Source organism: Methanothermobacter tenebrarum (assembly GCF_003264935.1).
Classification (GTDB): domain Archaea; phylum Methanobacteriota; class Methanobacteria; order Methanobacteriales; family DSM-23052; genus Methanothermobacter_A; species Methanothermobacter_A tenebrarum_A.
The window spans coordinates 57,672-104,819 of sequence record NZ_QLOE01000006.1 but is presented as its reverse complement, the minus strand read 5'-3'; the positions used below and the strand labels follow the sequence as shown (position 1 = coordinate 104,819).

Sequence of the window (47,148 nt, the reverse complement as noted above, 5' to 3'; positions counted from 1 at the left end):
TACCATCATAATAATATATAAACATATATTATTACACTTTCCCGCCAAATTTAAATACAAAGTAATAACAAAGTTTTTGTAGAGTCTATTGAAAATAGATTGGAGTGATAATAAATAAGATATTGCTAATTTTCATTGTCATTCTTGTCCAAGGACAGCGATTGGATTCAAAATTGGTGAAAATTGTAACTGAGAACTTTGAAAGATCTGAAGATTGGGGGAAGATCGTTGTAGAAAACAGTTACTTAGATGCAATACAATTCAGGACCAGATGCAAATTCAGGCAAAGAAAACCTACTATTCAAAGATCATGGGAAACATGTCTACAGCCTCATAGATCGAAGAACAAGAAAAAGTATCAGAACATGAATGGACAAATTCAAAAAACAAGAGGAAAGAATTACCCGAAAAATCTCTATGAATTTTTCACAGTCAGAAAAGTGAAGATGAAACCCCAAAAAAGCAAGGATCTACAATTCATTAAAATGCGCAGAATGCAACGAATTAATAGCAGAACACCACACAATGACAAAAAAATGGCAGAATATGTATACTTGCTCAAAAAAAACAAGATCCCCATTTGTATATACAGTTAAAAACTAGTTCACCTTTTTTTGTAATGGCATTGAAAAAATCCTTTCAATACCTAGTTAACCACAATTATATAAGCATTGTCCAGCGCACCCTCCAATGACCTCATATATAGTCATCTAATAGTTTTTCTGATAAAGCATTTTCAAATTTCGCAATCTGTACCAATAATTTAATAAAATCCTAGAATATCATGGTTTAGGAGGTGTAAATATGAATGTTGGCGAAATTGTGGGCGAAGCCCTTGATTACCCAGGATCGAACTTAAAGAAAGTCTTAACATTGGGAATATTCATCATAATAATTAATCTGCTAACCCTCTTAACATTGAGAACATCCCTCATAATAGGTGTTCTGCTAATCCCACCAATATTCCTTGTTTATGGGTACACTCTAAGGGTTATTAAGGCCACAGTAGCTGGTTTTGATGAGCTTCCGGACTTTGATGAATGGGGTGACATGTTAATCGACGGACTCAAAGTTTTTGTTGTAGCCATAGTCTATATGATAATACCAGCGATAGTATTAGCCGCTAGTATTATCCTTTTACTAACCAGGTCAAACCCTACTGTTGCGCTTATTGGTATAGTAATAGGGATTATCCTGGTCATTATATTTGGACTAGTAGAGAATATTGCAATAGCTCATATGGCGTTCAATGACAGTTTAGGAGCAGCTTTCAGCATCGGGGAAATATTAAATGTTATATCAGAGATTTCATGGTTAAAGTATATCATTTGGATCATAGGCGTTACAATAGTAATTACAGGTGCATACATCGTGACCATGGCTGCATTAAGCATTATCTTACTACCAATCGCCGGTCTATTTGGGGTAGCAGCAATAACTCAGATGACCCCAGAAATCGCATCAGCAGGATTTATACTTGTGTTAATAATCATGCTGTTGCCTCTTGGCCTCTTTGTGGTTCCTTACCTTCGGCTCTTCTATGCTAGGGCACTTGGCCGGTTATATTCAGATAGATAAACTCCAATTCCCACTTTCTTTTTTTTTGGTTGATATACTGTGCTTATTAGAAGACATGGTTATAATATCCGCTTCCTTTAAGGATATGCTGTTGTGGGTTTTTTGATTTGAGGCTTGTATTTTCTTTTAGATCTACTTGGGAGTGGGGTGTGTCGCTCATTTATGCGTTTGGAGTTTTTTTGGATGGTCTATTGTGGCAGGTGTCTTCTATAAGATTGGTAGTTTTTTGTTGATCTTTTTTTGAGTGTGCCGTCTGGGAATACCGTTATCCATGTTTTTTTCTTTAGGGGCTTGCTTTCTCTTCTGCAACTTCTGCTTATAATAACATTTTTGAGGTGTTTCTTCGCAAGCTTATATGCTTTTTCTATTTCATTGATTGTTGGATTTCTGGATAGGCCATGTCTTGTTTTGAAGTCGTTGATGCGATATTCTATCTGGGGGTTGATGGATGCTATATATTTGGCTATTTTTTTTATTTCGTCTTCTTCAACGAATCCTGGAATGTACAGAGTTTTTATGACGATTTTAGCGTTTTCTTGGATTGTTTTTATATTTTTTAAGATTTTTTTATTGGAGAAACCGGTATACCATTTATGTTTTTTATCATCTATTGCTTTTAAGTCGACCATGAATTCTTTTACACCCGCCTCGACAAGCTCTTTGATGTATTCCTCGTCGAGTAGATATGCGTTAGTTTCTAGTATGATATGTGCAAAATTTAATTTGGAGATTAGCTCTATGAGGTAGTCTCTGTCTAGTGTTGGTTCTCCTCCTGTTATGAGGATCTCTTCTGGGAGTTTTCCGTAATATTCTTGGGACGATTTTCTCACGAGTTTCACGAGTTCTTCTGTGGTTAGGGGTTTTCCTGTGGGTTTTCTCGCGTTACTAAAACATCCTCTACACTTGAAATTGCAACCTGATAATGTTATCCAGACTCTACATGCGATCTCTGATAATGTGATAAATGGTATGTGTCTGTATTTCACAGTATCCCTATTTCACATTTCTTATTATGGTGAGTGGGACTTTGATTTCTCCCGGTTTATAATTTTGCGCTATCCATGAATTAACTATTGTACACAAGAATAAAATATCATATCCTTCATTAGATTTTTTCAGGATCTCTTCTGCAAGCTCCTTTTTATTTTTTATCTTCAACTCGTAAACCTTTTCAATAAGGTCTAATTCATCTATTGTCATTTATTACACCAAAAAAATTATATGTTATTTAGATTAAAAAAGTATTCCCCACGGTAATGATCAAAAGAGAAAAAATAGGCCTCCCAGGAGAAAGTATCCACCCCCAGGGGATTTAATGATAAAAAAGACATCAAAGTGGGTTTTTCTATTCGAACATTTTTCTCATGCAACGTCTGATAGTACCTTCAGCTGCCATGCCCCCCATGAGATTCTTAAGCTCTTTTGTAAGTGCTTGGGCAGCTACGAGATCTGTATGTTTTATTTCACCTTTTTCAATCCATTTCATGACATCGTCATCCAAGTTGGAGAGCATGTTTAGTGCCGCGTCTAATATTTCCTGTTCTTTGAGTAGGTGCATTGAAGTTGCGCTCTTGACTAACAATTCCGGGTTTATAGCCTTTAGCATTCCATCGACTCCTGATGATTCCACAAGGGATGCTACAGTTTGTAGTGTCATCAGTATCTGTTTTTCAACCATCTCTACTGGGGCCTCAATGATCTGAGTGCCAACATAGTAATAGTCAAGGACGCCTGCAAGTGTTATAGCTGTGACTAGGGATCCCATATCTGCAACTGTACTTGAAACGTCAGCGGGGACTACATAAGCTTTTTTACCACAGCTCTCAGATAGTTCAACACATTTTTGTATCTGTTCCTCGCTTGCAAGTTCAAGTTCGCTTGTTGTACGTCCACCAATCACGTAATGGCCGTGGTAGGGTGTTCCTGGCACGGCCGCTGGGTGTAAGGATACGATCCCAATGTCCTGTCTTTCTCTTCTAATTTCCCTTTCAAGGACGTAATATAATACTACTGGAGAGACTGTACAAGTATTTGATATGATCCCCCCATCTGGAAGATGTGATATTATGTTCTTAGCAATTTCGAAAGTTTTTTTACCGAATGGTGTGAATAGTACGGCGATTTCTGAATTAGAAGCGGCTTCGATATCATTATCTGTCACTTTGACCCCTGCATCTTCCACCATCTTCCAATGTTCATCTTCTAATATGTTCCTGTTTGGTTCTGCGAGGATGACATCATGACCTGCCTCTGCAAACTCCATTGCCATCCTACTACCACCGAATGGGGGTTCTCCACCAAATTTTTCAGGTAAATTCAAATGTCTAACATAAAGATCTTGATTACCAGCACCATAAACTGCTACTTTCATCTCAAACCAACCCCTTTATTAATTCATGTGATTAGATTATCCACTTTGTTTTATAAATTTTTAGTTTCCTTGGTTAAAATCCGAGTTCATAATGGGGAAATATAATAATTTAGTTTGGGAGTGGAGGCGCCTCTAAAAATTTAAATAGTATTGGTGGATTTTTTTGTTTAGAGGTTTTTGAGACTTCTCATGGAAAACTGGGGGCGGAAGTGTCGTATTATTTTTTCATGTTTTTTCTGTTAACGGTTTGCCGTAGAGTATCTCAGCTATTTTTTCTAATGTTTTCATGCCCTTCGCCTCTTTTTTGAGTAATGGAACTTGTGCCAATATCTTGTCGCTGAACTTTTCTCGTATCATTTCTAGTCTTTCTTGTTGTAGTCGTCTTCTTGCTTTGCAGAATTCGCAGTCGCTTTCCTCTGGAAGTATCTGGTTTACTATAACAGCATCTGTGTGGATATCATATTTCTCAAGCGCTTTCATGGCCCTTTCGGATTCGTAGATTGACATTTCCTCTGGGATTACGATCATCTTAAATGATGTTCTCTCAGGGTCTGACATAACAGCCCTTGCCTCGCTGATCTTCTTTTTTGTGGCTTCGAGGTCTTTTAATGTTCTGTCTTCTTCTTCCTCGTCTCCCATGAATGGTAGGATGTTCTTGAATGCCTTTGCAAATGCTCCTATCTGTCTTCTAAATTTTATTAATTTCCCCACCCAAGAATCCATCATTTCTGGGAATGAAAGGAGTCTAAGAGTGTGGCCTGTGGGGGCTGTGTCGAATATTACAACATCATATTCATCTGTTGTCATATATTTTAGGAATTGGTCGAAGGCTGCTGCTTCGTCGATTCCTGGGGACATGGATGCCATGTCCATTTGTTCTTGTAAAAGTTCCATGCCAGGGTTTGCCTCTGTTTGTTCTTTTAGTTTTTCCTGGTATTCTTCCATTGCAATCTCTGGGTCTATTTCAACCGCATATAAGTTTTCTCGGACGAAGGTTGGTACGTGACTTATCTTTTTCTCAAATGAGTCGGATAACGAATGTGCAGGGTCTGTCGATATTACAAGCGTCCTTTTGCCGGATTTGGCCATCCAGAGTGCTGTTGCAGCTGATATGGTGGTTTTACCCACCCCTCCTTTACCTCCTACGAATATGAATGTTGTTTTTCCCTTGCTAAATTTGAACAAGTCTTTGAATGCCATTGCATACCTCCAATAGATGTTTAGAATAAGATCCTATTATTTTATAAGTGGATCGTATAACCTAATATAGTATACTATATATTAAAATTTCCATCAAAAAAATGTTCCATAAAATAATTTGATGAACCTTCCTTGTATATGGGATCCCCTCAAAAGGATTGTATGTGGTATAAGTTGATTCTAAAATAAGGATTCATGGTGTACCAAGATGGATCTCCCCCCAATTAATGAGAAGGTAATATATCAGATTAAAAAATTTATAAAAGATAAGGTTGAAGAGGCCAGCGTCGATGGCGTGGTTCTTGGTTTAAGTGGTGGGATTGATTCAACAGTCACAGCCTATCTTTGCAAGGAAGCACTGGGCCCTGATAGGGTTTTAGGGATTGTAATGCCTGCGAGGACTACAAGTCTCATTGATGTTAAACATGCGCGTATGGTAGCTGAAATCCTAGGTATAGAAAATGAGACAATCCAAATAGACCCTCTAATCGAACCTTTCAAGTCTCTATGTTATCATAAGAGCACAAAACTTGCAAGGGGCAACCTTAAAGCCCGTATGAGGATGATGATATTATACTACCATTCCAATTCATTGAATAGGCTTGTCGTGGGCACTGGCAACCGCACAGAACTCCTAGTTGGTTACTTTACGAAATATGGTGATGGTGGCGTGGACATACTACCCATAGGCTGCCTATACAAAAGCCATGTTAAACTCCTAGCAGAAAAACTAAAGGTGCCAGTGGAGATAATAGAGAAAACACCAACTGCAGGATTATGGTATGGACAAACTGACGAAGAAGAACTTGGTATAAAATATCCCATCCTTGATAGGATATTATACTTGATGGTAGACCAGGGCTTAGATGACCAGAATATAAGTGAAAGGGTAAAAGCGCCCATAGGAGAAGTTAAACGTATAAGAATGATGGTCAAAAACTCTCGTCATAAAATAAACCCCCCAGAGGTTCCGAATATCAAATTCTAAAGGATGGTAGAATATGTTTGCCATGGTATATATAACAACGTCTGGGCTAGAAGAATCAGAGAGGATAGGTAAAATTTTAGTCAAAGAAAGGCTAGCAGGGTGTGTGAACATAATACCTTCCATAAAGTCATTTTATTGGTGGGATGATAAAATAGAAGAGGATGAAGAGTCCATACTAATAGTTAAAACCATAGAAGAAAATGTTAAAGAAATTATAAAAAGGGTCAAAGCCCTACATAGTTATGAAAACCCATGCATCATCCATATTCCCATCAAAGGAGGATCAGAAGATTACCTCAAATGGTTATTAGGGGAAATAAGATGATTATTTGGGCGGTGATCCATTGGATATCGAAAGAAAATGGCAGAAAAAATGGGAAAAAGCAGGGATCTTCCAAGCCAACCCACAAGGTGGTAAGAAACTATTCTTAACAGTGGCTTATCCATATCCAAGCGGTGCCATGCACATAGGCCATGGGAGAACCTACACTGTACCAGATGTGTATGCGCGGTTTAAACGAATGCAAGGCTATAATGTACTTTTCCCAATGGCATGGCACGTGACAGGCGCCCCAGTCATTGGAATAGCTAGGAGAATCCAGAGAAAAGACCCATGGACGTGGAAAATATACCAGGAAGTCCACAAGGTCCCCCCAGAGGAACTGGAAAAATTCACAGACCCAGAATATATCGTGGAATATTTCAGCAAAGAATACAAGCGGATAATGAAAGCAATGGGCTACTCAATCGATTGGAGAAGAGAATTCAAGACAACAGACCCCCAATACCAGAAGTTCATCGAATGGCAGATAAAAAAATTAAAAGAGAAAGGATTAGTCCGCAAAGGAGAACATCCAGTAAAATATTGTCCAGAATGTGAAAACCCAGTAGGAGACCATGACCTCCTAGAAGGTGAAGGTGTGGGTATAAACCAACTCACAATACTCAAATTCAAATTAGAAGACTCATACCTTGTAGCTGCGACATTCCGCCCAGAAACCATCTTCGGAGCCACAAACCTCTGGTTAAACCCAAAAGAAAAATATATTAAAGTGAAAGTGGATGGGGAGAAATGGATTATAAGCGAAAAATCATATGAGAACCTATCACAACAAAAAAAGGACACTAAAATCATAGAGGAGATCAACCCAGAAGAACTGATAGGTTCAAATGTTAAAAATCCCATGACGGGCGAAAAACATCCTATACTACCCGCATATTTCGTCGACCCAGAATACGGTACAGGCGTCGTATTCTCAGTCCCGGCACATGCACCAGCAGATTACATTGCACTCCGAGACCTAAAAAAGGATAAAAAATTACAAAAAAAATACAAAATAGAAAATACGCTCGAAGGGATAAAACCAGTGAATGTAATAACAATTGAAGACTATGGAGAATGTCCCGCTTGCGAAATCATCAAAAAATTCAAAATAAAAAATCAAAAAGATCCAAAATTAGATGATGCCACAAACGAACTCTACAAGATCGAACACGCCAAAGGTAAGATGAGTCAACACATACCAGAATATGGTGGTAAACCAGTGGCAGAGGCCCGTGAGAAGATAGCAGAACGCCTAAAATCAGAAGGCAAAGCCGATGAAATCTTTGATTTCGCCGAACATCCTGTGATCTGCCGATGCGGGAGCCGTTGCATCGTTAAGATAATGGAAAACCAATGGTTCATAAAATACTCAGACAAAAAATGGAAAAACCTGACCCTAGAATGCCTCAACTCCCTCAGAATAGTGCCAGAGGAAGTGAAGGCAAACTTCGAATATTACATTGAATGGTTAGATGACTGGGCCTGCGCAAGGAGAATAGGCCTTGGAACGCCTCTACCATGGGACCCTGACTGGATAATAGAACCCTTAAGTGATTCAACAATCTACATGTCATATTATACCATAGCACCGCATTTGAAAAAATTACCAGCTAATGCCCTAAATGATGAATTCTTCGACAAAATTTTCCTAGACCAAGATAATAAACTTAAAATAGATGAAAAGATGGCTAATAGGATTTCGAGGGAATTCAATTACTGGTATCCTCTAGATTGGCGATTATCAGCAAAAGACCTTATAGGTAACCATCTCACGTTCCATCTGTTCCATCATTCCGCCATATTCCCACCATCCAAGTGGCCCAAGGGCATAGTGGTATTTGGCATGGGCTTGCTTGAAGGAAAGAAAATGTCATCATCCAAGGGGAATGTTGTACTATTATCAGATGCTATAGAAGCCCACGGAGCCGATGTTGTAAGACTATTTCTAATGTCATCTGCAGAGCCATGGCAAGACTTTGACTGGAGGGAAAAGGAGGTTATAGGCACTAAAAGGCGCCTTGAATGGTTCAGAGAGTTCGGGGAGAAAATTTTCAATATAATAGGGTCAGAGAGATTATCAGTTTCAGAAATCCCGGAGCCGACATCTTTTATTGGTAAATGGATGATGGACAGGATAAACCTTAGGATAAGAGAGGCTACGAAGGCTCTTGAAGGATTTCAGACGAGAAGAGCCCTCCAGGAAGCCTTTTTTTTGTTGAGGAAAGATGTTGATCATTATATGAAACGTATAAGGGATCGTGTGGATGAAGAGGCTAAGGATGTTCTCAGATACCTTCTAAGTGTATGGATTCGTTTAATGTCACCCTTCATTCCACATACTGCAGAAGAAATGTGGGAGAAATATGTTGGCGATGGTTTCGTATCAGAAGCGCCCTGGCCAAGAGTCTATGAAGAATTTATAAGTTTAAAGATCCAAAAAGCCGAAGAGATGGTCCAAGAGACCGTTAAGGATATAATGGAGATTAAAAAGATCCTAAATATAACTCCTGAGAAAGTGCATGTATATGTTGCCCCTGAATGGAAATGGAGAGTATTAGAGATGGCTTATGAGATTGGCAAGCCTGATATGGGGGCTTTGATGGGACGCGCCATCTCTGAGGGGATACATGATGATAAGAAGGAGCTGGCAGATTTCATAAAGAGAGTCATTAAAGATATTGTGAGGGGAGAGTATCCTGGACGTGTTGATGAGCATAAGATATTATCCGATGCCAAAGATTACATAGAGGCAGAAGTTAATGCAAGAATAATGATCCACGAAGATGCTGAGTATGATCCGGAGGGGAAAGCTAAAAATGCCATCCCTTATAAGCCCGCGATCTACTTAGAGTAGATCACCTTATTTTTAAGCGTTCCGATACCCTCTATGGATGCTTCAATTTCATCCCCTGGTTTCATAGAGCCTACGCCTGGGGGCGTTCCTGTTGCGATGATATCCCCCTTTTCTAGGGTCATTATATTTGATACGAATTCCACGAGCTCGTATACGTCGAAGATCATGTTTTGAGTGTTTGAGTATTGTCTGAGTTCTCCGTTTAAATGTAGGGATATTTCGAGTTCATGTGGGTTGATATCTGTTTCTATCCATGGGCCGATTGGACAGAATGTGTCGAAGCTTTTGGCGCGCGTCCACTGTCCATCCTTTCTTTGAAGGTCTCTAGCTGTAACATCATTTAATATGGTGTAACCTGCTATGAAATCCTCAGCATCTTCTCTACCCACATTCTTAGCTTCTTTAGATATTACAGCCGCCAATTCCACCTCATAGTCAACTTCGCGGGACATGTTCGGATAAATTATAAATTCGCCGTCTCCTATAATACTGCTTGGGGGTTTCAAAAATATGATGGGCTCTTCTGGGATCTCCATTCCCAATTCATCCGCATGGTCCTTATAATTGAGGCCTACACATATTATCTTCGAGGGATTCACTGGGGGGAGAATCTTCACATTAACCGGGCATTTTCTTAATCCTTTGTGATTATCGTTCAAATAATCCTCTGCCGACACCTCTATGATCCTATTATCCTCTATAAAACCGTACCTTGTTTTATTGTTGTATTGGAATCTGAGAAATTTCAATTTATCAACCTCTATTGTATTATTCTTTCGATGGGGACTACAAGGATATCCTTTGCACCGACACGTTTAAGTTCATTAACAACCTTGAACACGTCTTTTTCATCCACCACTGCATGCACTGCTACTATACCATTATCAGATAAGACCCGAGATACCGTAGGGCCTGTCATCCCAGGCATGACTTTTTTAACAGCTTCTAGCTGGTCTTGGTTGACATTTAACATTACAAGTTTTTTGCCTTGCGCATCCAAGACCCCTCTGATGCCTGTTCTAACTTCCTCGATAAGTTTTTTCTTTTTATGGTAGCTTTCATGATTTGCTATGAGTTTCACTGAACTTTTGAGGATTGTGTCCACGACACGAAGATGGTTCATCTTTAAGGTTGTACCAGTACTTGTCAAGTCCACTATAAGATCCGCAACTCCAATGAATGGTGCTATTTCTGTTGAGCCGCTGAGTTCAACTATTTCAGCGTTTATACCCCTCTCCTTTAAGTATTGACTTGTTAGTTTGGGGAATTCTGTCGCTATTATAGATCCGTCCTCGATATCCTCTGGATCTTTTATATTTGAATCCTCAGGGGCTGCTAATACGAGTTTCGCCCTTCCAAACTTGAGATCTTCCAAGATTTTAACATTGCTTCCCCTTTCCATTATAAGATCTAGGCCTGTTATTCCAAGGTCTGCCGCGCCATCAGCAACAAACTCTGGTATATCAGTGGCCCTTGTGAACATGACCTCAATGTTTGGATGTTCTGTTTGTGAGAATAATCTTCTTTTCAAAGTGTCCTTTAATCCAATGCCTGCTTTTTCCAATAATCTTATGGTAGGTTCGCTTATTCTACCCTTTGATGGGATCGCCATTTTAATCTTCAATATAATCACCCTTTAATCAATAGTCTGGGGGATAAGATTATATAGCTTCTACTTAAATTTTAATTATACGAGGGGGGATTCTAATGGAGACAGAAAACATTCTAATAAAGGATGCTCAGATTTTAGATGCACATGGTCAAAGGAAGGGTTCAGTATTGATAGAAAATGATAAAATAAAGGAAATATCCCCTAGTATCAGCCCAGAAGGTGTTAACAAGGTGATCAATGCGGAGGGGAAACTTTTAATCCCCGGGTTTGTGAATACACATACTCATCTTTCAATGACACTCTTCAGGGGGATTGCTGATGATCTTAAACTTGAAAAATGGCTTAATGATTATATTTGGCCTCTCGAAGCGCATCTTAATGGTGAATATTGTTATGCTGGGGCTCTTCTGGGTTGTGTGGAGATGATAAAGTCTGGGACAACAACATTCAATGACATGTATTTTTATATGGATCATGTGGCGGAGGCCGTGAAGGAGAGCGGTCTGCGTGCTGTGATAAGCCATGGGATGATAGATTTTGGTGATGAAAAAAAGAGGAAGGCTGAGATAAAAGAATCGAAGAGGATAATCAGAAAATGTCATGGGATGGCTGATGGACGGATAAAAGTTGCCTTGGGACCTCACAGTCCATATACTTGTTCCAGACAGCTTTTAGATGAAGTGAGGAGTCTTGCAGATAAATATGGACTCCTTATACATATTCATGTGGCCGAGACAGAAGATGAGGTCAGACAAGTGAAGGATAAGTATGGTGAGAGGCCGTTCATTTATCTTGATGAGATTGGTTTTCTTGGTGAGGATGTTATCGCCGCACATGCTGTGTGGCTTTCATCATCTGAAATTCATATTCTAAGGTCAAGGGGTGTTAAATTGTCACATAATCCTGCTAGTAACATGAAATTGGCATCAGGGGTTTCACCTGTTGAAGAACTTATAAATATGGGGGTATGTGTTTCCCTTGGGACTGATGGGGCTGCTTCGAATAATAACTTGGACATGCTTGAGGAGATGAAGATAGCAGCATTACTGCAAAAGATAAAGAAAATGGATCCAACAGCCTTGGATGCTGGGACTGTCTTTAAAATGGCTACGATAAATGGGGCTGCCGCGCTTGGGATGGCTGATGAGATCGGGACTATAGAAGTGGATAAGAAGGCAGATCTTGCCCTTATAAATACTAGGAGAAGTAGTATCACCCCTTGGAGGAATCCGACATCCCATCTTGTCTATGCCGCTTCTGGCTGTGATGTTGAAAGTGTAATCTGCAATGGTGAAATTCTAATGGAAAATGATAAATTAGAATCATTGGATGAAAAATATGTTATTGAACTTGCAGAGAATGCAGCTGAAGAGTTAATCTCTAAGGCATGATCTCATCTTTTAATAAAGTATGGTTTCTTGTTTTTACTTAACACGATACTTTTTTTCCATTTATCCTTTGTTTCTGGGTAGTCTTTTCTAAAGTGGGATCCTCTGCTTTCTTTGCGGATTATGGCTGATCTTGTTACGAGCGCCGCTGTTTTAAGCATGTTCTCGACCTCCAAGGCCTCTTGGAGGTACTTGTTGAATCTGCTACTCTCTGGGACATCTAATCTCTCAAGTTCTCCTTGGAGTGATCTTATGGTGGAGATGGCTGATTTGAGGGATTTTCCATCTCTTATAATGGCGACATTTTCCCACATGGTATCATGTAATCTTCTTTTAATCTCTGCTGGTCTTAGGTCGCCTTCCCTGACCTTGTTCTTTATCCTATATTCTTCAGCTTCCACATGCTCTCTGTTGAGTTTGAAATCATTTTTAAGGGCGTTCTTTGTGGCTGAAATACCTGCTCGTCTACCGAAGACTTGGGTGTCAGCTAGGGCATTCCCCCCTAACCTGTTAGCCCCATGGACACCACCAGCCACTTCACCAGCTGCAAATAAGTTTTTAAGATTTGTACGACACCATGGGTCTATTCTAACACCACCCATGAAATGGTGGGCTGTTGGAGCCACCTCCATTGGCTTCTCTCGGATGTCAACACCCACATCCAAAAATTGCAAGAACATTGTCTCTAATTTTTCCTCTATTACATTATCTGGTAGATGGGTTACATCCAAGTAAACGCCACCATTCTTTGTCCCACGTCCTTCCATGATTTCGTTGTAGATAGCCCTTGAGACAACATCCCTTGTTGCAAGCTCTAATCTAGGATCATACCTTTTCATGAAACGTTCACCATCTTTGTTTAGGAGTATGCCACCTTCACCCCTCACAGCCTCTGTCACAAGGACGCCCCTGCGAGATTCTGGCCATACCATCCCTGTGGGGTGGAATTGGACTTGTTCCATGTCGATAAGTTCTGCACCAGCGTCCCAGGCTATGCTGAAACCATCACCACCCTTCTGTAGTGTGTTTGAAGTGACGGGATAAATGTGCCCAGCACCTCCACTTGCTAGTATAGTGGATTTCGCGTTAAAGCATATAGGCCTTGAATCTTTTAATGAAATGCCCATAGCACCTTGTACGCTCCTTTCATCCTCGTCAACTATTAGAGATGTTATCATGATCTCGTCTAGGGTTTCTATACCCCTCCTTGTTATCTCCTCTTTCAGTGCTGTTATAATCTCGTGTCCTGTCCTGTCACCCTGGTAGCATGTTCTACGATATGTTTGACCTCCGAATGGTCTCTGATCAAGTATCCCTGATTCTTGCCTATCAAATAGAGCCCCGTAATTTTCAAGGTCTATAAGACGATCAGGTGCTTCATTAACTAGGATCCTTACAAGTTTGGGATCATTTAAGAATCCACCCCCCTTCATAGTATCCTGGTAGTGGATCTCGGGGTCGTCTTCAGCATCCACGAAACCGAATGCTGCATTATAACCGCCCTCTGCCATCCCAGTGCATCCTGATTTGAAGGATAGACCCTTTGATACTATCAGGGCTTCAAGACCATGCTTTGATACTTCTATGGCCGCTCGGCTACCAGCACCACCAGAGCCTATTATGAGAACATCACATTGATACACTTCGCTTTCCATAATCTATAATTTACCTAGTTACATATTATAAGTGTTATAGACAGATGAAAAAAATATTAGGAAAAGGGATAATGGGGGTTAGATTTGAAAAGAAAGGATATAATAAAACTAGCTAGGAAAGATTTTGAAAAGGCATGGGCTGAAACCGGCAAATTACTCAAGAAACCCCACCACGACATGGAATATCCCCGTCTAAGGTTTAAAATAGGAAAACCCCACATCCTTTATGATACAATATGGAGATTAAGGGATGCTTATCTTAAACTAGGATTTGATGAGGTTGTTAACCCCGTGTTCATTGATGAAGAACATATCTACAAACAATTTGGACCCGAGGCCCCTGCAATACTTGACAGATGCTTTTATCTTGCAGGATTACCCCGCCCAGACATAGGCTTGGGCCTTGAAAAGATAAATGAAATCAGAAAATTGGATGTTAAAATTGATGATAAGAAAATAGACAATCTAAAGGAAGTTTTCAGATCATATAAGAAAGGTATTCTTGCAGGGGATGATCTAGTAATGGAGGTGTCATCAGCACTTGATGTGAGTGATGAAACCGGTCTAAGGGTGCTTGAAAGGGTTTTCCCTGAGATAAAGGATCTGAAACCCATCCCTACAAAGAATACACTACGTTCACATATGACATCTGGCTGGTTTATAACATTAGAGTATTTACATGATAAATGTAAGCTCCCCTTAAAATTGTTCTCAATAGACCGGTGTTTTAGGAGAGAGCAGAGAGAGGATTCCAGCCATCTTATGACATATTATTCAGCCTCTTGTGTAATAGCCGATGAAGAAGTGGCACTAGATGTTGGTAAAGCCGTTTCAGAGAGCCTCTTGGAACATTTTGGATTCTCTAAGTTCAAGTTCCTCCCTGATGAGAAAAAGTCAAAGTATTATATTCCCGGGACTCAGACAGAAGTTTATGGTTACCATCCCAAGCTTAGAGAATGGGTTGAAATCGCAACCTTTGGTTTATATTCCCCAATAGCACTCTCCAAGTATGGTGTGGACAAGGATGTGATGAACCTTGGACTCGGAGTTGAAAGGCTCGCAATGATATTAGCAGGAGAAAATGATATACGAGAGATGGTTTATCCCCAAATATACAAGGAATGGGAGCTTTCTGATAGAGAACTTGCAAGCATGCTCAGGATAAACTTGTATCCTGTAACAGAAGATGGCCGGAGGCTCATGGAGAAGATAATAGATGTATGGAGAAAACATGGAAATGAGCCTTCACCTTGCAGTTTCACAGTATATGATGGCGAATTCCTAGGGAAAAATGTTAATGTAGAGGCTGTTGAAGTGGAAGAAAACACCCGTCTTTTGGGCCCCGCTGCGAATAATAGAATATTTATTTATGATGGGAACATACTAGGGGTTCCAGAGGAGGAGAAACTTGACACAAAACTTATAAAAGAGGCTAGGAAGAAAGGTATAGATACTGGGATAGCCTATATGGACGCCCTTGCCGCAGAAGCCGCATATAAGATCGAGGAGATGGTGGTGACAGGTTCCGATGCTGTTAAGGTTAGAAGTGCTATTGCACGTTCACTATCTGACCTCAACCTGAGATTAGACAAGGTTGGTATGAGATATATTACAAGTAAAAACAAGGTAATAGATCTTAGAGGACCCACATTTTCAACAATAAAAGCTAGGATAAAATAATGTACTGGAATCGTATCATAGATACAATGGCACGTTTACAATGTGAATGGTCAAAGAAGGTTATCAAAGAGGATGTTATTTCGCACTTTAAAAATATATGTGGTGCAGATGTTTCCTTCACAGTGAATAATAAGGGTATAGCAGCAGCCGTAATAATGGGCTCTAAACTAGAAGTCCTTGAAAAAAAATACAAGAAAGTGGAATTACCCATACCATATCTGAGTGGGTTTTTAGGCTTCAGAGAAGCTGATGCTATCTTAGATGTTGTTAAAGAATTAGAACATCCATTTGACGTTCTAATGGTTAATGGGAATGGCACATTACATCCAAGAGGTTTTGGATTGGCGAGTCATGTTGGAGTTCTTCTCGGGAAGCCCACCATTGGCATCACCAAAAAGCCCATAAAAGAAGCTGAAAGGGATAATTCACTTTTAAAAATAAATGGCAGAGTTGAAGGTAAAATAGTCAATGGCATGGTTGTAAGTGTAGGACATAAAATAAGTTTAAAAACTGCTGTGAAAGTAGTTAAAAATACAAGTATATATAAGATGCCAGAACCCCTCAGACAAGCCCACATATTTTGCACAGAAAAGGCTAAAGAGGAACTAAAATGAAAATCAAGGGGACTTTAACATCAGGATCTGGTGAAGGAGCTTATTACATGTCAAAGAAATTATACAAGCTCCAATTCAAGGAAAAACTAGGATTTGAACCGTATCCTGGAACCCTTAATATAATAATCCAGGAAGAGCATGTCCCTCTTATAAGAAAGTGTCTAAGAGGTGCGGAGAAAATAGAAGGAAAAGGCGAATTTGGAGATGTACTATATATAAAGTCCACCTTTAATAATAAAATCAAAGGAGCTCTAGTATTCCCAGTTAAAACACACCACTCACAGCGTATACTTGAATTCATAGCACCAGTTTATATTCGCCAAACACTTAAATTAGAGGATGGAGATACCGTCACCCTATACCTAGACGATTGTAAAAAAAATAAGTCGTGATTACAATGATCGAAGAGGCACTAAGGTCACTAAGGAAAGGTGAAATAGTACTAGTTTTTGACGCTGCAAACAGGGAAAGAGAAACAGATATGATATTAGCTGCGGAGTTCGTAACACCCGAACATATAAAAATACTCAGAAACGATGCAGGAGGCCTAATATGCGCCCCCGTATCAGCAGAAAACGCGGAAAAACTTGGGATACCATTCATGACTGATATAATGCAGGTTGCAAGCAAAAAATATAAAGTGCTTAAAAGATTATCACCCCATGACATACCCTATGATGAAAAATCAGCATTTTCCATTACAATAAACCACAGAAAAACATTTACAGGGATAACAGATAACGACAGGGCGTTGACAATACGGGAACTCGCACTATTATGTAAAAATGGTCAGCATGAAAGATTTGGAGAATTTTTCAGGTCCCCAGGTCATGTGACATTGTTAAGAGCCGCCCCAGGTCATGTTATCAACAGAAAAGGGCATACTGAAATGAGCATAGCCCTAATGGAGATGGCTGGGTTGACGAAGGTTGCTGTCTGTTGTGAAATGATGGATAACAAAAGTGGTAATTCATTAAGTACTAGGGATGCTCAGTTGTATGCCGAGGAACATGATCTAATCTTCCTAGATGGTTCACAAGTTATTAAAGCATATGAAGAGATGATAGCTTCAATGGGGGAATTATAAACTGTGTTTAAATTTCCCCTCCAAAACTTTTATTGGAATATACCCTCTAAATGAAGGTTTACGAGCTACTGAGCATATCTTTGAAAGGTTGATATTTTCTTCGATTGTTTTTAGGGCTGTGAGAGAAAAATCTTCGAGTTTGATTTCTATTTCTGGGGTTCCCCCTCTCTCACTAATATCGACTTTTGGGAGCTTATATATGAAATCACAGTCTAACGTGTGTTTTATGAAATCTGAGGCTTTCAGAAATATCCTATCATCGTAAACTCTGTTGAGGATAACTCCCCCTATTTCAATTCCTAGTTTTTTCATTAATTTTCCATGTGCCACTATATCAAGTGCTGCTGATTCTATACCACCTTTACTACAATTGGAAACTAATATTACTGGTATGTCGGCGGCGAATGCTATCTCGGCAGATGAGTATGGAGTCTTCTCATTTAGCATACCTGTTACGCTACTCATAACACCCTCTATAATAACAATATCATAGGTTGAATCCTTTAATTTCTTTAGAACATGTTCAAGCGGCATCCAGCCAAGTTTGGCTATTCTTATAGAGGAATATTCTTCCATTTTCTCTTTTATAAGGTAAAGTGCAGGTACTATATCCCTTACATCAGGTCCGACCTTTAATACCCCGACTTTGAATCCTCTTTTGCGGAGCGCCCCCGCAATACCCGTGGTTATAAATGTTTTACCTGAACCAGACCCTGTACTTGCTATCATTATCATAAGGGGACAGCCAGGCTCTCTTTTCTTATCTGGGACTTTGATATTCGTGTCAATGGCCAATTCAGATTTTATCTTTTTGATGAGTAGACTGTTAAGTTTTAGTATCTTTTTTTTATCTGTCTCATTTGCATCTAAAAATTTTAGGATGTTTTCAACTAGTCTTGGGTTGTAATCAAGGCAACCATGGATTAGAGTACCTACTATATTCCCTTCATCGTTACAAACCCCTGAGAGGATCTCCTGGGGGTTATCCTTATAATCGCTCCTTTTTATTTTTGAGTAGAATATGGGCTTTGCATCTCCTTTTATCGCCCCATAGGTGTGGCAATGAAATCCTATTATGTTAGTTCCGACAAGCCCCTTTGTCATGAATGATTCGCCAACAACAGAAGCTTCAACCCTATCATTATTTATCATAGGCTCAAAATTAACATTTAGAAGGCCTAAACCCTCCCTCTTGATAGGATAGGGGGATCTTCGACCTATATTAGTTTTTTCTCCAAGTACTTGGAATCCTGAGCATATACCTATTATGAAACCGTCTTTTGAGATTTTTTTGACTTCACGGGCAAAATCGGAACTTATCGAACCAGATTCTATTATGCTGCCTCCAGGAATTATCAGACCATCCAGTACCTTGTGGGCTGGTTCGCCTTTGACTAGGCCATTTTCTTTGACGATGTCGGTGGGTAGGTTGCCGAAATCTTCAAATGCTGGTACTGAGCCTTTCAAATATGCTAGTCCTATCCTCATCATCCTCGTCCTTTAAGTATCGATTCTATTTCTATCATGGCCTTCATGATTTTCCAATCTTCTAATGGTTTGGCCTGTAATTGTAAACCTACAGGGATCCCCTTAACTTTACCTATTTTCATGCTAGCAGCTGGTATACCCGCCAAGTTCGCTATAACGGTTAAAATGTCATAGGAGTACATTTCCATTGGTGTGATGGATGTTCCAATCTTGTGCGGTAGTTTAGGGACTGTAGGCCCTATTATGACATCCACATTTTTGAGAACTTTTTCTATTTCTTTTCTTATAAGGGAGCGTGCTTGGAGGGCTCGCCTATAATATTTACCAGAGAATTCTTTCCGGCTTATATATGATCCGATTTGTATCCTCCTTAGAACTTCTTCTCCGCAGACATCCTCGATTTTATAACCATATTTCCTCCCATCGTATTTTCTCGTTGCAGAAAAAAACTCCACATAATTTATAAGATAATAGGTTGGCAGGCAAAGGTCAATATACTTAAATGGGAGTTCAACCACGTTATAGCCTTCTTCTTTAATCGAGTTGATGGTATCTTCTACTATATCAACTATTGGATCGTCTGTAACCTCATGGAATTCTTTCACAACCCCAAATGTTAAATCTGATCTCTCTTCATCAAATAATCTGGTGAAAGATGTCCCATTGGATTCTATTGTTGTAGGATCCTTGGGGTCGTAGCCATTTATAACATCAAGTAACAAGCCTATACCATATAGGTCATTTGCTAATGGTCCTATTTGGTCGAAGCTCATGGCAAGGTCAAGGAGGCCCTGTCGGGATACGAGACCGTAAGTTGGTTTGAATCCGTAAACGCCGCAGTGTGATGCGGGATTTCTTATAGATCCTCCAGTGTCTGATCCTAAGGTTAAGTCGCACATTTGAGCCGCTACTGCAGCTGCGCTACCCCCACTTGAACCCCCAGGTATCCTGCCTTCTGCTGCAGGATTGTCTGTCACTCCAAAATAAGATGTTTCAGTGGAGCTTCCAGCTGCAAATTCGTCCATGTTGGTCATCCCGATTATTATACCATCTTCTCTTTTTATCCTTTCTATGACGGTGGCATCATAACTTCCACGGTAATTTTCAAGGGTCTTAGAAGCTGCCGAGACCATGAAATCTTTAACATTAATGTTGCTTTTCACACCAATCACTAACCCGGCCAATCTACCAAGTTTTTCACCCTTTGATACTCTTGAATCGATCTCAGCCGCCTTCTTAATAGCATACTCCTTGTTTACTTCTATGAAAGCGTTTATCCTAGGATTTTTTTCTTCTATGACCTCTAGGAAATTTTTAACATTTTCTTCTGCTGTTAGTTCATGGTCTTTGATTGATTCAACTTTACTAGCGATATCCATTGATAACACCCTTTATTAAAGTGATAAATTATACACATATAAGATTTTATCCACATATGCTGGTTATGGTGAGCAGATGAAAAAAACTCTACTATTAAAAAAGAGTGACATCAAGGATCTTGTAGACATGGATGATATCCTATTAGTTGTTGAAGAAGCATTCAAGGAGTATGCTCTTAGTAGGGTCCAAATGCCTCCAAAAAGTTATCTATTCTTTAAAATGGGCGATCTTAGGATTATGCCATCCTACCTAGAAGTTCCTGGAGTGGCCGGGGTGAAATGTGTTAACTCCCATCCAAAAAATCCCAAGGAATATTCACTACCTACTGTAATGGCCATTATAGAATTAGTTGACCCAGCGGATGGTTTTCCACTTACGATAATGGACGGTACTTGGGTTACGGATATGAGAACCGGAGCCGCTGGTGGAATATCAGTAAAATATCTTGCAAGACCAGACTCGAAAAAACTTGGGATAATAGGAGCTGGTAGGCAAGCATACACCCAGCTTATGGCCATTAAAAGCGTATTGGATATTGAGGAGGTTAGCGTATACTGTCGCACGCCATCGTCCAGGGAAGAATTCGCAAAGAAAACATCTAAAAAGTATGGTATAGATGTTATACCTGCAAGGACTGCCGAGGAAGCTGTTAAGGACAAGGATATTATAGTCACGGCAACCCCTTCAACCAAACCCATTATAAAATCTGAGTGGACGCCTCCAGGAGTGCATATATGCGCAATCGGGGCCGACGCCCCTGGCAAACAGGAATTGGATCCTGAGATCCTTATAAGGGGGCGGGTTTTCGTGGATTCATGGGAACAAGCTTCCCATAGTGGTGAGATAAATGTACCCCTCAAAGAGGGTCTACTATCAAAGGATGATATAGAAGGTACTCTAGGCCAGGTTATAATAGGTGAAATCCCAGGGAGGATCAAAGGCGATGAGATAACAATATTTGATTCAACAGGTCTATCGATACAGGATATGGCAACAGCAGCGCTAATATATGAGAGAGCTTCAAAGAAGGAAAGGGGAGTTGAAATAAGCTTCATGGAATGAAATGCCTTGTACAAGGTGGATTCTCAATATTTTTGAGTCGGGGGGTTTACCTTTTAAATTTCTGTTGTTTAGTGGCTCCAGTATTTATACAAGGTCCATGAGCGTTTGGGTTATTTTCTAATTCAATTTTGAACTCTTTTTTATGTTGGGAACATTCTCAAAGAGAAGTATTTGAGTTTTCCCGGTTTTCATTCCTTTTATAGGTGGGGTCTTTTAGCCGAAAAAAATAAAGTATATCAGAATATAATAATTGATGATATGCTGGAAGGGGATGTTTTTAATGGAATCTTATATTAGTAGTCTTTTAATTCGTATGGATCATGTTTGTGAGAGGATGAAGATTCTCAGCAGGACAAGGACGCTTAAAAAGGAGGACATGGAGAGGATAGATTACCACTTGACTCAGATCATGAGAATACTTAATGAGTGCGCCTAGTGTGATCGGATGATAGAGGTTCTACTTTTCGTCGCGACCTCCTTTATGATCGGACTTTCAGGTGCCATGGCTCCAGGGCCTCTTTTAACGGTGACGATTTCTGATTCCCTTAAAAAAGGGTCTAAGGCGGGCCCTTTATTAGTATTAGGCCATGTTATAGGGGAAGTTTTGCTCATTCTACTTATACTAGAGGGTTTGGGTTGGTTGATAACTTCTTCTTTGGCTTCTGCTTGGGTGGGTTTGATCGGTGGGGCTGTTATGATATTCTTGGGTTTGAATATGATACGGGATACGAGCTCTGGGATGGAATCTGATGGATTTAAGGATTTTGGCTTGGTATCTAAAGGTCTTGTGACTAGTGTTTCAAATCCGTATTTTTTTATATGGTGGGGTACGATAGGCGCTGCATTGATGCTTAAGGGTATGGAATTGGCGAAATTGACTGGATTGGCAGCTTTTCTCATTGGACATTGGTCTTCGGATTTTGCATGGTATGGTATTGTATCATTCTTTTCTGCTAGGGGTAAACCGATATTAAAGAGTAGTTACAGGTTTATAATATCGGCTTGTGGTGTTTTTCTCATTGTAGTTGGATTATATTTTATTCTTACATCTTCAATAACCCGCTTAATAGCATAATGTTTTTTTTATAAAAAACGAGAAATAAGTTTGATGAAAAAAGCTATTGTATTTGATAATTCAGGGACTCTCACTGAAAGGTATAGGGCGATCAAAAGGATTAAAACAGGTAAAATCTGTGATTTTATCAGTTCACTAGATCTGGTCGAGTATAAAAAGAACAGGGCTCTTGTAGTCCTCCAGACAGACCCTGCAGCTTGTATAATTAATGCCAGGCCAAACCAGACCATATATGATTTCATAACACGAAATAATATAGATTTGGGTATAAGCTACTCCAATATTGATATAAGCAAGGATGAAATCCTAGATATATTAAAGGATGACAATAGTAAAGTCAAAGATATACAGGATACCATAAGAGCTGTTTTAGATAGAGGATATGATATTGAGATATGTAGCGGTTCAGGGTTCATACTCAACATAGAAAAAAGAATGGTTGAATTTACCATAACAGCTGGTGGTAGATTATTCCCAGAAGTCTTAGATGTCATATCAGAGCTTAAAAAGAGGGATATGGATATTTATGTTGCTTCTGGTGACAGGAAAGGGGCTTTGGAGAAGCTTGCAATCACAATCAATATACCAACTTCAAATGTTTTTGCTACAGTAGATGCAAAAGGGAAAGCTCTTGTCATAAGAAGGCTTAAGAAAAAGTATGACAAGGTCATGATGGTTGGGGATGGCCTTAACGACATCTTAGCACTTAAAGAAGCGGATATTGGGGTTCTAACTTTACAACAGAGTAATAATGTTCATGAGAAGCTTTTAAAAGCTGCTGATATCATCATATATAATATAAGAGAAATTTTAGACATAAAATTTTGATGGGTAGGATAGTCTTATAATTTTTCTATTAACTTTTTTATCCTTGATTTGCTTTTCAGGACATTCTCGTAATTGTTGAGTTCTATTATACCCTTTTTCACGTTTTTGAGTAGTTTTAGGTTAAGGTTGCCTTCACCAACTGGCAAATGTTCATCCTTTTTACCATTATTATCGTTTATATGATAATATGCTATATTTTCAATTTTGAAGAAATTTTCAAGGTCTCCAGTTGTATTGGCATGTCCTATGTCCACCGTAGCAGAGCACTCACAAGCTTTGATGAATTCTTCATGTTCACGTGGATTGTTGCAAAGGTAGGAATAGCGGCCTGGCATGTTTTCGATGGAAAGTTTAACTCCAAGATCTTCTGCATAAATGGAGCAATCCTTTAGCGTTTCTTTCGCGAATTCAAGCGCCATGTTCCTTATTCTCTCTTCTTTTCTATGTATGAGTCCTGGGTGTGTTGTTATGGTGGTTGCACCAATATTATAGGCTAATTCTATTGTTTCCATTGTCTGTTTTTTGGTTTCCTCTCTGATACCTTGGTTTATGCTGGCAGGGTTAAGGTCAATTGTGGGTGCATGTAGGAATAATTCAACGTCATAGGATTCTAGAGATTCTATGAATGACTTATTTTCTAGTAATCTTCTGGGCCAATATGGGCCTTCGCAGAGTATTTCAATGAGTTGGAAACCGTCTTTTGATGCTATTTTTAACATTTCTTCAAGTGATTTCATGAATAATGCCAGTGTAGAAAAGCCGAGTTTCATGCTAGATCCCTCTTTTTATTTTTTCCTTTTGTGATGGATAAAACTTATATATATCAAAATTTGATATATCACAAAACTTATATAATGAGTGTGGGGCCACCATGAAAGATCACAACAATCACATAATAAAAAGTTTCATGCGAGGATTCGGTAAGACGATGATCTTACTCTTAATAAATAAGGAAAGAACCCACGGATACGAGATAATGAAAAAACTCCACAAATTCTATTCGATAAAGGGCATGTCCCATAAGATAAAACCGCCGGGTCCGAGTATAATCTATCCAATACTTCACGATCTCGAAGAAAGAGGACTTATAAAAGGAGAATGGGAGTTAAAAGGTGGAAGAAGGATTAAATATTACAAGATAACACCCCAAGGTGAAGAAACAGTCAAAAAAATCAAACATATACTTAGAAATCACATTATGAGGACTTGGGAAGAGTTCTGGGAAGACATACCCCAAAAGAGAAGGTGAAAAAATGAAATATGCCATAGAAACATTCGATCTAACTAAAAAGTATGGAGACTTCACCGCAGTCGACAGCCTAAACATGAAAATAAAAAACAAGACAATATTCGGATTCTTAGGCCCTAACGGAGCCGGTAAGACAACCACGATAAAAATGCTCACATGTCTCATACCACCCACAAGTGGCACGGCCAAAGTCGCAGGATATGACATAATAAAAGAACCAGACAATGTAAGACAGAAAATAGGAATGGTACCACAACTTGTAAGCTTGTACAAGGATCTTACAGTAAGAGAAAACATAGAATTATGCGCCGATTTTTATGGGATGCCACCGGAACTGAAAGAAGAAAGAATCAATGAACTCATGGAAATGGTCGACATAAAATACGCAGAAAATAAACTCGTAAGACACTTATCAGGAGGACAACAACAAAAAGTCTCCCTCGTAGCCAGCCTAATACACCAACCAGAAATCCTATTCTTGGATGAGCCAACCATTGGATTAGACCCAACAACCAAAAGAGTACTATGGGATCTTATAAGCGAATTAAACGACGAAGGACACACTATAATACTCTGCTCACACGACATGTACGAAGTAGAACTACTATGCGACCACGTAGGCATAATAAACCAAGGCGTACTAGCAGCTTTTGACACTCCCCAAGCACTCAAAGATGCCGTGATCAAAGAAAAGGAATCAAAAGTGGCCAAAATATTAAAAAAGATAAAAGAAGAAAGTGAAAAGGACGAAATTGTTGAAAGAGAAGGTAGAGAAATAAGCGTATTCATAGTTAACCTCACAGATGAAATTATTGAGGAAATAGAGAAACTGCCAATAGTCATGAAAATTAAGAAGCATCATCGCAATCGTATAACGATAAAAATAGATGAAAGATCAGAAAATGGTGTTAATACTGTTATAAGAACCATACTAGACAATGACGGGATTATAAAGTCCATTTCAACAAAAGATCCAAGCTTAGAGGATGTGTTCATAAAAGTAACATCCGAGAAGGTGAAATAAAATGGAAACAAAAAAGATCATGTGGATGATCAAAAAAGACCTCTTGGAATTATGGAGGCACAAACCACGTTTAATAGCCATAATATTATTCCCAATAATTGCCATAGTTTTCTTCGGTTATGGGATGGGAGGATCCCTTGAAAATATTCCTATAGTTATAGTTGAACAAAGCCATGGCCAAGTAACCAACCAGACAGTCGCGGCTATAAAAAATATGAGCCTATATGATGTCAAAGAAGTGACATCAGATCCTGAACAAGCCAAGGAGATGGTGAATTCAGGCACGGTTAAAGCCGCTATTATACTACCACCTGATTATGACAACCTGGAAAGTAGACAGGCCCCAACAGTCGTTTTATATGTTGATTCATCGGATCAGCTCGCAACTCAAGCAATTGTACCAGCAACACAAACATTATTCGCAAGAATTTCAGGAGAAATCGGAGTCCAGAAAATGCAAGTAGAAAGCCAAACAGGCCCCATAATACAAAATGGGAGTTCCAAAACGCTTCAAAGCATCATTAACGCCATTAACTTTGAAGTTGATAAAGTATATGGGGATGTGAAATATATGGATTTCCTAATCCCTGGTATACTAGCAATGACAGTAATGTTCGCATGTATGGGTGGTATGGGACGCTCGATCGCTGGTGAAAGGGAAACAGGGGAACTCGCAAGACTTTTCATGACACCAACAAGCATAGCGACAGTAGTTGGCGGCAAAATCATCTCCAAATTAATAACAGAAACAGGAAGAGCTCTGATATTACTCATAGTCGCCATAGTACTTTTCGGTGTAACAATAAAAGGAAGCATGCTCTTAACTCTCCTTTTACTCGTATTAACCGCCCTATGTTTTGTAGGCTTCGGTATAATGATCTCTGCACGGGCAGAAACTCAAGAAGATTACATGCAAATGATAATGCCATTCCAATTGCCAATGATGTTCGTATCAGGAGTCTTCTACCCAATAGAAACCATGCCGTGGTTTTTCCAGAAACTAGCATATGTATTCCCATTAACCTATGCGAATAATGCCTTAAGGGCTGTAATACTAAGAGGAGCTGGTATCACTGAAATTTGGTCAGATATCATAATATTAATCATATTCACTCTCATATTCTTCACATTAGGTGTTATAAGATTTAATAGAGACATATGAGGTGATATCATGAAAAGCAAGAAAATAATCATAGGATTCCTAATAACATGTGTTATTCTCGGTCCTGTGTCCGCTGTTGACTGGCCCATGTTCCATGGCAACCCAGAACATACAGGTTTCTTAGAGGAGCCTAGTGATTTCGCCCCCCACCCATGGACAACGAAGATAGGACCAGTTAATGCTTCACTAGCGATATTCAACAAGATAGCATATATAGGATCCTTAGATGGTAAGATATATGCAATAAATCTTGAAGATGGTATAATCCTTTGGGATTATAAAACAGGAGCCAGTATAGTGTCCTCACCAGCGGTGAAAAATAACACTTTATTTGTAGGCTCAAAGGACGGGCACGTTTATGCTATAGATATAGAAACTGGTAAACTGAAATGGAAATTTAAAACAGGCAATTCTATAGAATCTTCCCCAGCGGTTTCAAATGACACTGTCTATATTGGATCGGACGATTGCCGTGTTTATGCCATAGACATGGAAACCGGTTCAAAAAAATGGGATATCTACCTTGGCGATTCTATAAAATCCTCACCTTTACTTGTAAATGACACATTGTACGTTGCAGCTACAAATGGGAGATTATATGCGATCGGAACAGAAAAAGGGACAGAAATATGGAATTACACTACAGGAGACGCTATTTATTCAACTCCTGCATTCTATAATGGGACCATTTATGTCGCATCAAATGACGGCTACCTTTATGCTTTTAATGCTACTGATGGGACGATGGAGTGGAAATACAACCTCGGCAATAAAGTGTATTCATCTCCTACCATAGATGAAAGAGACAACAGCCTATTTATAGGGGCTGATAATGGAAACTTCACATGCCTTGACACCAGGGATGGACGATTAAAATGGTCATACCAAGCCGGAGGTCCTATAAAATCTACAGCAGCCCTTTTTGACGATTATGTGACCTTCGGTTCAGATGATGGCACGCTATATGTCTTGAATAAATATAGTGGAAAAGAAGAATGGAAATATTCACCCGGCTATTATCTGTTTAATTCCCCAATAAGATCCTCCCCAGTAGTCTATGGGAAGACAATATACTTTGCATCGGAAAACGGCTACTTATATTCTCTTGATAATGAAAAAAGGGAAGGTCCAACCCCAATATTCGCATATTACACCATTGGGATATTCATAATCATAATTGGAGTGATAATATGTATAAGAATATTGAGTAGATAGTCTATAAAGTCCTCTAAGGGTGAACATGGTCGGGGATTTGAAAAAAATGTAAAGTGGGATGGATAATCCCCGACACTCCCTAAAAAACTGCAAAATTTTCTATTTTCTTAACTGGATTTCAATTGCTGAAACGTTCGTAGCTGTTCCTTCGTTACCAATGATTTCCTCTGTGGAAATATCAATGTTGGCAACTTCAATGTCCGGTATGAAACGGTTTTTCACAATCTCGGCGACGTCAACAGCCCGGCTTATAGCTCTACCTCGGGCTTTTAATATCACCTCATCAGCTCCGCCGTTCATTTGGGTTACAACGGCCAACACATAGTTCATGACGGGTTTGTTTCCAATGTATACAACATTTTCCTCTGACATCACTTAACCTCCAATAGAATGTCTTAAACTCATTCCAGTCCATGGACTCTCTTTTCTGGTTATCCGCTGCTTCTGGAACATGTACGGATAACCCTCCCAGCCTCCTATGTTTCATTGGCTGGATTTCAGGGGTGTGAAATACCCCCACATTCCTCAAGTCCCATTTGAAAGATGTTTCCATTCGGGGCTTGTCTTCTCCCCCACATATCGGAAACTGTCACATTCATTAGTTATTATGATTAAAGGTTTTTAAAGTTTTCGAAAATGAGTGTGTATGGAATGTGTTTAAACATTTCCTTTGCCTTTACCTAAGATAGTCATTATGGTATGTAGAATTCTTCACAAGCTCAAAGGGGTAATTTTGTTTATAATATTCTTTTGTCAAGACTATTAGAAAGTTGCTTATATTGTAAATTGGGAAGCTAGCCGCTTAAGTTGGTTTAAAAATTACTTTTAATTAGATTAAGTATTTTTTGTGAAATGGTGAGCGCTCCTTGGAAGCCCAATGTTAATTCTTTTCCGTGCATTACATCTAAAACTGGGATTTTAAAGTTATAAGAAAAATAGGATTCTCCCAAGCCTCCTAATATTATGTTGGGTTTTTCTTTTTCTATAAACTTTTCAATTTCTCTAAGTTCTGGTTCAATGAGTATCTTCGGTTTTGCATCTCCAATAGCCCATTGAAGTTCTTTCAATGTATATTCTCCGATCAAGTCTATTGATATTAGTATGGGTGTCATTCCAAGTTCTCTGACAAAGGAAGTTAAAGCTATGGCTCTTGTGGGTCCTGCGATTATAGCGGCCTTGTAACCATTGAGTTCTTGGTGGAAATAATCAATAGATGGTTTTAATTTATCATATTCCCTTTGGAGAGGGTAATCTAATTTGAAATGGTCTATGAGTGTTTTGAAAAAATTTAATGAATTTGAAAATCCCATGGGAAATGGATAATAAATGAATGGCATTTCAAATTCTTCTTTGAGTATTTTGCAGGGTATGATGCCTGAAATGTCACAAAAAGAATAATTTAAGTGGGCCAAGGGGATGTTTCTTATATCTTCTAACTTGCTTCCGCTTGTAAGCACACAGTTTATATTTACACCCATCCTCTTGAGGGTTTTTTTAAGTTTTAAAAGGTCAGGACCTCCTCTGAAAACGCCTATAAGGTTTATTGAGGGTTTCTCGGCCTTTTCATTGGTTTGGTTGGGAATTGTGATATCCTTTATAAGTGTCTCTAGTACCTCCTCGTATCCTCCACTTTGATCCGATTCAAAACCCCCTGCACTTATAGTTATGATATCAGCGTTTATCTCATCTTTTAGTTCCCTTGCAACTTTTTGAATATCTTCTCCGATTATACTTGTTGAGCAGGATGTTAAAATGGGGATTAAGTCTGGTTTGTATGTTCTGTCCACGGCTATGATTGTTTCTTCCAGTTTATTTTCCGCCCCGAAGACTATATCTTCCTGTGATAGTTCAGTGGAACATATTCGTATTTTTGAACCGCTTCTCACGCTTAGAAGATATCTTATGTGATATGCACAGCCTCTTGGACCATGTATGACTGGTATTGTATTCTTTATGCCTATAAGAGCCCTTATAGCCCCAAAAAGTTTGCATGTGGACATTGGTTCCATCTGGGCCCACCTGTCATTTTAGGGTGAGTATTTTGTTTATGGCGTTGAGAACTGCTTCTACACTAGCCATTACAATATCTTCTCTTGTTGACCTTCCTGTTGCTTTATTGCCTTCTTTGTCACTCATCACCACAAAAACTTCTGCGAGTGCGTTCGTGCCTCCTGTTATGGCCTCTATATTATATTCTTCCAATTCTATATCGGCAGTTTCACTCACCAGACTGTGGATAGCATTTATGGCCGCGTCAACTGGTCCTACTCCTGTTTTTGCCGCTGTTTTGACCTTGTCCTTGATTCTGAGCTTTACTGTTGCTGTTGGCATCACACTTTCTCCTGTCATCACCGCTATACCTTCTAGTTTTACTATTTCTTCAGGTGCGCGTCCTAGGATTGTGATGGCCATTGCTTTAAGGTCTGCGTCTGTCACCCGTTTACCCTTATCGCCAAGCTCTTTCACTTGTTCGTAGAGTATTCGAAGCTGTTCATCACCCATTTCTATTCCATATTCTTCTAGCTTTGATTTTATGGCCTTTGTACCTGTATGTTTGCCCAGAACTATCCTTCTTTTATGTCCCACCATTTCTGGTTTGATCGGCTCGTATGTTTCGGCTTTTTCTTTCACGCCATGTACGTGGATTCCTGCTTCATGGGCGAATGCGTTTTCACCTATAATAGCTTTATTGGGTGGCATTTTAACTCCTGTGATCTTCGAGACGAATTCTGAAATGTCAACGAGCTTTTTTGTCTCGATATCCACTGGGATTCCATAGTGTATGATTAGGGCCATGACAACCTCTTCTAGGGCTGCGTTGCCTGCTCTTTCTCCTAGTCCATTAACGGTGACATGTACTTGGGTTGCACCTGCTTCTACTGCTGCAAGTGAATTTGCAACTGCTAGTCCGAAATCGTCGTGGCAGTGTACACTTAATGGTACTTTGAGGTTTTCATTTAGTTTCCTTATAAGGTGTTCCATGGCGCGTGGTATCATGACGCCCACAGTATCTGGGACATTTATAATGTGAGCTCCAGCATCTTCCACAGCCTTGTAGATTTTGAGCAGGTAATCAAATTCTGTTCTTGTAGCGTCTTCGGCTGAAAATTCTACTTTGACTCCATGGTCTCTTGCGTATTCAACTGCGAATATTGCTTTTTGGAGGATTTCCTCCTTATCCATTTTGAGTTTGTATTTTCTATGGATGGGTGATGTGCCAATGAATGTGTGGATGTAGTCCACGTCACAGGCTAGTGCCTCGTCAAGATCCTTTTTTAATACTCTTGCCAAGCCACAGATGTTTGCGTTTAGTGAAAGTGATGCGATACTTTTCACGGCATCTTTTTCACCTGGAGAAGAGGCTGGAAAACCGGCTTCTATTATGTTAACTCCCAGCTGGTCTAATTTCTTGGCTATTCCAATTTTCTCATCTACTGTAAGGGCTACTCCAGGTGTTTGTTCACCATCTCTTAGGGTTGTATCAAATATTCTAACTTTTCCTGGGAGTTTCATCTCATTTTTCACTTCCTCTATGTACTTTACTTCCTCTATGGACATGGCAATTCCTCAAAAAGGAGCTGGATTATAATATGGGAGGATTATTGATTATATTATTTTCTTATCATGTTTATAAACTTTCCTCTCTTATAATTGATAGATTATGTTGCCATGCATAAACTTAGGAAATTTCTAAGTCCAGGGGCTAGGCCCAGGATGAATATACTAATTTTTAAAGTGTTTTTCACGTATTTATCTTCAAAACCTTCAATAAGATATAGCACAGTTAATATTATTAATATTTTTAATGGGAACATTACAAAGGCTGTGTTGGTAATGTTCGTAAGGAAGGTTGGCAGTACATGCTGTTCCCAGTAACCATAGAAATCAACAGCAACAAAGGTTGTGGAAGCATCAAATAAATGGGCTGATAAAACAGACAAATTGGCCTTATCATTCAGAAGATCCCATCGCAACCCCAAGATCGTGAAAATACTTGTGAAAGCCGCCCATATAGCTAATATACTTAAGAAAGGTATGAGATTAAATGGTTTTAGGTATAGTATGTTTGGGATTGAAAGTATGAGCCCAGTCAAGAATATTATATGTTTATAATTCCATCCAAATTTTTCCTCGAGTTTAACAGATGCCAATAGGGTTACTATCGCTGTTAAACCTACTATAATATAAATTCCTGGTGTGACAAGAAAAAGTGTAAGTGGATAAATACCATTATCGACCAAGGCTCTCGCCCCAGATCCTAAAAATATGAAAGGGATGATTGGTAAAAAAAGTTCCCTAGGATCTTTTTTAATCCACCTAAACATCCTTATTATGATTAATACCACTAGGCCGAGAACTAGACCAAATACTATCGTGTTAAATAGGGTATAACCTGGATGGAGGTAGAAAAAATTTTCTTGTAAAAATTTTATAATAGGATCTAGAATGTTTTTGTAGGCTAACATTTTTATATTCTTTTAATTTTTTTGTTAATTACTTCTTTTAATATGAGGTGTAGAGGTGTTCTACTCCCCATGGGCTTGGTTCTTCCTTTTATTATAGCTGTGAGTATGTCATCTATATTTGGCTCGGAATCTATTTGTGTGAAGCAACTTCCAATGGCCGCTGTAAAATGGGCGTCACTTGAACCTATCATTGGAAGGTTTCTTTCCTTTGCGAGTCTTCTAGCCCTCCAATTTGAATAACCGAAAATGTAACGGGAGTTCAAAGTTTCTATAGCATCAACCTTTAAATCTTGGACATTCACAAAGAGACCTTCTCTGTATCTTACAAAGGGGTGAGGGACTATGACAACAGCACCTTGTTCATGTACCCTATCAACAGCTTCTTGGGGTGTAACACCCTTCTTTATTTCCTCCTGGATCCCAAGAGCTAGAATATGGCCCTTAGATGTGGTTATTTCCATGGCAGGCACTACTAGGATGTCTTTGAAACTTTTTGCTTCTTTTTCAGCAACCCTTGACCCTTGCATAGTATCATGGTCTGCGATTGCTATCGCATCAAGGCCTACCCATCTTGCCCTTTTGATTATCTGTCTAGGTGTTCCCTTCGCATCACCGGAATATATGCTATGGATATGTGGGTCAAGTATCATGGATGTTCTCCCCGATGGTATATTACACTGTTTATGAGGCCAACTGGTCCTGTCATCATCACATCCCCTGCGGGGGTGGCATGATATACTGGAAGATTTGTCTTGTCAAGTAATCTGCGTTGTGGTCCTGTTACTACCACCTTTTCGAATGTTTCTATGGCATTGACTATATGTGCTCCATGGCCTCCATCTCCATGGATTTGGGAGTGTGTGAGGGTTCCGTTTACTAATTTTTTGATGATTTTTTCGATTTTATAAGGGTTTAACATTTTTGTGTGGTGTTCCATGAGTCCCATGATTTTGCCGTTTTTGATAGTTGCTGCTAGTGTGTGGCCGTTGCCAACATCTAGTACTACAAGTTTTTCATGTTCTATAATTTTTTGGTCTTGGAGTGCGCCTGTTATTGCTGCGAATTTTGAGTCCATGAGTAATGGATTGTATTTTTTTAGGCTTTTTTTGATTGAGTTCATCCTTGTGAAGTATTTAGGGATTTTATTTGGGTATGCGAATTCTTCAGGTGGTGTGGGTTTTTTGAGTTTTTCTTTTATTTTATGGAATCTGAAGTCTCTGTCTCCCATTTTTTCTGAGTGTCCGTGGTCTTGGACTGCAATTGCGAGGTGGTCAAATTTTAGTTTGATGTTTAGGTTTGATAGGGCTGCTTTTAGTGCTTTTATGTTGATGTCTGCGAGTTTGATAGTTTTCCAGTTTTGGGGGTTTTCTTTTGATATTTTTATACCTATATTTTTTACTTTTTGGAGGTTGTCTTTTATTGTCCTTGCCGCTTCTGGTGTCATTGTTATTTTGTATCCCTTTTGTAGGTGTTCTTTGATTGCGAATGTTATTGGCCCGCCACCCATTGTGTTTCCTGTTAGGAATAGGTTTTGTTTGGTTTTTCTTATCTTGTTGGCGAGGATTTTTGTTGGGGATGGTAGTACCATTTTGATTGAGTTTTCGATATTATGTTTTGAATTGTATAACATTATGTCTTGTGTTCCTACCCCTACATCGATTGCAAGTATTTTCATGGGAGACTATTATGGTGTTATGTGTTAAAAAATCTACTAAATGTATATTATTGTACAACAAAGCTTTAAATAGTACCTTATAGATAATTTGGTATCATGCCAATCTATGAAAGGTGATCAAATGAACAAGATAATATTAAATGAAAAAGAATTACCAAAAAAATGGTATAACATAAACCCAGACCTACCAGCACCATTACCACAACCAAAAAACCCCGAAGAAAAAGACAACATAAGTAAATTACCCCAAATGTTCTCAAGCGGTGTACTAGAACAAGAAATGTCCATGGAAAGGTGGATAAAAATCCCAAAAGAAATTAGAAAAATTTACAAGAGAATAGGAAGGCCAACACCACTATTCAGGGCCAAGGGCCTCGAAGAAATGCTAGATACACCTGCCAAGATATACTATAAAAGAGAAGATTACTCACCAACAGGAAGCCACAAGCTCAACACAGCAATAGCACAAGCATACTATGCGAAAAAAGACGGCGCAGAAAGACTTACAACAGAAACAGGAGCAGGACAATGGGGGAGTGCATTATCACTCGCATGTTCACTAATGGGCCTAGAATGCAAAGTATACATGGTAAGAGTATCATACAACCAAAAACCCTACAGAAAAACCATAATGCAAATTTATGGAGCTGAAATTGTACCATCACCAAGCACAGACACAGAATTCGGACGTAAGATATTGAAAGAAAACCCAGAACACCCAGGATCCCTTGGTATAGCAATATCTGAGGCCATAGAAGAAGCGCTACAAAATGAAAAAGCATACTACTCACTCGGAAGTGTACTAAACCATGTATTATTACACCAGACTGTCATAGGACTTGAACTAAAAAAACAACTTGAAATCGCAGAAGAAACACCAGACATCATAATTGGATGTGTGGGTGGAGGAAGTAATTTCGGCGGGACGGTACTACCTTTTGTAAAAGATAAAATAGATGGAAAGCTCGACTGTGAATTCATAGCAGCAGAACCCATAGCTTGTCCAACACTCACCCAAGGAGAGTACCGATACGATTACGGTGACACAGCAGGAATGACACCACTACTTAAAATGTACACACTAGGACATGACTTTATACCCCCCTCAGTACACGCCGGCGGCCTACGATACCATGGAATGGCACCACAAATTGCACTACTAGTAAAGGAAAACATAGTGAAAGCACGAGCCGTTAGCCAAAAATCAGTATTTGAAAGTGGTGTGACATTCGCAAAAGCAGAGGGCGTCATACCAGCGCCAGAAACATGCCACGCGATAAAAGTAGCAATTGACGAAGCCAAAAAGTGTAAAAAAACTGGCGAAGAAAAAACAATAATAATCAACTTTTCAGGGCACGGATTATTAGACCTCCAAGGATACGAAGACTACCTTACGGGCACCCTACCAGAAAACAACAAATAACCACTTTAAATTTTTCAAAAAAACCGCACTTAATATTCCCCCAATTAAACTACTTTTTATATTTTATTTACCAAAATATTAAATCAAGGATAAGATATTCACTGATATATTCATTGTTTAGCATACTAACCCTTGAATCTGAAAATTATATGAAGTCTCCACACCAAGCAAAAATAATATCACAAATGAAAAAATCATATATAAATTAACAAATCTTGGAGGATTCGAATGTATAGAATTGGTGAAGCGCTTATAGGAAAAGGCAACGAAGTCGCCCATATAGATCTTATAATAGGAGATAAGGAAGGTATTGTAGGCTCGGCCTTCGCAACTGGACTTACAAATATTTCAATCGGCCACACGCCCTTGCTTTCTGTTATAAGACCCAATCTAATGACAAAACCTGCAACATTAATGATACCAAAGGTGACCATTGGATGTTTGGAAGATGCCAATAAAGTATTCGGGCCTGCCCAGACAGCTGTTGCAAGAGCTGTTGCAGATGCCGTCGAAGAGGGGATAATACCAAAGGAGAAGGTCGAAGACTTGGTCATAATTGTGAGTGTTTTCATCCATCCTGAGGCGGAAGATTACCAGAAGATCTACCATTATAATTATGGGGCGACAAAACTGGCAATAAGAAGGGCCATGGAAGGATATCCATCAATTGAAAAGATCCTTTCTGAAAAAGATAGGGGTGTGCATCCAGTCATGGGTTTCAAGCCTATAAGATTATGGAATCCGCCATATTTACAGGTTGCTTTAGATCTTGAAAGTATTGGAGAAATGGAAAGGGTAGTGGATGTTCTACCACCACGTGAAAGGATATTGCTCGAGGCGGGCACGCCACTTGTCAAAAAATTTGGTGTGGGGATTGTGAACAAGATAAGAGAATTGAGAAAGGATGCATTTATAATAGCAGATCTTAAAACTTTAGATGTGGGTAGAATGGAAGTTAAGATGGCGGCTGATGAAACAGCAGATGCAGTTGCCATATCAGGACTTGCAACAAAAGCAACAATTGAGAAAGCTGTCCATGAAGCGCGAAAACAGGGTGTATATTCTATTCTTGATATGATGAATGTTGAAAATGTCCCAGAAAAACTTGAAGAACTTAGATACAAACCTGAAATTGTACTTTTACATAAGAATATTGATGTTGGAGCAGCAGAAGTTTCAGAATGGGGCAACATCCCGGAGATAAAGAAGATCATAGGTGAAAGAGGATTAGTAGCTGTGGCTGGTGGGATAACACCATCCAAGACTAGAAGAGCCCTTGAAAGCGGTGCTGACATAATAGTTGTTGGAAGATATATAACTGGATCTAAAGATCCAAGAAGAGCAGCAGAAGATTTCTTAAAGGAATTACCACCGGACCCTGACACAATGAGATTACCACATGAGGAAGACGAACCAATTTAAACATTTTTTATTATCATCTAAGGATTTTAACTTATAAGTTAAAAGTTATAATTTATAAGTTATCAGTGGATTTAAAGGCACCCCCCAAATAACAAAAAATAATTATCCAACATACCGAAACTATTAAAAATATTAAAAGAATATGGCTGTTTTATAAAACGATTTGAGTCCAGGTGAAATAATGGATATAATCGGCATATGTGGAAGCCCCCGCAAACAAGCCACAGAATACGTGCTGAAAAAGGCGCTTAACACACTAGAAGATGAAGGATATGAAACAGAATTTTTCACTGTCAGAGGAAAAGACCTGAACCCTTGTAAACATTGCGATTATTGCCTAAAGAAAAAAGAGTGCATAAACAAAGATGATATGTACACCCTTTATGATCTTCTTCCAAGGGCAAAAGGCATATTAATGGCGACACCAGTTTACAATGGTGGGCTAAGCGCTCAGACAAAAATTATAATAGACAGATGCCGAGCACTCAACATGAAAGATTATGATATTCTACGTGGGAAAATCGGGATGGCAATTGCCGTGGGCGGTGACAGATCCGGAGGACAAGAACTTGCAATCCAACAAATACACACCTTCTATATAGCCAATGGCGTGATACCAGTAAGCGGAGGATCCTTCGGGGCAAACCTTGGCGCATGTTTCTGGTCAAAAGACACATTAGAGGGGGTTAAAAAAGACAAAGAAGGATTCAGAAGCCTCCATAAAACCCTTAAAATGTTCATGAGATTCTTGGAAAAAGGGTGAATAATATTTTATAAAGGCCAAGGATCCTTTATTTTTTCTCGGGTGATTTAATGAGCCGGACAAATAGCACATCAAAACTAGTGAAGGGTAGCTTCCTTATAATGATCAGCAGCCTCCTTTTCAGGGTTGGAGGATATATATACCGAGTATTCATGACTAGATTACTCGGACCCGAAGGTTATGGTCTTCTCGGCTTAACATTCCCCCTACAAGGAATATTCCAAATACTTTCAGCTGGCGGTCTGCCACCAGCCATCGCAAAATATATCGCACAACACAAGGCACTTAACGAGGATCAGATGGCAACACAAGTCCTCCACACTTCTCTGAAGCTGATGATCATCCTTGGTCTCAGTTTTTCTATTATAATATTCTTCTTGGCACCTTGGCTTGCAAATGATGTTTTCCATAAACCCCTTTCACTTTATCCTATACAGGCTGTTTCACTTATCACACCATTCAGTGTTATTGTAGGTGCATTTAGGGGCGCCTTCCAAGGCATTTATAAAATGGAATATGTTGTTGTGACACGGGCTATTGAACAAATATTCATGATAATATTTGCAGTCTTATTTGTAATGATTGGCTTTTATGCGGCTGGGGCTGTTATAGGTACAGGTTTCGGTTTTATAGCATCTGCCGTTTCTGCACTTATAATCTATAAAAAGTTACTTAAAGATTATCTGCCCCCAGTTGAACCTGAAAACAAATTAAACTTTCGAGAAGAGCTAGGATTAATGAAAGTCCTTTTAAGTTTTTCCATCCCAGTAATTATAACAGCCTTATCTGAAATGGCCATCTATGATATAAGCGTTTTTGCCATAGGTATATTCCTAGCAACCAAAGCGGTTGGTTATTATACCGCCGCAGATCCAATCGCAAGATTACCTCTCATAATCTCCCTTTCAGTTGCTACAGCTGTTTTACCAGCTGCTTCAGAAGCTTCGGCGCTTAAAGACAAGAGTTTGCTTGAAATTTATGTCGTACAATCTTATAGACTTGTTATGTTATTTGTTCTACCATTATGTGTAGGTATCGCAATATTTTCAAAACCTATACTCGAACTCCTCTTTGGGAGTGCTTTCATTTATGGTGCCGGTGCACTTACAATACTTGTAATTGGCATGACATTCTACACACTCTTCGCAGTATCTGCAAGTATCACCCAAGGAATAGGCTACCCTCGTCTTCCAATGTACATATTATTGATAGGTACCCCTATAAATCTAATACTTAACATTGTCATGGTGCCAGTTTACGGCATTGAAGGGGGTGCTCTTGCAACAACCATAGCAACATTCATTATAATGTTACTGTCGTTATGGAAAACGTTCCAAATCACCAATGTGAGACTACCATACTCCGCATTTTGGAGGATAACACTAGCATCCATTATAACAGCCATTCCGCTCATCATGATACCTAATACAATAACAGGACTTATAATCGCGCTTATAATATCATCCCCAATATATGTAGTGGCATTATTAATCGTGAAAGGTTTCGAAAAAAGGGATATACGTCTGATGAAACGTTTCAGTTCAAAAATGGGGCCTTTAAAGAGGCCGATCAACAAATTAATCGACCTTATCGATAAATACACTCCCAGATAATCGCAAGGATAACATGTCAAAAGAAAACTACAAATTAAAAATAAAAGGAAAAAACATCTGGCTCGATAATAAAAGGTTTAGATTACTCCAATCGATAAATGAATATAATTCGATAAGAAAGGCCTCTGAAAAATCGGGGATCCCCTACAGGACAGCGCTCCTATATATAAAAAGGATGGAAAATACACTTGGAGAAAAAATTGTTTCAACAAGAAGGGGTGGAGCTGGTGGAGGGGGAAGCAGTCAACTCACAAAAACAGGTAAAAATATAATACAGGAATACCTTAAAATGCTAGCCTTACTTAGAAAACAAAGCACATTTAACGAACTTAAAGGGATCATCAAGGATATAAATCTAGACGATAAAATTATAGAAATCAAAGTGGGGAGAAACATTATAAAAGCCCCATTAAAAGAAAAATTCGAAAAAGGTGAAACTGTAATCCTATTAATACACCCAGAAGACATATTACTCATGGACAAAAAATATAAAATAAGCGCAAGAAACCTCCTAAAAACTGAGATTAAATCCATCAAAACTGGAAATAATATCCTGAAGGTCAAATTAAAAATGGATAATATAGAGTTAACAAGTTATATAACAAGAGAGGCGCGGGATGCTATGAAACTAGAAATTGGCAAGGAAATCTTCGCAGGATTTAAGGCAACAGCCATAGAAGTCATAAAACCGTAAAAGGCAATTATATGAAGATAATCATAGATCATGAAAAATGTACAGGTTGCGGGGAATGTAAGGAATCATGCCCCAAGGGCGGTAAAATATGGACGATAGATCGGAAAAAGAAAATAGCGATCCCATCCAATCTCGAATATTGCCATCTTTGCATTATCTGCGCAAGCAGATGCCCCGAAGAGGCTATAAGAATAATAAGGGATGATAATTATGAGAAAAGCCCAAAAATCGAGGAAAACCCATGAAACCGAGGTTAAAGTGGACATAAATTTAGATGGTGAAGGAAATTATATCATTGACACAGGACTCAAATTCCTCGACCATATGCTAGAATCTTTCACCATGCACGGACTATTCGATCTTGAAATAAAAGTAAAGGGGGACTTAGAAGTCGATGATCACCACACCATCGAAGATGTTAGCATAACATTGGGCAAAGCCTTCAAAAAAGCCCTATCAGATAAAAAGGGTATAAAGAGAATGGCCCATGCAATAGTACCGATGGATGAATCACTCGCAATGGTGGCAGTGGACCTTGGAGGAAGGGCATATTCAGTCCTTGACATGGAATTTAAGAGAGACAAAGTTGGTGATATTTCAACAGAAAACATTCCACATTTCATGGAATCATTCGCAAAAAATGCTGAAATTAACATACATGCAAAGGTCAATGGAAAAAATGACCACCACAAGATAGAAGCTCTTTTCAAGGCACTTGCAATCGCGCTAAGAAGTGCTGTGAAAATCGAACATCAAAAAATACCAAGTACAAAAGGTGACTTATAATTTTAACAGATTATGATTGTATCATTAAGTGCACCTTACAGATAAGACGGGATAATAAAGGCTCCAAACATTGACAGCTTCTCCTTTAAATTAATCGTCAAAGATTAGAAAAAATGAAGTATTCTTTTAGAACTTTCTCGTTAGTTAATCTTGCAATAAGATTATAAAATAAGAGATTGTAGGAGATTGGACGCTTATAGTCACGCTTGAAATAAAGGATAAAAGATTAAGAAATTAGGGTATCGTAATGTGAAGGTGGTTAAAAAGCGATAATAGTATCAGCATGGAAGTTTTAAAGAAAATAGTTTTAGATAAGATGTTTAATGAGGCGAAGGCAATTGGGATCATTGGTGTTATGAATGTTAAATTGGGATGTCCCTCCAAACTGGTTTTAAAGGGATCGAGGTATTGTAACGGCAATTGGAACTGCTGTAAAGTGGTGCTTAGTCTTTCTCCCACGATTTTCTATGATCTTTAGAAGGATTAAATTCTACTTTGACATTTTGATGATAGTTTTCCTCTCAATTTTTAAAAAGATTTTGTTGACGCTGATCTGGGATATAATTTAACTTTTTAAGACTTTAAAGATTTTATATGTTCGGCGGCTATAAGTGCCGTTGCGGCAGCGCCTACAATACCCCTTGAAACTCCTGCACCATCTCCCACAGCATATAATCCGCTAATTGGGGTTCTCATATGCTTGTCCACTTTTATTCTCATTGCATAAAGTTTTATTTCAGGAGCATATAAAAGCGTGGAATCTGAGGCCACTCCTGGTATGACTTTATCAAGTGCTTCTAGGCCTTCTATTATATCAAGGACTATCCTGTAGGGTAGGACAAGTGCAATGTCTCCTGGTGTTACATCCTTTAATGTTGGCTTCACGGGACTCCTTTTTAATCTCCTCCAAGTGGATCTTCTCCCCTTTCTAAGATCTCCTAGTCTTTGTATTATTGGTTTGCCTCCGCCGAGTGTGTTAGAAATTTTTGCGATTGAAAGGGCGTACGCAGACGTGTTTTCAACCGGCTCTGTAAGCTCAACTTTGACTAAAAAAGCAAAATTGGTGTTTTCAGATGCTTTTGTGCGCATCGAATGCCCATTAACCCCTTTGAAATCGTCATAGGCTTCCTCGACCACGAAACCTTTGTTGCAGACGCAGAAAGTTCTTACAAAGTCGTCGTAGCTTTTTGTTATAATATGGAATTTTGGATCCCAGTTTATCTTTGTGATATCCTCCATTATGATATTTGGGACTTCAACTCTTACTCCTATATCCACTGGATTGTATTTTATAGGGATTGAAAGTTTTTTCATTTGCTCCGCAAGCCACATGGAACCAGATCTTCCAGGTGCAAGGATCAAAAACCTACATTTTATGATATTCTCCTTCCCATTCTTATCTTCGATTTTGAGCCCCTCTATTTTTCCATTTTTTGTTATGATATCTAATGCCTTTGTTTCTAGGAGAAATTCCACGCCCCTTTTTTCAAGGTCTTCTTTTATGGATTTTATGACCATGGGCGTCTTATCGGATCCTATATGCCTTTGAATGATGGGAATAAAATTTATACCTGCTGCTGCTGATTTTTTCAAAATTTTTTCCACTTCTTTTTCTTTGGGCGAATATAATTCCTCTGGGGCTCCATGTTTGAGGAAGAAACTGTCAACTTCTTCTACAAGCTTCCATGCCTTTTTTGTATCTACAAATTCCTCTAGGTCGCCTCCGATATCTGGTCTTAGGTTTAGTTTTCCATCTGATAATCCGCCAGCTCCTCCGAGGCCGCACATTATGTTACAAGGTGAACATCTTCTACATATACCATCTTTTAGGGCCGGACAATACCGTTTATCCATGTCCCTTCCTTTATCAACCACTAAAACCTTTAAATGATCTGCTAGTTTGTCTGCGGCGATGAGACCTCCAGGACCGGCCCCAACTATTATTACATCAAACACGAAAACACCAAAAAAAGAGGAAAATAAAAAAATAGATTTTATGAAGGTTTCTCGAGTAGTTTTTCCTTGGATAGTGTTTCTCCTTCTTTTCCGTGTGGTGTTCTCTTGACGGTGTCATTGGATTTTTCTATTTCTCTTGCTTCTTCTGCTAGTCTTGCGGCTGTTGACATCATTTCGTGTGCTGATGCTACTATTGGTATGTATTTTTCTGGGTCTTGTACCATGAAGCATCCTTCAACGTCGATGTCAGCGACTTTTGATGCTATCTCATATGCTGCCATGGCTTTTGCCTTTGCATATGGGTTCTTGAAGTCTGCGGCTTCAACTGCTACATCTCTTGTAATTACAAGTTGTGGTAGTTCAATTTCTTTTCCAGCTTCTACATCAGCTATCATGGCGTCGATTGTGTTGTGGACTACTCTGTATGCGCCTGTTAATGCAAGTACTTTCATTAAGTCTGCGTTGAATGCTGCCATCTCGGTTGGGTCTAGGAATTCTCTCCTTGCACCTATCATGGAGTCTGCTTTAACTATAATGTAACCGAGGCCTTGTTCTTCGATTTCGTCTTTCACGCGAAGTCCTGGAGCATCTCCCACTATCATTGCGGGTACGTCAGCTTCGGAGAGTAGTTCTCTTGCTCTTGCAGGTCCTGGTGCTCCTGGGTTTGGGCTTATGAATATGACAAAGTCTCTGTCTAGTTCGAGCATTTTGGGGACTACAAATTCTATATCATCAGGGTTCATTTTTGTTCCAGATCCCATTACACGGATCTCGACATTTGGTCTGTCAGCTCTTTCATCAAGTACTAGGTCTATCACTGGGGATGTCCCAAGGTTTCCACATTTTAGTACACCGATCTTCGCAACCATTTTATATCACCACATTTTATTATTCCGGTATTTATTAAGTATTTTTTCATCTAACATTTATAGTTAAATTTTTATACCAGTAAGATGAAAGAGGTGATTGTGAATATTTTTTTCTGCCTTTAAAGCCCCAATCATGTGAAATTATCTACTAGAAGCTGTTTGTAGGTAATCTAAGATTGTTTGTCCCCTTGTTATCCTATAAAAAAATTTTTGTTTGTAAAAATACAAATAGGATGATATTGGTGGATAATCATCTAAGGGGCGGTAAGTTCACTTAAATTTTGATCGGGCCTCCCATATTTTTTTGAAACTTTTAAAACCGCCGCATGGACCTTTTGGTTGGAAGCTTTCCAGTAAGTTGATCAATTTCTCTACAGATTCCTTTGCAGTTGAAAGTAGGTAAGTTGAATCTGGAGGCTTTAGATCATGTATAAGATGGTCTATGTCCTCTATTTTAGCTATGGGTATGCCTATTTTTTCACAGAGATCGATACTTGCATGTTGACGATGAAATCCTGCAATTTTTATTGAGGGAACCCTAAGAACGCCGGCTTCTATTGTGACACCCATGCCAGCAGCATAGATCATGGCTTTTGAAGCTTTCATTAAGCTTGGGAGATCAACAAACCCTTCTAGAATGTGGATTTTTTTTGAGGTTATATTTTTCTCGATGAGTTTCCTATCAAATCTGAAAGGTGCCAGTAGGACATCTTCTTTTAATGCTTCCAATGTCTTGATTAGAGGTGGGATATCATTGGTTTTCAAATCGCCTCCAAGTACTGCAAGTATGAATTCGTGAAGGTTGTACTTTTCTTTAACAGCCTTTGGATCTTCGAGTTTTAAATTTTTTACATAGAGGGCATGAGGATAGCCTCCTATGTTTTCTACGTTTTTTAAATGATAATTGGTTTCAAGATATTCCTTGTATTCAGCAGAGGGTGCTGTTACGAGGTTGGCAAATGCTATCATTTCAATGGGGTTATAAATGTCTTGTTCAATATGTAATACTGGTATTCTAAGTAGTTTAGCGGCTGCAATACTCTTTCGCACATCACCTGCATTACCGCAAGTTAAAAGGATCTCTGGTTTGTTTTCTTTTAAAGCTTTAAAAGCCTTTTTAATATCTGATAATATCCTAACTGCGATAAGGATCTTGTTACCATTGGAGCGCCTACTCTCCCCAATTGGATATATACTTTGACAATAAGGTTCTAAGAGTTCTTTAACACCTCTTCCATGGGATAAAGCGATGAATTTGGCGTTAAATTCTTCCATTAATGGTATGAATGTTTTTGCAGGTGCTAATTCAGCTGCGATGGCCACTTTCATAATATGCCTCCTTTATTATCACAGCCACAGCTATTAAATAGAATATCCATACCACAAGATCTGTAGGGCCAGTTTCAATCCATACAAGAGTGTGAGCTAATATTATCGCGTATAAAGCTGTGAAAAAACCTTTTTTGACCCTTTGGATTATATGGAGTAAACCAAGGATCAAACCTATGATGAACATTTGTGATATCATGGCAAAAAAGCCGAAGTCTAGAGTTGCGGGTCCAAAGATTGTTGAGGTGCTTGAATGTTTATATCCTAGGACTGTTGTCCCCACGATAATCCTAGGATCAGTAGATGTGAAAAATCCGGTCAAAGTAGAATATAATAATCTACCTTGTGTAGCGCCCTCAAATTGGATTAAACGGTCAAAAACTGTTAATGTATACCCTGCACGATAAAAAAATAATTCTATGGGATTTAAACTCCAATGCTGCCATTCTATCGACTTAACGGCAACATAACCTATAAGAATGGTTAGGGAAATTATAAGGATTCCAATGATAGTAAGCTTCCCTATGGAAATGTGCCTTGTATAATATAGGTTTATAAGTACACTGAGTAATATGACCACTGTGGTCGTCCTATATCCTGTTAAAGCGAACAAAATTAGTCCAAGGATGAGAAGCCCATAATAGAAATTTCTTTTAAATCTGGCCAGTAATAGATTTATAGAAAACAGGAATAAAAGATAAGATATGAACCAGATTTTGGTTAGGGCCTTGGCTTTAAGGTATCCGCTAAATAATGGTATGCCACCAACATTGTACAAGTTCCATGCCGCTAATATTGTACTTATGATTAGAATAATTAACAAAAGTGGTTCATAAATGTGGCTAAATTCTCCTTTGACCTTATATGGGGATAATTTGAAATTTGAGGATGCTAGAACTCCTAAAGCGTAAAATAGTGAACCTATACCAATATAGATTATGGAGATTGGTGATGGGAAATTTAAGCCCCTGATTTTATAATGGAATGCTACATATGCCATTAGGAGATATGCTATGATTGCAACAATTATTATATAAGGTGAAAAAATGTCCTTATTCTTAAACATGGGTATCATCTTATTGTTCTAGTGCATTGGATGTTAGTGTTGCCGCAAATGTGGGACATGAAGCTGTATGTATATGAATATAACTTGCGAGGGTTTTTTTAGATGTGAGACCATCCATGCCCTCTTTTATGCCCTTTCCTCTCTGTATTTTAAATGCAAATTGTGGATTGCCTGTAACTTGGATGTTTGAGTAATGGAATTCATGTCCTTTGAAAATTTCAGTTCTTGGAGATATTATGTTGTCTATTACTGATTTTGCTATTACGTAACTTAAACCTTGAACTTTCCGTGTCATTGTAGACTTGTAGGGGAATATGTTGCACATTTCATGTCCATCTAGGGATTTTGAAAGATATAATAGACCCCCACATTCACCAAATATTGGTTTTCCATCTTCGTGGAACTTTTTGATGGAATCTTTCATTGAAGTATTTCTTTCGAGTTGTTTTGCGAAAATTTCTGGGTATCCTCCACCGATATAGATTCCATCGACGTCAGGGATCTCTTCATCATGTAATGGGCTGAAATAATATAAACTGGCTTTATTATCCTTTAGAGCCTCTAGGTTCTCTATGTAGTAAAAGTTGAATGCCTCGTCATATGCTACGCCTATTTTAACCTTTTTACGGTTTTTTACCTGCCAAAGAGGTTCTCTTTTGCCTTTTATTTTTTTAGCGTTTTTCATTATGTTTTTGAGTTCATCAAGGTCAATATATTCTTCTACTACATTTCCCCACTTTTCTATTGAAAATTTTAAATTTTCACGTTCAACCGCAGGCACCAATCCTAAATGTCTCTGTTCAACCTTTAAATCTTTTCTTCTAGGTATGCCACCAATTACTATAGTATCTGAAAGCTCTTCAATGGCTTTTTTAGTTTTAAGGTAATGCTTTTTATTTTTAACTTGGTTTAGGATCACTCCTTCAATTTTAACCTCAGGATCCAATGCTTTGAAACCAAGCACTATTGCAGCTGCACTTTTTACCAAACTTCTAGAATTAATTATCAACACAACAGGGGCGTTTAAAGCTTTTGCTATTGATGCTGTACTCCCAACATCATCAACTGGACTTATACCCTCATACAAACCGCGAACACCCTCTATAATAGCCATACGTGCACTAGATGCCTCCATGCCCCTTATGAATGCTTCCCTGATCTGCCCCTTTGACATGAAAAAAGAATCAAGATTACGTGAAGGATTACCCGTGGCCATAGTATGATAAGATGGATCTATATAATCTGGGCCAA

At 38.9% G+C, this 47,148-nt stretch carries 46 protein-coding genes (1 of these 46 cut by a window edge); 25 read left to right on the top strand and 21 right to left on the bottom strand.

Annotated elements, in window-relative coordinates:
- Positions 1-249: 249 nt before the first annotated feature.
- Positions 250-369, top strand: coding sequence for an FmdE family protein (locus tag DPC56_RS08505; RefSeq protein WP_348638837.1), 120 nt, complete (start codon positions 250-252; stop codon positions 367-369).
- A 435-nt stretch (positions 370-804) separates the two neighbouring features.
- Positions 805-1,578 carry a DUF4013 domain-containing protein gene (locus DPC56_RS05875; protein WP_112094143.1) on the top strand — a complete coding sequence of 258 codons (774 nt, stop codon included), beginning with the start codon at positions 805-807 and terminating at the stop codon, positions 1,576-1,578.
- A gap of 188 nt (positions 1,579-1,766) precedes the next feature.
- Here the strand turns inward: DPC56_RS05875 and DPC56_RS05870 are convergent, their stop codons facing one another.
- The 4 genes from DPC56_RS05870 to DPC56_RS05855 form a co-directional block, all read right to left on the bottom strand.
- Positions 1,767-2,564, bottom strand: a complete 798-nt coding sequence (locus DPC56_RS05870; RefSeq protein WP_112094142.1) for a radical SAM protein — start codon at positions 2,562-2,564, stop codon at positions 1,767-1,769.
- A gap of 7 nt (positions 2,565-2,571) precedes the next feature.
- Entirely contained in the window at positions 2,572-2,778 is a 207-nt protein-coding gene (locus tag DPC56_RS05865; protein WP_112094141.1) for a hypothetical protein, read from the bottom strand.
- A 145-nt stretch (positions 2,779-2,923) separates the two neighbouring features.
- Positions 2,924-3,949, bottom strand: a complete 1,026-nt coding sequence (locus DPC56_RS05860) for a H(2)-dependent methylenetetrahydromethanopterin dehydrogenase-related protein (protein WP_112094140.1) — start codon at positions 3,947-3,949, stop codon at positions 2,924-2,926.
- A gap of 225 nt (positions 3,950-4,174) precedes the next feature.
- Complete coding sequence (locus DPC56_RS05855; RefSeq protein ID WP_112094139.1) at positions 4,175-5,149, bottom strand: TRC40/GET3/ArsA family transport-energizing ATPase; 975 nt, start codon at positions 5,147-5,149, stop codon at positions 4,175-4,177.
- Between the two features lie 208 nt (positions 5,150-5,357).
- On the opposite strand from DPC56_RS05855, the gene DPC56_RS05850 reads away from it, so the two are divergent.
- From DPC56_RS05850 to leuS, 3 genes are read left to right on the top strand one after another with little or no spacing between them, the layout of a single operon-like run.
- Complete coding sequence (locus DPC56_RS05850) at positions 5,358-6,137, top strand: NAD+ synthase (RefSeq protein ID WP_112094138.1); 780 nt, start codon at positions 5,358-5,360, stop codon at positions 6,135-6,137.
- Between the two features lie 13 nt (positions 6,138-6,150).
- Positions 6,151-6,462 carry a divalent-cation tolerance protein CutA gene (gene cutA / locus DPC56_RS05845; protein ID WP_112094137.1) on the top strand — a complete coding sequence of 104 codons (312 nt, stop codon included), beginning with the start codon at positions 6,151-6,153 and terminating at the stop codon, positions 6,460-6,462.
- 19 nt (positions 6,463-6,481) lie between these two features.
- On the top strand, positions 6,482-9,316 hold the full coding sequence (gene leuS, locus DPC56_RS05840; protein ID WP_112094152.1) for a leucine--tRNA ligase: 2,835 nt from the start codon (positions 6,482-6,484) through the stop codon (positions 9,314-9,316).
- On the opposite strand, the gene DPC56_RS05835 is transcribed toward leuS, so the two are convergent.
- Both DPC56_RS05835 and hisG read right to left on the bottom strand, forming a co-directional pair.
- A complete protein-coding gene (locus DPC56_RS05835; protein ID WP_112094136.1) occupies positions 9,304-10,065 on the bottom strand; it encodes a fumarylacetoacetate hydrolase family protein in 762 nt (253 codons plus the stop codon). The genes leuS and DPC56_RS05835 overlap by 13 nt on opposite strands.
- An 11-nt stretch (positions 10,066-10,076) precedes the next feature.
- Positions 10,077-10,940, bottom strand: a complete 864-nt coding sequence (hisG, locus tag DPC56_RS05830) for an ATP phosphoribosyltransferase (RefSeq protein WP_112094135.1) — start codon at positions 10,938-10,940, stop codon at positions 10,077-10,079.
- Between the two features lie 83 nt (positions 10,941-11,023).
- Between hisG and DPC56_RS05825 the strand changes: the two genes are divergently transcribed.
- Positions 11,024-12,319, top strand: a complete 1,296-nt coding sequence (locus DPC56_RS05825) for an amidohydrolase family protein (protein WP_112094134.1) — start codon at positions 11,024-11,026, stop codon at positions 12,317-12,319.
- A gap of 2 nt (positions 12,320-12,321) precedes the next feature.
- On the opposite strand, the gene tfrA is transcribed toward DPC56_RS05825, so the two are convergent.
- The gene (tfrA, locus tag DPC56_RS05820) at positions 12,322-13,971 is read right to left on the bottom strand and encodes a fumarate reductase (CoM/CoB) subunit TfrA (RefSeq protein WP_112094133.1); all 1,650 of its coding nucleotides are present in this window, start codon (positions 13,969-13,971) and stop codon (positions 12,322-12,324) included.
- Positions 13,972-14,055: 84 nt separating this feature from the next.
- Between tfrA and sepS the strand changes: the two genes are divergently transcribed.
- Genes sepS through ribB form a run of 4 tightly spaced genes read left to right on the top strand, consistent with a single transcriptional unit; the run spans position 14,056 to position 17,352 of the window.
- Positions 14,056-15,651 (top strand): O-phosphoserine--tRNA ligase, encoded by a 1,596-nt coding sequence (sepS, locus tag DPC56_RS05815; protein ID WP_112094132.1) that lies wholly within the window; start codon positions 14,056-14,058, stop codon positions 15,649-15,651.
- Positions 15,652-15,677: 26 nt separating this feature from the next.
- Positions 15,678-16,265, top strand: a complete 588-nt coding sequence (locus DPC56_RS05810; RefSeq protein ID WP_220084818.1) for an endonuclease V — start codon at positions 15,678-15,680, stop codon at positions 16,263-16,265.
- Positions 16,262-16,657 (top strand): DUF120 domain-containing protein, encoded by a 396-nt coding sequence (locus DPC56_RS05805; RefSeq protein WP_112094130.1) that lies wholly within the window; start codon positions 16,262-16,264, stop codon positions 16,655-16,657. Before DPC56_RS05810 ends, DPC56_RS05805 begins: the two co-directional genes overlap by 4 nt.
- Positions 16,658-16,662: 5 nt before the next feature.
- Positions 16,663-17,352 carry a 3,4-dihydroxy-2-butanone-4-phosphate synthase gene (gene ribB, locus DPC56_RS05800; RefSeq protein WP_112094129.1) on the top strand — a complete coding sequence of 230 codons (690 nt, stop codon included), beginning with the start codon at positions 16,663-16,665 and terminating at the stop codon, positions 17,350-17,352.
- On the opposite strand, the gene DPC56_RS05795 is transcribed toward ribB, so the two are convergent.
- Together DPC56_RS05795 and gatA are read right to left on the bottom strand one after the other, a co-directional pair.
- Positions 17,347-18,843: an AAA family ATPase gene (locus DPC56_RS05795; protein ID WP_112094128.1), complete on the bottom strand. Its 1,497-nt coding sequence runs from the start codon at positions 18,841-18,843 to the stop codon at positions 17,347-17,349. The two genes, ribB and DPC56_RS05795, sit on opposite strands and share 6 nt — an antisense overlap.
- A complete protein-coding gene (gene gatA, locus DPC56_RS05790; RefSeq protein WP_112094127.1) occupies positions 18,840-20,219 on the bottom strand; it encodes an Asp-tRNA(Asn)/Glu-tRNA(Gln) amidotransferase subunit GatA in 1,380 nt (459 codons plus the stop codon). Before gatA ends, DPC56_RS05795 begins: the two co-directional genes overlap by 4 nt.
- Before the next feature lie 76 nt (positions 20,220-20,295).
- Between gatA and ala the strand changes: the two genes are divergently transcribed.
- The 4 genes from ala to DPC56_RS05775 all read left to right on the top strand — a co-directional run bounded on the left by ala (position 20,296) and on the right by DPC56_RS05775 (position 23,185).
- Positions 20,296-21,282, top strand: coding sequence for an alanine dehydrogenase (gene ala, locus DPC56_RS05785; RefSeq protein WP_112094126.1), 987 nt, complete (start codon positions 20,296-20,298; stop codon positions 21,280-21,282).
- 313 nt (positions 21,283-21,595) lie between these two features.
- Positions 21,596-21,718 carry a hypothetical protein gene (locus DPC56_RS08470; protein WP_281267923.1) on the top strand — a complete coding sequence of 41 codons (123 nt, stop codon included), beginning with the start codon at positions 21,596-21,598 and terminating at the stop codon, positions 21,716-21,718.
- A 9-nt stretch (positions 21,719-21,727) separates the two neighbouring features.
- On the top strand, positions 21,728-22,357 hold the full coding sequence (locus DPC56_RS05780; protein ID WP_112094125.1) for a LysE family transporter: 630 nt from the start codon (positions 21,728-21,730) through the stop codon (positions 22,355-22,357).
- A gap of 33 nt (positions 22,358-22,390) precedes the next feature.
- Entirely contained in the window at positions 22,391-23,185 is a 795-nt protein-coding gene (locus tag DPC56_RS05775) for an HAD family hydrolase (protein WP_112094124.1), read from the top strand.
- Positions 23,186-23,199: 14 nt separating this feature from the next.
- On the opposite strand, the gene DPC56_RS05770 is transcribed toward DPC56_RS05775, so the two are convergent.
- Positions 23,200-23,955, bottom strand: a complete 756-nt coding sequence (locus DPC56_RS05770; protein ID WP_112094123.1) for a sugar phosphate isomerase/epimerase family protein — start codon at positions 23,953-23,955, stop codon at positions 23,200-23,202.
- Positions 23,956-24,056: 101 nt separating this feature from the next.
- Here DPC56_RS05770 and DPC56_RS05765 point away from each other — a divergent pair, with 101 nt between their 5' ends.
- Genes DPC56_RS05765 through DPC56_RS05750 form a run of 4 tightly spaced genes read left to right on the top strand, consistent with a single transcriptional unit; the run spans position 24,057 to position 27,835 of the window.
- On the top strand, positions 24,057-24,434 hold the full coding sequence (locus tag DPC56_RS05765) for a PadR family transcriptional regulator (RefSeq protein ID WP_112094122.1): 378 nt from the start codon (positions 24,057-24,059) through the stop codon (positions 24,432-24,434).
- Positions 24,435-24,438: 4 nt separating this feature from the next.
- Entirely contained in the window at positions 24,439-25,458 is a 1,020-nt protein-coding gene (locus tag DPC56_RS05760; RefSeq protein ID WP_112094121.1) for an ATP-binding cassette domain-containing protein, read from the top strand.
- Position 25,459: 1 nt separating this feature from the next.
- Entirely contained in the window at positions 25,460-26,620 is a 1,161-nt protein-coding gene (locus DPC56_RS05755) for an ABC transporter permease (protein WP_112094120.1), read from the top strand.
- A 9-nt stretch (positions 26,621-26,629) separates the two neighbouring features.
- Positions 26,630-27,835 carry a beta-alanine-activating enzyme beta-propeller domain-containing protein gene (locus DPC56_RS05750; protein ID WP_112094119.1) on the top strand — a complete coding sequence of 402 codons (1,206 nt, stop codon included), beginning with the start codon at positions 26,630-26,632 and terminating at the stop codon, positions 27,833-27,835.
- A 99-nt stretch (positions 27,836-27,934) separates the two neighbouring features.
- Here the strand turns inward: DPC56_RS05750 and albA are convergent, their stop codons facing one another.
- The 6 genes from albA to DPC56_RS05720 all read right to left on the bottom strand — a co-directional run bounded on the left by albA (position 27,935) and on the right by DPC56_RS05720 (position 33,976).
- Positions 27,935-28,207: a DNA-binding protein Alba gene (albA, locus tag DPC56_RS05745; RefSeq protein ID WP_112094118.1), complete on the bottom strand. Its 273-nt coding sequence runs from the start codon at positions 28,205-28,207 to the stop codon at positions 27,935-27,937.
- Between the two features lie 440 nt (positions 28,208-28,647).
- Entirely contained in the window at positions 28,648-29,844 is a 1,197-nt protein-coding gene (locus DPC56_RS05740; protein WP_112094117.1) for a nitrogenase component 1, read from the bottom strand.
- 13 nt (positions 29,845-29,857) lie between these two features.
- Positions 29,858-31,393, bottom strand: a complete 1,536-nt coding sequence (locus DPC56_RS05735; RefSeq protein ID WP_112094116.1) for a 2-isopropylmalate synthase — start codon at positions 31,391-31,393, stop codon at positions 29,858-29,860.
- Between the two features lie 101 nt (positions 31,394-31,494).
- Positions 31,495-32,301 (bottom strand): DUF63 family protein, encoded by an 807-nt coding sequence (locus DPC56_RS05730; protein ID WP_112094115.1) that lies wholly within the window; start codon positions 32,299-32,301, stop codon positions 31,495-31,497.
- Positions 32,302-32,303: 2 nt separating this feature from the next.
- Positions 32,304-32,951, bottom strand: a complete 648-nt coding sequence (locus DPC56_RS05725) for a CehA/McbA family metallohydrolase (RefSeq protein ID WP_112094114.1) — start codon at positions 32,949-32,951, stop codon at positions 32,304-32,306.
- Positions 32,948-33,976 carry a DUF1786 domain-containing protein gene (locus tag DPC56_RS05720; RefSeq protein WP_112094113.1) on the bottom strand — a complete coding sequence of 343 codons (1,029 nt, stop codon included), beginning with the start codon at positions 33,974-33,976 and terminating at the stop codon, positions 32,948-32,950. The genes DPC56_RS05725 and DPC56_RS05720 overlap by 4 nt, the downstream gene beginning before the upstream one ends.
- Before the next feature lie 121 nt (positions 33,977-34,097).
- Between DPC56_RS05720 and DPC56_RS05715 the strand changes: the two genes are divergently transcribed.
- The 7 genes from DPC56_RS05715 (at position 34,098) to hisB (ending at position 40,677) form a co-directional block, all read left to right on the top strand.
- On the top strand, positions 34,098-35,399 hold the full coding sequence (locus tag DPC56_RS05715) for a TrpB-like pyridoxal phosphate-dependent enzyme (RefSeq protein WP_112094112.1): 1,302 nt from the start codon (positions 34,098-34,100) through the stop codon (positions 35,397-35,399).
- Positions 35,400-35,627: 228 nt separating this feature from the next.
- A complete protein-coding gene (locus DPC56_RS05710) occupies positions 35,628-36,821 on the top strand; it encodes a bifunctional 5,6,7,8-tetrahydromethanopterin hydro-lyase/3-hexulose-6-phosphate synthase (protein ID WP_112094111.1) in 1,194 nt (397 codons plus the stop codon).
- Positions 36,822-37,002: 181 nt separating this feature from the next.
- The gene (locus DPC56_RS05705) at positions 37,003-37,584 is read left to right on the top strand and encodes a flavodoxin family protein (protein WP_112094110.1); all 582 of its coding nucleotides are present in this window, start codon (positions 37,003-37,005) and stop codon (positions 37,582-37,584) included.
- A 50-nt stretch (positions 37,585-37,634) separates the two neighbouring features.
- Positions 37,635-39,197 (top strand): flippase, encoded by a 1,563-nt coding sequence (locus DPC56_RS05700; RefSeq protein WP_112094109.1) that lies wholly within the window; start codon positions 37,635-37,637, stop codon positions 39,195-39,197.
- Positions 39,198-39,210: 13 nt separating this feature from the next.
- A complete protein-coding gene (locus DPC56_RS05695; RefSeq protein ID WP_112094108.1) occupies positions 39,211-39,891 on the top strand; it encodes a TOBE domain-containing protein in 681 nt (226 codons plus the stop codon).
- An 11-nt stretch (positions 39,892-39,902) separates the two neighbouring features.
- Positions 39,903-40,136: a 4Fe-4S dicluster domain-containing protein gene (locus tag DPC56_RS05690; RefSeq protein WP_112094107.1), complete on the top strand. Its 234-nt coding sequence runs from the start codon at positions 39,903-39,905 to the stop codon at positions 40,134-40,136.
- On the top strand, positions 40,099-40,677 hold the full coding sequence (hisB, locus tag DPC56_RS05685; RefSeq protein WP_112094151.1) for an imidazoleglycerol-phosphate dehydratase HisB: 579 nt from the start codon (positions 40,099-40,101) through the stop codon (positions 40,675-40,677). The genes DPC56_RS05690 and hisB overlap by 38 nt, the downstream gene beginning before the upstream one ends.
- 573 nt (positions 40,678-41,250) lie before the next feature.
- Here hisB and DPC56_RS05675 read toward each other — a convergent pair.
- The 5 genes from DPC56_RS05675 to cfbB form a co-directional block, all read right to left on the bottom strand.
- Positions 41,251-42,633, bottom strand: a complete 1,383-nt coding sequence (locus DPC56_RS05675; RefSeq protein ID WP_112094105.1) for an NAD(P)/FAD-dependent oxidoreductase — start codon at positions 42,631-42,633, stop codon at positions 41,251-41,253.
- A gap of 38 nt (positions 42,634-42,671) precedes the next feature.
- Positions 42,672-43,502, bottom strand: coding sequence for a F420-dependent methylenetetrahydromethanopterin dehydrogenase (locus DPC56_RS05670; RefSeq protein ID WP_112094104.1), 831 nt, complete (start codon positions 43,500-43,502; stop codon positions 42,672-42,674).
- 270 nt (positions 43,503-43,772) lie between these two features.
- The gene (locus tag DPC56_RS05665) at positions 43,773-44,831 is read right to left on the bottom strand and encodes a glycosyltransferase family 28 protein (RefSeq protein ID WP_112094103.1); all 1,059 of its coding nucleotides are present in this window, start codon (positions 44,829-44,831) and stop codon (positions 43,773-43,775) included.
- Positions 44,809-45,897 (bottom strand): oligosaccharide repeat unit polymerase family protein, encoded by a 1,089-nt coding sequence (locus DPC56_RS05660; RefSeq protein WP_112094102.1) that lies wholly within the window; start codon positions 45,895-45,897, stop codon positions 44,809-44,811. The genes DPC56_RS05665 and DPC56_RS05660 overlap by 23 nt, the downstream gene beginning before the upstream one ends.
- Before the next feature lie 10 nt (positions 45,898-45,907).
- Positions 45,908-47,148, bottom strand: partial view of a Ni-sirohydrochlorin a,c-diamide synthase gene (gene cfbB, locus DPC56_RS05655; protein ID WP_112094101.1) — the 3' portion only. Its footprint extends 103 nt past the window's final position; the window shows 1,241 of its 1,344 coding nt (coding positions 104-1,344); its start codon lies off the right edge, out of view; it ends in the stop codon at positions 45,908-45,910.

Bases quoted from the DNA above. Each gene is read 5' to 3' on its own strand.
- DPC56_RS08505 (WP_348638837.1), top strand. From the start codon at position 250: ATGCAATACAATTCAGGACCAGATGCAAATTCAGGCAAAGAAAACCTA.
- DPC56_RS05875 (WP_112094143.1), top strand. From the start codon at position 805: ATGAATGTTGGCGAAATTGTGGGCGAAGCCCTTGATTACCCAGGATCG.
- DPC56_RS05865 (WP_112094141.1), bottom strand. From the start codon at position 2,778: ATGACAATAGATGAATTAGACCTTATTGAAAAGGTTTACGAGTTGAAG.
- DPC56_RS05860 (WP_112094140.1), bottom strand. From the start codon at position 3,949: ATGAAAGTAGCAGTTTATGGTGCTGGTAATCAAGATCTTTATGTTAGA.
- DPC56_RS05855 (WP_112094139.1), bottom strand. From the start codon at position 5,149: ATGGCATTCAAAGACTTGTTCAAATTTAGCAAGGGAAAAACAACATTC.
- DPC56_RS05850 (WP_112094138.1), top strand. From the start codon at position 5,358: ATGGATCTCCCCCCAATTAATGAGAAGGTAATATATCAGATTAAAAAA.
- cutA (WP_112094137.1), top strand. From the start codon at position 6,151: ATGTTTGCCATGGTATATATAACAACGTCTGGGCTAGAAGAATCAGAG.
- DPC56_RS05825 (WP_112094134.1), top strand. From the start codon at position 11,024: ATGGAGACAGAAAACATTCTAATAAAGGATGCTCAGATTTTAGATGCA.
- tfrA (WP_112094133.1), bottom strand. From the start codon at position 13,971: ATGGAAAGCGAAGTGTATCAATGTGATGTTCTCATAATAGGCTCTGGT.
- DPC56_RS05810 (WP_220084818.1), top strand. From the start codon at position 15,678: ATGGCACGTTTACAATGTGAATGGTCAAAGAAGGTTATCAAAGAGGAT.
- DPC56_RS05805 (WP_112094130.1), top strand. From the start codon at position 16,262: ATGAAAATCAAGGGGACTTTAACATCAGGATCTGGTGAAGGAGCTTAT.
- ribB (WP_112094129.1), top strand. From the start codon at position 16,663: ATGATCGAAGAGGCACTAAGGTCACTAAGGAAAGGTGAAATAGTACTA.
- DPC56_RS05795 (WP_112094128.1), bottom strand. From the start codon at position 18,843: ATGATGAGGATAGGACTAGCATATTTGAAAGGCTCAGTACCAGCATTT.
- gatA (WP_112094127.1), bottom strand. From the start codon at position 20,219: ATGGATATCGCTAGTAAAGTTGAATCAATCAAAGACCATGAACTAACA.
- ala (WP_112094126.1), top strand. From the start codon at position 20,296: ATGAAAAAAACTCTACTATTAAAAAAGAGTGACATCAAGGATCTTGTA.
- DPC56_RS08470 (WP_281267923.1), top strand. From the start codon at position 21,596: ATGGATCATGTTTGTGAGAGGATGAAGATTCTCAGCAGGACAAGGACG.
- DPC56_RS05780 (WP_112094125.1), top strand. From the start codon at position 21,728: ATGATAGAGGTTCTACTTTTCGTCGCGACCTCCTTTATGATCGGACTT.
- DPC56_RS05775 (WP_112094124.1), top strand. From the start codon at position 22,391: ATGAAAAAAGCTATTGTATTTGATAATTCAGGGACTCTCACTGAAAGG.
- DPC56_RS05770 (WP_112094123.1), bottom strand. From the start codon at position 23,955: ATGAAACTCGGCTTTTCTACACTGGCATTATTCATGAAATCACTTGAA.
- DPC56_RS05765 (WP_112094122.1), top strand. From the start codon at position 24,057: ATGAAAGATCACAACAATCACATAATAAAAAGTTTCATGCGAGGATTC.
- DPC56_RS05760 (WP_112094121.1), top strand. From the start codon at position 24,439: ATGAAATATGCCATAGAAACATTCGATCTAACTAAAAAGTATGGAGAC.
- DPC56_RS05755 (WP_112094120.1), top strand. From the start codon at position 25,460: ATGGAAACAAAAAAGATCATGTGGATGATCAAAAAAGACCTCTTGGAA.
- DPC56_RS05750 (WP_112094119.1), top strand. From the start codon at position 26,630: ATGAAAAGCAAGAAAATAATCATAGGATTCCTAATAACATGTGTTATT.
- albA (WP_112094118.1), bottom strand. From the start codon at position 28,207: ATGTCAGAGGAAAATGTTGTATACATTGGAAACAAACCCGTCATGAAC.
- DPC56_RS05740 (WP_112094117.1), bottom strand. From the start codon at position 29,844: ATGGAACCAATGTCCACATGCAAACTTTTTGGGGCTATAAGGGCTCTT.
- DPC56_RS05735 (WP_112094116.1), bottom strand. From the start codon at position 31,393: ATGTCCATAGAGGAAGTAAAGTACATAGAGGAAGTGAAAAATGAGATG.
- DPC56_RS05730 (WP_112094115.1), bottom strand. From the start codon at position 32,301: ATGTTAGCCTACAAAAACATTCTAGATCCTATTATAAAATTTTTACAA.
- DPC56_RS05725 (WP_112094114.1), bottom strand. From the start codon at position 32,951: ATGATACTTGACCCACATATCCATAGCATATATTCCGGTGATGCGAAG.
- DPC56_RS05720 (WP_112094113.1), bottom strand. From the start codon at position 33,976: ATGAAAATACTTGCAATCGATGTAGGGGTAGGAACACAAGACATAATG.
- DPC56_RS05715 (WP_112094112.1), top strand. From the start codon at position 34,098: ATGAACAAGATAATATTAAATGAAAAAGAATTACCAAAAAAATGGTAT.
- DPC56_RS05710 (WP_112094111.1), top strand. From the start codon at position 35,628: ATGTATAGAATTGGTGAAGCGCTTATAGGAAAAGGCAACGAAGTCGCC.
- DPC56_RS05705 (WP_112094110.1), top strand. From the start codon at position 37,003: ATGGATATAATCGGCATATGTGGAAGCCCCCGCAAACAAGCCACAGAA.
- DPC56_RS05700 (WP_112094109.1), top strand. From the start codon at position 37,635: ATGAGCCGGACAAATAGCACATCAAAACTAGTGAAGGGTAGCTTCCTT.
- DPC56_RS05695 (WP_112094108.1), top strand. From the start codon at position 39,211: ATGTCAAAAGAAAACTACAAATTAAAAATAAAAGGAAAAAACATCTGG.
- DPC56_RS05690 (WP_112094107.1), top strand. From the start codon at position 39,903: ATGAAGATAATCATAGATCATGAAAAATGTACAGGTTGCGGGGAATGT.
- DPC56_RS05670 (WP_112094104.1), bottom strand. From the start codon at position 43,502: ATGGTTGCGAAGATCGGTGTACTAAAATGTGGAAACCTTGGGACATCC.
- DPC56_RS05665 (WP_112094103.1), bottom strand. From the start codon at position 44,831: ATGAAAGTGGCCATCGCAGCTGAATTAGCACCTGCAAAAACATTCATA.
- DPC56_RS05660 (WP_112094102.1), bottom strand. From the start codon at position 45,897: ATGTTTAAGAATAAGGACATTTTTTCACCTTATATAATAATTGTTGCA.